The 57,671-nt window shown below is 58.7% G+C and carries 50 protein-coding genes and 2 tRNA genes (2 of these 52 cut by a window edge); 25 read left to right on the top strand and 27 right to left on the bottom strand.

What is annotated here, in order from left to right:
• Positions 1–345: the beginning of a LysR family transcriptional regulator gene (locus ACR0E2_RS07825; protein WP_480446004.1), read on the bottom strand. Its footprint begins 558 nt before the window's first position; only the first 345 of its 903 coding nucleotides appear in the window; its start codon is at positions 343–345; its stop codon lies beyond the left edge, outside the window.
• 75 nt (positions 346–420) lie between these two features.
• Between ACR0E2_RS07825 and ACR0E2_RS07820 the strand changes: the two genes are divergently transcribed.
• From ACR0E2_RS07820 to ACR0E2_RS07800, 5 genes are all read left to right on the top strand, one after another.
• Positions 421–3,633, top strand: a complete 3,213-nt coding sequence (locus ACR0E2_RS07820) for a reductive dehalogenase (RefSeq protein WP_480446003.1) — start codon at positions 421–423, stop codon at positions 3,631–3,633.
• Between the two features lie 125 nt (positions 3,634–3,758).
• Positions 3,759–4,625 (top strand): FAD binding domain-containing protein, encoded by an 867-nt coding sequence (locus ACR0E2_RS07815; RefSeq protein ID WP_480446002.1) that lies wholly within the window; start codon positions 3,759–3,761, stop codon positions 4,623–4,625.
• A complete protein-coding gene (locus ACR0E2_RS07810) occupies positions 4,622–5,101 on the top strand; it encodes a (2Fe-2S)-binding protein (RefSeq protein ID WP_152458906.1) in 480 nt (159 codons plus the stop codon). The genes ACR0E2_RS07815 and ACR0E2_RS07810 overlap by 4 nt, the downstream gene beginning before the upstream one ends.
• Positions 5,101–7,356, top strand: coding sequence for a xanthine dehydrogenase family protein molybdopterin-binding subunit (locus ACR0E2_RS07805; protein WP_152458905.1), 2,256 nt, complete (start codon positions 5,101–5,103; stop codon positions 7,354–7,356). Before ACR0E2_RS07810 ends, ACR0E2_RS07805 begins: the two co-directional genes overlap by 1 nt.
• Positions 7,349–7,594: a MoaD/ThiS family protein gene (locus ACR0E2_RS07800; protein WP_480446001.1), complete on the top strand. Its 246-nt coding sequence runs from the start codon at positions 7,349–7,351 to the stop codon at positions 7,592–7,594. Before ACR0E2_RS07805 ends, ACR0E2_RS07800 begins: the two co-directional genes overlap by 8 nt.
• Here the strand turns inward: ACR0E2_RS07800 and ACR0E2_RS07795 are convergent.
• Entirely contained in the window at positions 7,591–8,295 is a 705-nt protein-coding gene (locus ACR0E2_RS07795) for a lysophospholipid acyltransferase family protein (protein WP_480446000.1), read from the bottom strand. The two genes, ACR0E2_RS07800 and ACR0E2_RS07795, sit on opposite strands and share 4 nt — an antisense overlap.
• Before the next feature lie 141 nt (positions 8,296–8,436).
• On the opposite strand from ACR0E2_RS07795, the gene ACR0E2_RS07790 reads away from it, so the two are divergent.
• Positions 8,437–8,512, top strand: a tRNA-Trp gene (locus tag ACR0E2_RS07790).
• A 427-nt stretch (positions 8,513–8,939) separates the two neighbouring features.
• Here ACR0E2_RS07790 and ACR0E2_RS07785 read toward each other — a convergent pair.
• Entirely contained in the window at positions 8,940–9,866 is a 927-nt protein-coding gene (locus ACR0E2_RS07785; RefSeq protein WP_480445998.1) for an alpha/beta fold hydrolase, read from the bottom strand.
• Between the two features lie 218 nt (positions 9,867–10,084).
• Between ACR0E2_RS07785 and lptF the strand changes: the two genes are divergently transcribed.
• The gene (lptF, locus tag ACR0E2_RS07780; RefSeq protein WP_171232822.1) at positions 10,085–11,224 is read left to right on the top strand and encodes an LPS export ABC transporter permease LptF; all 1,140 of its coding nucleotides are present in this window, start codon (positions 10,085–10,087) and stop codon (positions 11,222–11,224) included.
• Positions 11,225–11,227: 3 nt separating this feature from the next.
• Here lptF and ACR0E2_RS07775 read toward each other — a convergent pair whose 3' ends face one another.
• Entirely contained in the window at positions 11,228–12,061 is an 834-nt protein-coding gene (locus tag ACR0E2_RS07775) for a LysR family transcriptional regulator (RefSeq protein WP_480445996.1), read from the bottom strand.
• Positions 12,062–12,163: 102 nt separating this feature from the next.
• Here ACR0E2_RS07775 and ACR0E2_RS07770 point away from each other — a divergent pair, with 102 nt between their 5' ends.
• Entirely contained in the window at positions 12,164–12,766 is a 603-nt protein-coding gene (locus tag ACR0E2_RS07770) for an HD domain-containing protein (RefSeq protein WP_171363862.1), read from the top strand.
• Between the two features lie 39 nt (positions 12,767–12,805).
• Here ACR0E2_RS07770 and speB read toward each other — a convergent pair whose 3' ends face one another.
• From speB to ACR0E2_RS07720, 10 genes are all read right to left on the bottom strand, one after another.
• Positions 12,806–13,648, bottom strand: a complete 843-nt coding sequence (gene speB / locus ACR0E2_RS07765; protein WP_480445994.1) for an agmatinase — start codon at positions 13,646–13,648, stop codon at positions 12,806–12,808.
• Positions 13,645–14,814 carry a carboxynorspermidine decarboxylase gene (gene nspC, locus ACR0E2_RS07760; protein WP_480445993.1) on the bottom strand — a complete coding sequence of 390 codons (1,170 nt, stop codon included), beginning with the start codon at positions 14,812–14,814 and terminating at the stop codon, positions 13,645–13,647. Before nspC ends, speB begins: the two co-directional genes overlap by 4 nt.
• Positions 14,815–14,920: 106 nt before the next feature.
• Complete coding sequence (locus tag ACR0E2_RS07755; RefSeq protein ID WP_480445991.1) at positions 14,921–16,132, bottom strand: saccharopine dehydrogenase family protein; 1,212 nt, start codon at positions 16,130–16,132, stop codon at positions 14,921–14,923.
• 24 nt (positions 16,133–16,156) lie between these two features.
• Positions 16,157–18,046 (bottom strand): biosynthetic arginine decarboxylase, encoded by a 1,890-nt coding sequence (speA, locus tag ACR0E2_RS07750; protein WP_171206199.1) that lies wholly within the window; start codon positions 18,044–18,046, stop codon positions 16,157–16,159.
• Between the two features lie 101 nt (positions 18,047–18,147).
• Positions 18,148–19,230: a DUF1513 domain-containing protein gene (locus ACR0E2_RS07745; protein ID WP_480445989.1), complete on the bottom strand. Its 1,083-nt coding sequence runs from the start codon at positions 19,228–19,230 to the stop codon at positions 18,148–18,150.
• A gap of 3 nt (positions 19,231–19,233) precedes the next feature.
• Positions 19,234–20,244, bottom strand: coding sequence for an imelysin family protein (locus tag ACR0E2_RS07740; RefSeq protein ID WP_480445988.1), 1,011 nt, complete (start codon positions 20,242–20,244; stop codon positions 19,234–19,236).
• Between the two features lie 3 nt (positions 20,245–20,247).
• Positions 20,248–21,795, bottom strand: a complete 1,548-nt coding sequence (locus tag ACR0E2_RS07735) for a di-heme oxidoreductase family protein (RefSeq protein WP_480445986.1) — start codon at positions 21,793–21,795, stop codon at positions 20,248–20,250.
• Positions 21,755–22,240: a bacterioferritin gene (bfr, locus tag ACR0E2_RS07730; RefSeq protein WP_171228921.1), complete on the bottom strand. Its 486-nt coding sequence runs from the start codon at positions 22,238–22,240 to the stop codon at positions 21,755–21,757. The genes ACR0E2_RS07735 and bfr overlap by 41 nt, the downstream gene beginning before the upstream one ends.
• On the bottom strand, positions 22,188–22,481 hold the full coding sequence (locus ACR0E2_RS07725; RefSeq protein WP_480445984.1) for a (2Fe-2S)-binding protein: 294 nt from the start codon (positions 22,479–22,481) through the stop codon (positions 22,188–22,190). Before ACR0E2_RS07725 ends, bfr begins: the two co-directional genes overlap by 53 nt.
• Positions 22,482–22,567: 86 nt before the next feature.
• Complete coding sequence (locus tag ACR0E2_RS07720; protein ID WP_480445982.1) at positions 22,568–23,839, bottom strand: imelysin family protein; 1,272 nt, start codon at positions 23,837–23,839, stop codon at positions 22,568–22,570.
• A 249-nt stretch (positions 23,840–24,088) separates the two neighbouring features.
• Here ACR0E2_RS07720 and ACR0E2_RS07715 point away from each other — a divergent pair, with 249 nt between their 5' ends.
• Positions 24,089–24,646, top strand: coding sequence for a ZrgA family zinc uptake protein (locus ACR0E2_RS07715; RefSeq protein WP_480445980.1), 558 nt, complete (start codon positions 24,089–24,091; stop codon positions 24,644–24,646).
• Between the two features lie 474 nt (positions 24,647–25,120).
• On the opposite strand, the gene ACR0E2_RS07710 is transcribed toward ACR0E2_RS07715, so the two are convergent.
• Positions 25,121–26,071, bottom strand: a complete 951-nt coding sequence (locus ACR0E2_RS07710) for a GlxA family transcriptional regulator (RefSeq protein ID WP_171206193.1) — start codon at positions 26,069–26,071, stop codon at positions 25,121–25,123.
• Here ACR0E2_RS07710 and ACR0E2_RS07705 point away from each other — a divergent pair.
• The 5 genes from ACR0E2_RS07705 to ACR0E2_RS07685 are packed head-to-tail and all read left to right on the top strand — an operon-like array spanning position 26,070 to position 30,714.
• Entirely contained in the window at positions 26,070–26,243 is a 174-nt protein-coding gene (locus ACR0E2_RS07705) for a hypothetical protein (RefSeq protein ID WP_480445978.1), read from the top strand. The genes ACR0E2_RS07710 and ACR0E2_RS07705 overlap by 2 nt on opposite strands.
• A complete protein-coding gene (locus ACR0E2_RS07700; protein ID WP_480445976.1) occupies positions 26,240–26,950 on the top strand; it encodes a GntR family transcriptional regulator in 711 nt (236 codons plus the stop codon). The genes ACR0E2_RS07705 and ACR0E2_RS07700 overlap by 4 nt, the downstream gene beginning before the upstream one ends.
• Positions 26,951–26,957: 7 nt before the next feature.
• On the top strand, positions 26,958–27,875 hold the full coding sequence (locus tag ACR0E2_RS07695) for a dihydrodipicolinate synthase family protein (protein ID WP_152458886.1): 918 nt from the start codon (positions 26,958–26,960) through the stop codon (positions 27,873–27,875).
• A gap of 5 nt (positions 27,876–27,880) precedes the next feature.
• A complete protein-coding gene (locus ACR0E2_RS07690) occupies positions 27,881–29,377 on the top strand; it encodes an aldehyde dehydrogenase (protein ID WP_480445974.1) in 1,497 nt (498 codons plus the stop codon).
• Positions 29,374–30,714 carry an NAD(P)/FAD-dependent oxidoreductase gene (locus ACR0E2_RS07685; RefSeq protein WP_480445973.1) on the top strand — a complete coding sequence of 447 codons (1,341 nt, stop codon included), beginning with the start codon at positions 29,374–29,376 and terminating at the stop codon, positions 30,712–30,714. The genes ACR0E2_RS07690 and ACR0E2_RS07685 overlap by 4 nt, the downstream gene beginning before the upstream one ends.
• Before the next feature lie 10 nt (positions 30,715–30,724).
• Here ACR0E2_RS07685 and ACR0E2_RS07680 read toward each other — a convergent pair whose 3' ends face one another.
• The 4 genes from ACR0E2_RS07680 to ACR0E2_RS07665 all read right to left on the bottom strand — a co-directional run bounded on the left by ACR0E2_RS07680 (position 30,725) and on the right by ACR0E2_RS07665 (position 34,926).
• A complete protein-coding gene (locus ACR0E2_RS07680) occupies positions 30,725–31,459 on the bottom strand; it encodes an SDR family NAD(P)-dependent oxidoreductase (protein ID WP_480445972.1) in 735 nt (244 codons plus the stop codon).
• Positions 31,456–32,187, bottom strand: coding sequence for an SDR family NAD(P)-dependent oxidoreductase (locus tag ACR0E2_RS07675; protein ID WP_480446188.1), 732 nt, complete (start codon positions 32,185–32,187; stop codon positions 31,456–31,458). Before ACR0E2_RS07675 ends, ACR0E2_RS07680 begins: the two co-directional genes overlap by 4 nt.
• 15 nt (positions 32,188–32,202) lie before the next feature.
• A complete protein-coding gene (locus ACR0E2_RS07670; protein WP_480445971.1) occupies positions 32,203–33,306 on the bottom strand; it encodes a mandelate racemase/muconate lactonizing enzyme family protein in 1,104 nt (367 codons plus the stop codon).
• A 72-nt stretch (positions 33,307–33,378) separates the two neighbouring features.
• Complete coding sequence (locus ACR0E2_RS07665; RefSeq protein WP_480445969.1) at positions 33,379–34,926, bottom strand: trimethylamine methyltransferase family protein; 1,548 nt, start codon at positions 34,924–34,926, stop codon at positions 33,379–33,381.
• A 226-nt stretch (positions 34,927–35,152) separates the two neighbouring features.
• On the opposite strand from ACR0E2_RS07665, the gene ACR0E2_RS07660 reads away from it, so the two are divergent.
• From ACR0E2_RS07660 to ACR0E2_RS07645, 4 genes are all read left to right on the top strand, one after another.
• Entirely contained in the window at positions 35,153–36,625 is a 1,473-nt protein-coding gene (locus ACR0E2_RS07660) for a flavin-containing monooxygenase (RefSeq protein ID WP_480445968.1), read from the top strand.
• Complete coding sequence (locus ACR0E2_RS07655; RefSeq protein ID WP_480445966.1) at positions 36,626–37,612, top strand: alpha/beta fold hydrolase; 987 nt, start codon at positions 36,626–36,628, stop codon at positions 37,610–37,612.
• 72 nt (positions 37,613–37,684) lie between these two features.
• Positions 37,685–37,761, top strand: a tRNA-Met gene (locus ACR0E2_RS07650).
• A gap of 96 nt (positions 37,762–37,857) precedes the next feature.
• Complete coding sequence (locus ACR0E2_RS07645; protein ID WP_171228908.1) at positions 37,858–38,076, top strand: hypothetical protein; 219 nt, start codon at positions 37,858–37,860, stop codon at positions 38,074–38,076.
• A gap of 561 nt (positions 38,077–38,637) precedes the next feature.
• Here ACR0E2_RS07645 and ACR0E2_RS07640 read toward each other — a convergent pair.
• From ACR0E2_RS07640 to ACR0E2_RS07630, 3 genes are all read right to left on the bottom strand, one after another.
• Positions 38,638–39,255: a DUF4329 domain-containing protein gene (locus tag ACR0E2_RS07640; protein WP_480445965.1), complete on the bottom strand. Its 618-nt coding sequence runs from the start codon at positions 39,253–39,255 to the stop codon at positions 38,638–38,640.
• 1,078 nt (positions 39,256–40,333) lie between these two features.
• Positions 40,334–41,653, bottom strand: coding sequence for a hypothetical protein (locus ACR0E2_RS07635; RefSeq protein ID WP_480445964.1), 1,320 nt, complete (start codon positions 41,651–41,653; stop codon positions 40,334–40,336).
• Between the two features lie 344 nt (positions 41,654–41,997).
• On the bottom strand, positions 41,998–42,303 hold the full coding sequence (locus ACR0E2_RS07630) for a hypothetical protein (RefSeq protein WP_480445962.1): 306 nt from the start codon (positions 42,301–42,303) through the stop codon (positions 41,998–42,000).
• A 366-nt stretch (positions 42,304–42,669) separates the two neighbouring features.
• Between ACR0E2_RS07630 and ACR0E2_RS07625 the strand changes: the two genes are divergently transcribed.
• A complete protein-coding gene (locus tag ACR0E2_RS07625; protein WP_480445961.1) occupies positions 42,670–44,385 on the top strand; it encodes an adenylate/guanylate cyclase domain-containing protein in 1,716 nt (571 codons plus the stop codon).
• 324 nt (positions 44,386–44,709) lie between these two features.
• Here the strand turns inward: ACR0E2_RS07625 and ACR0E2_RS07620 are convergent, their stop codons facing one another.
• The 4 genes from ACR0E2_RS07620 to ACR0E2_RS07605 form a co-directional block, all read right to left on the bottom strand.
• A complete protein-coding gene (locus ACR0E2_RS07620) occupies positions 44,710–44,979 on the bottom strand; it encodes an HlyU family transcriptional regulator (RefSeq protein WP_480445959.1) in 270 nt (89 codons plus the stop codon).
• Positions 44,980–45,187: 208 nt separating this feature from the next.
• Positions 45,188–46,462, bottom strand: a complete 1,275-nt coding sequence (locus tag ACR0E2_RS07615) for an O-antigen ligase domain-containing protein (protein ID WP_480445957.1) — start codon at positions 46,460–46,462, stop codon at positions 45,188–45,190.
• Entirely contained in the window at positions 46,462–47,943 is a 1,482-nt protein-coding gene (locus tag ACR0E2_RS07610; RefSeq protein WP_480445954.1) for a GumC domain-containing protein, read from the bottom strand. Before ACR0E2_RS07610 ends, ACR0E2_RS07615 begins: the two co-directional genes overlap by 1 nt.
• 114 nt (positions 47,944–48,057) lie before the next feature.
• Positions 48,058–48,672, bottom strand: coding sequence for a LuxR C-terminal-related transcriptional regulator (locus ACR0E2_RS07605; RefSeq protein ID WP_480445952.1), 615 nt, complete (start codon positions 48,670–48,672; stop codon positions 48,058–48,060).
• Positions 48,673–48,924: 252 nt separating this feature from the next.
• Between ACR0E2_RS07605 and ACR0E2_RS07600 the strand changes: the two genes are divergently transcribed.
• The 4 genes from ACR0E2_RS07600 (at position 48,925) to ACR0E2_RS07585 (ending at position 54,391) form a co-directional block, all read left to right on the top strand.
• On the top strand, positions 48,925–50,298 hold the full coding sequence (locus ACR0E2_RS07600; protein ID WP_480445949.1) for a WecB/TagA/CpsF family glycosyltransferase: 1,374 nt from the start codon (positions 48,925–48,927) through the stop codon (positions 50,296–50,298).
• Positions 50,299–50,318: 20 nt separating this feature from the next.
• Positions 50,319–51,200, top strand: a complete 882-nt coding sequence (locus tag ACR0E2_RS07595; protein WP_480445947.1) for a UTP--glucose-1-phosphate uridylyltransferase — start codon at positions 50,319–50,321, stop codon at positions 51,198–51,200.
• A 101-nt stretch (positions 51,201–51,301) separates the two neighbouring features.
• On the top strand, positions 51,302–51,808 hold the full coding sequence (locus ACR0E2_RS07590) for a putative pterin-binding protein (RefSeq protein WP_480445946.1): 507 nt from the start codon (positions 51,302–51,304) through the stop codon (positions 51,806–51,808).
• A 126-nt stretch (positions 51,809–51,934) separates the two neighbouring features.
• Complete coding sequence (locus tag ACR0E2_RS07585) at positions 51,935–54,391, top strand: ATP-binding protein (RefSeq protein ID WP_480445944.1); 2,457 nt, start codon at positions 51,935–51,937, stop codon at positions 54,389–54,391.
• Between the two features lies 1 nt (position 54,392).
• Here ACR0E2_RS07585 and ACR0E2_RS07580 read toward each other — a convergent pair whose 3' ends face one another.
• Positions 54,393–55,622: a polysaccharide biosynthesis/export family protein gene (locus ACR0E2_RS07580; RefSeq protein ID WP_171228899.1), complete on the bottom strand. Its 1,230-nt coding sequence runs from the start codon at positions 55,620–55,622 to the stop codon at positions 54,393–54,395.
• 195 nt (positions 55,623–55,817) lie between these two features.
• On the opposite strand from ACR0E2_RS07580, the gene ACR0E2_RS07575 reads away from it, so the two are divergent.
• Positions 55,818–57,056, top strand: a complete 1,239-nt coding sequence (locus tag ACR0E2_RS07575; RefSeq protein ID WP_171228898.1) for an oligosaccharide flippase family protein — start codon at positions 55,818–55,820, stop codon at positions 57,054–57,056.
• Positions 57,053–57,671 carry the 5' portion of a glycosyltransferase family 2 protein gene (locus ACR0E2_RS07570; protein WP_171228897.1) on the top strand. The gene runs 296 nt beyond the window's last position, so 619 of the gene's 915 nt are visible here — the first part of the coding sequence; its start codon is at positions 57,053–57,055; its stop codon lies off the right edge, out of view. The genes ACR0E2_RS07575 and ACR0E2_RS07570 overlap by 4 nt, the downstream gene beginning before the upstream one ends.

Here is a 57,671-nt window from a genome sequence, read left to right as displayed (position 1 = left end):
CGGAAAGATCAACTCGCGTGGCATGTCATTGGTGGCGATGCGGATCCTGATCTGTTCAGACTGCGGGTCGAACGGCCGCCCTTCGGTCAGCGCCCGCATTCCGTCCAGCACCTTTTGTGCGGGCTCCTTCAAGGACAAGGCGCGCTCGGTCGGGGTCAGGCCCTGACCGGACCGAACAAACAACGGGTCGCCCAGCACCAGCCGGAGCTTGGCCAGAGTGTGGCTGATGGCCGATTGCGTGACGCCCAGCCGATCCGCAGCTTTTGAAACCGAGCTTTCCTCGAGAATGGTCAGAAAGGTGCGCAGAACCCTGCCGTCCAGATCAGTGAAATCGATTTTCTTCATACCTCTTATGATTATGCATGAATGGTTTCGCTGTCCATGACGGGGTAGGGGATGGATGGCAACAGGAGGCGCATAATGGGAATCCGCTTTTTCTCGGACAAGAACCGGCCCGTTCACATGGGGCGATACCCGTTGGAGCGTTTGACCCGACAAGATACCATGCCGGATTTGTCGCGCGTGCCCGCCATGGGCGAACTGAGTTTCCACCGGCCGGAACGGCCAGACAGCATCGTCAACGCCATGGGCGAGTTTCAGGCGATGCTGGACGCGATCCGCGACGGGTTGGTGAACCCGATTGCATCCGAGATCCCCTCAGATCCGCAGGAGCGCGCCAACCATCTGAAGGCATTTGGATATTTCAACGACGCATCGATGATGGGCTGCGGGCCGTTGCCGTCGGGTGCACTGCTGGACGAACCACGCCGCAACCCCGATATCGACCGGCTTGCCCACGCGCTGCGCACGCGCCAGACCAAAACGCTGGCCTCTGGGATCGATCTCATCATGGCCGATCTGAAAGACAGTATGGAGGCCGCGCCCAAGCCGATTAACGACCACCGTCACGCCATCGTCTTTCTTTATGAACATAACCGCGAGCCCGACCCTTCCGAACCCGGTGCGGACTGGATCATCGACGCGCAGGATCATCGTTCCTGCCTGCTGGCAACCGAGAATGCCGTCGTCATCGCCAACTATTTCCGACTGCTGGGTTTTGACGCCCGCGCGCACAGCGTGATGTCGTCCGAGGTTGATCTGGGCAAGCTGGCCGTGGCCGCCGGTCTGGCCTCGGTCGAGGGCGACCAGCTGGTTGCGCCTTGGCTGGGCACCCGGTTTGGCCTTGCAGCCGTGACGACCGAGATGCCCATCGCGCATGACCGGCCGCTGAGGCCCATGGCGCAACAGCCGTGGTTTCGAACCCAAGGTCCGGCATGGTGGCTGGGCACGGGATTTGCCAAGAACGCCCTCAACCGTGACCCATATGCCAAACGACGCTATGTGGACGGGGCCCATCCCTTCGAAAAGCTCAAACGGGTCGAGGCTCCGACAACCTATATCGACGAAGAGAATGTTGCCCGCGTTCCCAAGCGCGCCGATATGTTCGCCCGCGCCCAGTTCGGCGACATGGGCAAGTCATTGCAGGACGCCGCGAAAGGCGGGTACTACGTGCGCAAGGCCGCGCCCAGCTTTGCCCAGCGTCGCGCGCTGGGTGCATTCGTTCTGTTGCAGGATGGTGAAAGCGCCGAGGTCGCCGGACCCACCGATGCCGAGCGCAATGCGGCGAACATCAAGGCGGCGACCTATTTCCTGGGGGTCGATGCGGTGGGACTCAGCCGCTGCCCGGAATGGGCGTGGTATTCTCATGACGCCACGGGCGAAGAAATCGTGCCGCCTCATGATCAGGCCATCAGCATGATCATCGATCAGGGCTATGAAACGATGGAAGGTGCCAGCGGTGACGACTGGATCAGCGTCGCCCAATCCATGCGCGCCTATCTACGCTTTTCGCTGCTGGGCGGCGTGATCGCCCAGCAGATCCGCAACCTGGGCTACAAGGCCAAGGCGCATACGGTGATGGATGGCGAGGTGCTGCAACCGCCGCTTTTGTTGCTGTCCGGCCTGGGCGAGGTCAGCCGGATCGGAGAAGTAATCCTGAACCCCTATCTGGGCCCGCGCCTGAAATCAGGCGTGGTGACGACCGACATGCCGATGGCGCATGACAAACCCATCGATTTCGGCCTGCAAACCTTTTGCGCATCCTGCAACAAATGCGCCCGCGAATGTCCCTCGGGCGCGATCACCGCCGGACCTAAGCTGATGTTCAACGGTTACGAAATCTGGAAATCCGACAGCCAGAAATGCGCCACGTACCGTGTGACGACCCCGGGCGGTGCGATGTGCGGGCGCTGCATGAAGACCTGCCCGTGGAACCTCGAAGGCATCTTCGCCGAACGCCCGTTCCGCTGGGCTGCGATGCACATCCCCGCCGCCGCGCCCGCGCTGGCCAGGCTGGACGATGCAGTCGGCAATGGCGGGCTGAACGACATCAAGAAATGGTGGTGGGATATCGAGTTGCAGCCCGACGGCGCCTATCGCTCCACGACGCACCCGTTGAACCGGCGCGATCTGCAAAAGGATCTGGACCTGAAATACGAGGATCAGACCCTGGCCGTCTATCCGGCTTATCTGGCTCCGCACCCCTGGCCCTATCCCTTTGCAATGGACCGAGAAGCCGGGATTGCAGCCTATGAGGCCATGGTGACGGCCGACGAGTACAAGGCCCGCAAGGCAAGCGGGGACATGTCGATCATCCATCGCTATCAGATCGCCGGTGATGCACCTGTGATGCGGGTCGCCGTGACCAAGGTTGAAAAGATGACGGCGGATGTCACGAAATACGAATTTGCATCGCTGGACGGTGCGCCCCTGCCGGGATGGACAGCGGGCGCACATCTGGACGTCCTGGTCGCGCCTGAATTTCTGCGGCAATATTCCATGTCCGGAGACCCGTCGGATCGTAAGACCTATCAGATCGGCGTGCTGCGCGAAGATGACGGGCGTGGCGGGTCCGCGCTGTTGCATCGCATCTTTACCGAGGGCCGAAAGGTTTTCGTGTCCAAACCGATCAACCACTTTGAATTGGATGAAACGGCAACCAGAACATTCCTCATGGGCGGCGGCATCGGAATCACCCCGATGATCGCATTTGCCCATCGCCTGCATGCGCTGGGCCGCGAGTTCGAATTGCACTATTCGGCCAGCACACGGGGCGGGGCGGGGTATCTGGATGATCTGGCCTCCATGCCCTGGGCGGATCGAATACATTACCATTTCTCGGATGAAGGCACCCGCGCTGAACTGAATGTGATTCTGTCCGGTTACCAATATGGATGGCATGTCTATACCTGCGGGCCGGATCGTTACATGGACGGCGTGATTCAGGCGGCCGAGAAGCAGGGCTTTCCCGAAGAGGCACGTCATCTGGAATACTTCTCGGTTCCTGAAACGCCTGAATATGAAAACCACGCGTTTGAGCTCAAGCTTGCGCGTTCGGGCCGGACACTGCCCGTGCCCGCGGACAAGGACGCGGCGCAAGTTCTGAACGAATCCGGTTTTCATGTGGATGTGAAATGCGCTGACGGCATCTGCGGTGTCTGTAAATGCGGTGTCATTTCGGGCGAGGTTGAGCATCGGGATTTCGTTTTGTCCCGCAAACAGCGCGAAGGCGCCATGATCCTTTGCCAAAGCCGCGCGGCGGAACCTGATGGGGTGATCGAGATCGATCTCTGAACCCTGTCCAAAAGCGACATTTGGAAGTTGAATTTTGGTCGCTCGGCCCATGGACGCCGGACGAGGGGTGAATTAACGTCGCCGCGAACCCAGATATTCCTGACCAACAGGTACGAGGTAGCTTCATGGATTATCACAGCCCCGCCAGCTTTGCCGAAGCTTCGGCTTTGGCCGCGAACGCGACGGGCATCACACGTTTTCTGGCGGGCGGTACGGATGTACTGGTGCAACTGCGCTCGGAACTGGTGACGCCCGATACGCTCATCGACATCAAGAAGATCGACGGCGTGCGTGACATCACCCGCAATGCCGACGGCAGCTGGACGATCGGCGTGGCCGTCACCGGCGCCGAGATGAGCGAGCACCCCGAGCTTGGCCGCGACTGGCCCGGTGTGGTCGAGGCGATGGACCTGATCGGTTCAACTCAGGTTCAGGGCCGCGCGACGTTGACGGGCAATCTGTGCAATGGCTCACCTGCGGCTGATTCCGTGCCCGCCATGGTGGCCGCAGGTGTGACCGTCACCGTAACCGGCCCCGACGGCACGCGTGACGTTGCGGTCGAGGACATCCCGACCGGGCCCGGCAAGACCTCGCTGGCGAAGGGCGAGTTGATCTCGGCCGTCAACATCCCTGCCCGTGGTGCGAATGGGGGCGACGCCTATCTGCGGTTCATCCCCCGTACCGAAATGGACATTGCGGTGGTGGGCGTCGGTGTGAACCTCCGTCTGGATGGTGACGTCATCACCGAGGCGCGGGTGTCGCTGGGTGCCGTGGCACCGACCGTTCTGTTGGTTGAAGACTGTGCCAACGCGATCATCGGCAGTAGTATGGACGATGCCGCCCTTGACGCACTGGCCGCGGCCGCGTCGGCCGCCTGCAATCCGATCGATGATAAACGAGGTACGATCGCATTCCGTACCGAAGTCGCCGGCGTTCTGGCCAAGCGCGCCGCAAAGATCGCCTATGCCCGCGCGAAGGGAGAAAACGCATGAGCAAGCTCCACGTATCCACCACCGTGAACGGGGACGCAGTCGAATACCTGTGCGACCCGCGCGAAACCCTGCTGGACTGTCTGCGCGACAAGCTGAACCTGACCGGCGCCAAAGAGGGCTGCGGCACCGGCGATTGCGGCGCGTGTTCGGTCACCGTCGATGGCCGCCTTGTGTGCTCGTGCCTGATGCTGGGTGTCGAGGCCGAAGGCAAGCAGATCGAGACCGTCGAAGGGATTGCGGATGGTGACATCCTGCACCCGTTGCAGAAGAAGATGATCGAATACGCCGCGCTTCAATGCGGCATCTGTACTCCGGGTATTCTGGTGGCGGCGAAGTCGCTGTTGGAGAAGAACCCCAATCCGACCGAGGAAGAAACGCGCTATTGGCTTGCGGGCAACCTGTGCCGCTGCACCGGTTACGACAAGATCATTCGCGCCGTGATGGACACGGCGGCTGAGATGCGGGAGGCGTCATAATGGCTCTGGACGATCGCAAAACTGATTTCACCTTCGTTGGCACCCGCCCCGATCGCCCTGACGGTCTGGACAAGGTGACGGGCCGGGCCAAGTTCGGTGCGGATATCTCGGCCCCCGGCATGTTGCACGGCGCGATTCTGCGCTCACCCCATGCCCATGCCCGGATCGTCAGGATTGATACCTCGAAAGCCGAGGCATCGAAGGACGTCAAAGCCGTCGTGACCCGTGCCGATTTCGCCGATGTCCCGTTCAAGCCCGGGCTCGAAGGCGAATTCTGGAATGTGCTGGAAAACGTTATGGCGGGGGAAAAGGCGCTCTATGACGGGCACGCGGTTGCTGCGGTGGCGGCCACATCTGCCTTGGCGGCACGTGATGCGCTGAAACTGATCGAGGTCGAATACGAGGTGCTGCCGCACGTCACCGATGTGGACAAAGCGATGGCCCCGGATGCGCCGGTGATCCGGGAAGGTGCTGCGGATTATTCGGTGCCGGAAGGGATGCACCCGAATGTCGTGCGCTATCACGAAAGCGGTCACGGTGACGTCGAAGCGGGCTTTGCCGAGGCCGATCTGGTTATCGAAGACAGCTTTGTCACCGAGGCGACCCATCAGGGCTATATCGAACCGCATGCCTGCCTGGGCATGCTGGGCAATGACGGCAAGGGCGAGTTGTGGTGCACAACCCAAGGTCACTGGATCGCGCAAAAGACCTGTGCGGCGCTGCTGGGAATCGAAACCTCTCAGCTGCGCGTCACGGCGTCTGAAATCGGCGGCGGTTTTGGCGGCAAGACCACGGTGTTCATCGAACCCGTCGCGCTGGCGCTCAGCCGCAAGGCCAACCGTCCGGTCAAGATCGTGATGACCAGGTCCGAGGTTTTCCGTGCCACCGGGCCGACCTCTTCGGCGTCAATGGACGTGAAGATCGGCATGAAGAAAGACGGCACGATCACGGCGGCGCAGGGTGTCTTCCGCCTGCAAGGCGGGGCCTTCCCCGGCGCCCCGGGCGACATGACGGCCATGTGCGCCTTTGCGCCCTACAACCTGACCAACGTCAAGCAGATCGGTTACGATGTGATGTCGAACCGTCCGAAACAGGCCGCCTACCGCGCGCCGGGTGCTCCGATGGGCGCCTTCGCCGTTGAATCCGTCATTGATGAGCTCTGCAACAAGCTGGGCCTTGATCCTATTGATGTGCGTCTGAAAAATGCCGCGCATGAAGGCACGAAGGCCAGCTATGGCCCGACCTACGAACGCATCGGTCTGGTCGAAACCCTTGAGGCTGCCAAAGCGCATCCCCACTACTCGGCCCCGCTGAAGCCGGGGCAGGGGCGCGGGGTTTCCTGCGGTTTCTGGTTCAATCACGGGGGCGAGACCAGCGTGTCACTGGCACTGTCCGAGGATGGTTCGGCGCAGCTGATGGTCGGCACGCCTGACATCGGCGGGTCGCGCGCATCCATGGCCCTGATGGCGGCCGAGGTTCTGGGCATTCCGTATGAAAACATCCGCGTGACCATCGCCGACACGGCGACGCTGGGCTACAACGACGTGAGCCATGGTTCGCGCGTGACCTATGCGTCGGGTCTCGCGACGATCAAGGCCGCAAGACACGCGGTCGAGAAACTGTGCGAACGTGCGGCGGCCAAGTGGGGCATCCCGGTCGATGCGGTGAAATGGGAAGACGGCTGCGCGGTGCCCTCGGGGCCCAATGCAGGGGATTTCGACCCGATGCCTCTGGCCGACATCACGGCGGATATGGGATCGACCGGAGGTCCGATTTCAGGCCATTTCGAAGCAACCCCCGAAGGCGCGGGCGTATCCTTTGGCACCCATATCGTCGATGCCGAGGTCGATCCGGAAACCGGCAAGACATCGATCACCCGGTACACGGTCATTCAGGACGCCGGCAAGGCGATCCACCCGACCTATGTGGAAGGGCAGTTCCAGGGTGGCGCCGCACAGGGCATCGGCTGGGCACTGAACGAGGAATACATCTATGGCGAAGATGGCCGGTTGCAGAACTCGATCTTTCTTGACTACCGGATTCCCGTTGCCAGTGACCTGCCGATGATTGACACGGTGATCGTCGAAGTGCCCAACCCGGGCCACCCGTTCGGGGTGCGCGGCGTGGGCGAGACGGGCATCGTGCCGCCCCTGGCCGCCATCGCCAATGCGGTGTCCAATGCGGCGGGTGTTCGGATGAAGCAACTGCCGATGTCTCCGCCGCGCATTCTGGCGGCCCTGAAGGAAAATGGTTGAGGTCCACCTCTGGTCCGGCCTCCGGTCACTGACCGGGGGCCAGCAAGTGGTTGAGGTCGAGGCCAAAACCACCGGAGAGCTTTTGCGGGCTCTGGTCCGGGCCCACCCGCAGTTGCAGGCCCCCATTGACGCGGGGGTCTCCATCGCGATCGACGGGCGTGTCATTGCCACAGGGCTTGCCGAGCCGATTCCCGAAGGCAGCGAAGTCTATCTGATGCAACGTCTCAGGGGCGGTTAGGCGTCAGGTGACCAGGGCTCGCGCCCGACCATCCGGTCAGCTTCTGCCGTGATGTCGTTCATGTGCTGCTCCAGGCTCAGGCGCAGGGTCTCGATTTCCTCTTCGCTGGCCTTGCGGGGCACTGTTTCAGCCCATTCCCGGCACAGAAACACGCCTTCATTTCGCCAGGGGCGGGGCATCAGAAGGTGATCCCAGGTTCCCGCTTCGCGACCATGTTTCGTGGAAAAGGTGATACCGAATACGCGCTTTCCCGAGGTGCGCGCCCATACCAGCGGAACCGTCGACAGAACCCGTTCCGGCCCGCGCGGTCCGTCTGCCGCGATCCCGATAGAGATACCCTGCTTCATCTTGCCCAGAACCTGACGTGACAAGGCGACGTGGCGTGTCTTGCTGGCCATGGCGATCGTGTCCATGCCAAACAGCTTTTGTACGCGACCCACCATGCTGCCCGCCCGGGCAGAGGAGGTGATCGAACAGATGCGCCCCTTGTCCAGCGGGAAGAAATAGGGCGACTGCGCCAACCGTTGGTGCCAAAGCACAACGATGACAGGTTCACCTTGTTCGACCAGCTGATCCAGTTCTTCGTATCCGATGCGCTGCCAGCGTGTGTTGCGGTTGACCAATCGAATGTAAGTGGCGATCCGGCGGGCCACCCAGTTCAGCACGGCTTCGCTGTCTGCGATCTTCTTGCGGAGGTTCACACGGGGTTCCTTTTGCTGACCGGACCTTGTCTTAGCGCACTGCACATTTTGCGCAACTTGTTTGTCGGCTCAGATAGTGGTGTGGAATTCGAAAAAGCCTCTTGAGTCCGCCGCGCGGCTGTCATATCTGGGGCTCACCACAGGGGTATAGCTCAGTTGGTAGAGCGACGGTCTCCAAAACCGTAGGTCGCGGGTTCGAACCCTGCTGCCCCTGCCATCCGCATCAAAACATCAATCGGCAATCGTGCCTGGCGCGTTTCCAGCGCGCGCGGCTTTCGACTATGGCAGGGGCGAACCGGCAATCAGGACGCATGCAGGCATAGTGAGCCGCAGTGCAACCAAACCCTATATGCCATCAAAAAATTCCGGCCCAGAGTGTGAACAGCGTCACTGACTGACATCGGGAAGTCTGGTTATCTGAGGATGTCAAAGAGTTGGCGTTCAGGTTCTGCACAGAACGCAGGTTTTCAGTTTCTCCCTTGTGACTGGGGCGCGCTTGTGGTCGAGCGCGCCCTTTCCGTTTCTGGTCAGCAACGCATACTGACGATATCAGAACGTGCAGAGAATCTGCCCAAAGGCGGTGCTTGAGCAAAACCCTAAAAATCGGGCTTTGCACCAGAGAAAGGCGTGTGGCGGCCGGTCAGTCAGGCCAGCAGCGCCAGATCCCCGATATTTGTCTTGTGCCGGGTCGGCATCGTTTTTGCCGAATGGCCGTCGATCGTCAGGGCGAGGTCCTCATAAAACCCGCCGCTGTCGAACCACCAGCGATGCGACTTCATCATCTTGCGCTGCCCTTTGGGGACGTCTCGTTGATATTGGTGGTCACAGAAAATATCCCAATGCCCTTTCGAGGTCAGCTTCGGCATCCCGACACGGCCCGCCCGCGGCCGCCCTCCGTTTACAATCCCGCCGGCCAGGGCCAGCACCTTGTCTTTCCGGCTGTAGTAATTGGTGAATCGCTTGCACCGTTTTTTCAGAACCAGATCGCCCCATGCGCCCTTTTCCAGCCATTCTGAATCGATGTCCGCTGACGCGAACATGACCTGATCCGCCGACCATATCTTGTTGCCGGGCCCGGCCGAATCCCCGAAGTCAGAGAATGCGCGCAGTACCACCAACGCTCCCATGGAATGAGCGATCAGATGCACCTTGGGGCGCGGCGACATTCCCAACAGCGGCAAGATCCCGTCCCCCACCAGATGCGGTGCCACCGCCTTGGCATCGGAGCGGTCCGAGTCATAGGTGTGCACCGATCCGTCGCTGGGCCAGTCAAAGGCAACGACCGCGCCCTGATACCCGTTGCCCCTGAGATTGGTTTCTATTTTCCCCAGCCGGTCCAGCATGCCCTTCTGGTTGGTGTTGAACCCGTGAACATAGATCAGGACGGCCGAATCCCCGCCCTCCTGTCGCACGAGATCCAGCCATTTGGCTTTTTTGACAATACTTCCCTTACGAATTTTTCCACCGGGGCTTTGCTGGGTGATGTGAACATATCTGGTCTTTGCCGCCGGCTTTAACGTGAACTTTTTCTTCTGCGCGTTATAGGTGCGGCGTGAAAAAAACAGTGCCATTATCCAAACTCCATTCTAATCAATTCGTAAAATGTGCCATGAGCCGCTGTTTTCACAAAGCGTAATCTCCCGGCCCTTCTGATGCCAAAACGGGGATGTGCGATGAAGCCGGTATGCGCCAAGGTTGCATACAGGCGCATCCTGACGTCCAATGCCTGTTTCCTCTGCCGGCTTAATGCCCTAGTGTCCGCTGCAAACGAACACACGCACGAGGCCCCATGTCGCGTTTTGATGGATATTTCCTGCGGCAATTGCTGATTCTGTTTGGCTTTTTCACCCTGGTGCTTGTCGGTGTGTTCTGGATCACCCGGTCTGTCAGCCTGTTTGACAGGGTGATCAGCGGTGGGCAGTCGGCAATGGTCTTTCTGGAATTCACCGCGCTGACTTTGCCGACCCTGATCCGCACGGTCATGCCCATGGCCGTGTTTGCCGCCGCCGTCTATGCCACAAATCGCCTGAGCCGCGAAAGTGAGCTGACGGTTATGCTGGCCACCGGATCCAGCCCTTGGCGGCTTGCCCGGGCGGTGCTGCTGTTCGGTGTGATTACCGGGGTGATGATGGCGATCATCAGCGTGTTCCTGCGCCCGGCCTCGGTGGAACAGCTGGAAATCCGGCAGGCTGAAGTGGCCGGAGATGTGACGGCTCAACTGCTGAACGAAGGCGAGTTTCTGCACCCCGCCGAAGGTGTCACGGTTTACATAGGCAGCATTGATCTGGACGGCACACTCCACGAAGTGTTCGTGTCTGACCGCCGCGATCCTGAAAACGCGGTCAGCTATTCAAGCGTAACGGCCTATCTGGTCAATAATGATGCGGGCATCCACCTTGTGATGGTTGATGGGGTTGCATTGCGCCTGAACAAGGAAGGCAAGGTGTTGTCATCGACCCTGTTCCAGGACGCGTCCTACGACATCTCGGAACTGACGAATACAAACCCGATGGCCCGGCGCAGCCTCGAAGCCATTCCAACGGCGGACCTGATCCGCAACCGGGATGAGGTTTCAGCCACGGAAGGGTTCAGCCAAGGCAAGCTGATCGAAGAGCTGCACCAGCGGTTCTCGTGGATCGCGATTTGCATCGCCGTGGCGCTGGCCGGGTATTCAACCCTGATGCTGGGCAGCTTTTCCCGGTTTGGATTGTGGCCTCAGATATTGGGCGCCTTCACCATTCTTGTGCTGCTTGAAGGTGTGCGCGGGTTTGTTTCCCCGGTGGTGATCGATGACCCGGAGCTTTGGTTTCTGCTGTACCTTCCCGCAATCATAGGGGTGCTGATCTCGGGCCTGTTCCTGCTTGTTGCTGGTCGGCCGCTGATGCGAAAACGGCAGCGCGCGCCCCAGATCATGCCGACGCCGGCCTGAGTTCTAGCCGCGAAGATCCACCAAACAGCTGTGAATGTTGTCAAATTCCTCGCGATCACCGCGGGTGACCAGATACATGGGCAGCGGCAAGCTGATACTGTCCTCGACCCGCTCCAGAGCACCCGAGGCCAGATGTTCGGAAATGACGTAATCGGGGAAATAGCCGTTTCCGCCTCGGTGCAGAACATATCGCAGCGCCATCATGCAATTGCCAAGAAACACTGTCTGACCCGACGCCCGTCGCGCAGCCGATCTGACGTGGTCCTGATAGACCTCGCCCAGTTCAAGGTTGACGAAGATCATGTCAGCGTTCGTGCCGTCAGTCTTTGGCGTCCGGACCAGGGACAAAAGCTCGGGTTCAAGCGCGTACCACGTGACACGCCGGTCCGCCGGCTTTTCATGTGTGATCGCCGCGTCCAGAACATGGGTTGCCACCGCTTCGACCATGTTCAGGTCGTGGTCATAGTTCAGCGTCAACAGCAATTTGCCGAAGCGCTGTTCGAACCGAACCGCCAGGTCCACCAGCAACGGATCCCAGATGCTGAGCTGGCCTCCCAACCGCAGCGCCGGGCGGTTCTGTGCCTGTACCGGCAGGTCGCGCGACGCAAAGCCCCAAAGGGACAACATCTGTTCCGCATAGGGTTTGAACTGCCGGCCGAACTCGGTCAGCGCCGTTCCGCCGGCACCGCGCGTGAACAGCGCCCTGCCGGTTTCCTCCTCGATCAGGCGAATACGCGCGCTGACAGCGGTTTGCGTCACGTTCAACTTGCGGGCGGCGGCGTGAAAGCCACCGGTTTCGGCCACGCAGAGAAAAGTTTCCAGAGCTTTGAATTGCATGTCGAAAGTATTTTTTGATCATTGTGATAAAATCAATTCATTTTTTTTGGAGGTTGGTTTCGAACTACGCTTCCGTTCAGGACACATGCCAAAGGATCAGCCATGCTGGACAAAAGCCACAAACCCACCTGGACCAGTTTCGAAACAGCCACCAAGGCCGACTGGGACGCCGTGATGGAGTATGAAGAGGCGTATAATGCAGCCCTGCCAGACCGCATCCTCGATGCCATCCGCTCGTTGGACGAAGAATGGACGCCCTATCCGGTGAACCGCTACCAGCACAGCCTGCAAGCCGCGACCCGTGCTTACGAGGACGGTGCAGATGAAGAACTGGTGGTGGCTGCGCTGATCCACGATACCGGCGATATCCTGTCACCCTACAATCACGGAGAGCTGTCAGCGGCGATGATGAAGCCTTACGTCAGCGAAAAGACGTATTGGATTCTCAAGCATCATTGCGTGTTTCAGGGGTACTACTACAACCACCATCTGGGCGGCGACCGCAACGCGCGCGACAAATATCGCGACAGTCCTTATTGGGAAGATTGTCGCTATTTCTGCCATGAATACGATCAGAAGGCGTTTGACCCGAATTATCCGACCAAACCGCTGGAGTTCTTCGAACCCATGTTGCGCCGCGTTCTGAGCAGGGGCGAAGGCCATATGGAGCTGAACGAAACCGCCGATGACGGCAAAACCGGCTAGGAACCGGATCAGGCGGGCCAGCCCGGCCCGCCTGCCTGATCAGCAGCTTGCCATCAAGCGATAGACGATCTGCGCCGCGGTGAAATCCCAGGCGGCATTGCCGTCGGGGGCCAGTTCGACCACGTCGAAGCCGACGCAGCGGCGGCCCTTCAGGGCGTGTTCGACGAGGCGAAGCGCCTGATAGTATCCAAGCCCGCCCGGAACGGGCGTGCCGGTCGCGGGCATCTGCGCCGGGTCCAGCCCATCAACGTCAAAGCTGACATAGACCAGTTCGGGGAAATCCTCGGGCAGGTCGACGGCATGGATGTTGCCGGTGACCAACTCTTCGGCATCCACGTGGAAGACGTGGTTTCTCAGGCGGCTTTTTGCTTCCTCGGTGGAAAAGGCGCGCACGCCGAACTGGGCTAGTGGGATACCTTCCTCGGCCAGCAGATGCATCACCGAAGCATGAGAGTGTTTTTCGCCCTGATAGGCGTTGCGCAGATCGGCATGGGCGTCGATCTGCACGATACCGACGGGCTGACCCAGGGCGCGGGTCACCCCCATGACCGCGCCATAGCTGAGCGAGTGTTCACCGCCCAGCGTGACCGGCACCTTGCCGGCGCGGATGGAGGCCTCGGTGCGCTGGGCGAGGCGCTCCATGACGTCCGGCAGCGGCCCGTCGCAATCCAGGGGGGCTTCGGTAAAGATGCCTTCGAAGCAGGGTTCGGCGTGGCCGGTGATGCGTTCGAGTTCGTTGCTGGCCTCGATGATCGCGGCGGGGCCGTTTGCCGTGCCCGAGCCGTAGGAGACCGTGCGTTCCAGAGGCACAGGGATCACACGGAACCGGGCGTCTTCGCTGCGTTCGGCGTCGGTCAGTTCGCTGTCGAGGAAAATGCTCATGAAAGCCTCTCTTTGAAGTCGTCATAGCCGAATTGCCTGATGATTTTCAGATCGTCGGTTTCGCTGTTCCACAGGGCGATGGTGGGCAGGGGCACGCCGTTGAACGTGTTGGTCTTGACCATCGAGTAATGCGCCTGATCGAGGAAGGCAAAGCGCTGCCCGATCCGCAGCGGTTCGGCCCAGGTGTAGTCGCCGATCACGTCGCCAGCCAGGCACGAGGGGCCGCCCAGTCGGTAGGTGTGGCCGGTTTCGGCCTCGTCCATCAGGGCGGGGCGATAGGGGGCCTCGATCACGTCGGGCATGTGGCAGGTGGCCGAAATATCGGTGATCGCCAGATCCATGCCGTTGTGCGGCAGGTCGAGGATTTCACCCACTAGGATGCCCGCATCCAGCGCCACGGCCTCGCCGGGTTCCAGATAGACCTCGACGCCGTATTTGGCACGGATGGCCTTGATGAACTCCACCAGCCCGTCGCGGTCATAGTCGCTGCGGGTGATGTGGTGGCCGCCGCCGAAATTCAGCCATTTCAGGCCGTTCAGGAAAGGTGCCAGTTTCGGTTCGACCGCCGTCCAGGTGCGCGCCAGCGGCTCGAAGCCTTGTTCGCAGAGCGTGTGCATATGCAGGCCATCCACGCCCTCCAGCGCCTTGGCGTCCAACTGGCTGACCGGGGTGCCGAGGCGTGAACATGGGGCGCAGGGGTCGTATTTCGCAACCTCGCCTTCGGAATGCTCGGGGTTGATGCGCAGCCCGACCTGCCGCCCGGCGGTCTGAGCCTTGGCACGAAAGCGGTCTTTCTGCCCGGGGCTGTTGAAGATGATGTGATCCGACAGTGCGAGGATTTCGTCGATGTCGGAATCCTTGTAGCCCGCGCAGAAGGTCGCGACCTCGCCGCCGTATTCCTCGCGGCCCAGCCGGGCCTCGTAGATGCCGCTGGCGCAGGTGCCGCCGAGATACTGTCGCACCAGAGGGGCCAGCGCGAACATCGAGAAGGCCTTGAGCGCCGACAGGACATGCGCGCCAGAGCGCTCACCGATATCGGCCAGAAACGCCAGATTTCGCTCCACCGCCTTTTCGTCGACGACGAAGCAGGGGGAGGGGACGCGTGTCAGGTCGAAGTGGCGGAAGGCGCCGGCGTCTCCGGCCTGTGTGGTCATCATGTCGGACATTTCGGGCGTCTCCGATTGTGAAAAGGCCGGGGGGCCTGCCCCCCGGACCCCCCGGGATATTTTTAGCCAGATGAAGCAGGGCGGTCGCGCGGACCGCCCTGAGGGATCAGAACTCGACGGGCCCGTCGAGTTCGTGGACCTGCCACGGCAGGCCGTGTTCGTTCAGCATGTCCATGAAATCGTCCGGGTCGAGCTGTTCCATGTTCCACACGCCCGGTTCGCGCCAGTTGCCTTTCAGCACTTGTGCGGCGCCGATCATGGCGGGAACGCCGGTGGTGTAGCTGACGGCCTGGCTGCCGACCTCGCGATAGCATTCCTCGTGGTCGCAGATGTTGTAGATGTAATAGGTTTTCTCGCCCGAGCCGTCCTTGGCCTGACCCGTGGCGATGTCGCCGATGCAGGCCTTGCCTTTGGTTTCGGCGCCCAGATCGCCGGGATCGGGCAGCAGGGTTTTCAAAAACTGGATCGGGATGATCTCGACCCCGTTATGCACCACCGGGTCGATGCGGGTCATGCCGACGTTTTCCAGCACCCTGGCATGGGTGATGTAGGCGTCGCCGAATGTCATCCAGAAGCGGGCGCGCTCGATCTCGGGGAAGTGGGTGCTGAGCGATTCCAGTTCCTCGTGATACATCAGGTACATGTTCTTGGGGCCGATGGCGGGGAAGTCAAACTCGACCTTGTGGGTCATGGCGGGAGAGTGTTTCCATTCGCCGTTCTCCCAGTGGCGTACTTCGGCCAGGACTTCGCGCAGGTTGATTTCTGGGTTGAAATTGGTGGCGAATTCCTGATCGTTCTGGCCGCCATTGGCGTCAAGCACGTCGATCTGGCGGATCGTGTCCAGCTTGTGTTTCTTGAGCCACTTGGCGAAGACGGATGTAACACCCGGATCGAAGCCCGAGCCGAGGATCGCCGTCAGGCCGGCCTGTTTGAACTTGTCTTGATAGGCCCATTGCCAGTGGTATTCGAACTTGGCCTCGTCTTCGGGCTCGTAGTTTGCAGTGTCGAGATAGTGGCACCCGGCCTCGAGGCAGGCGTCCATCAGCACCAGGTCCTGATAGGGCAGGGCCAGGTTCACCAGGATTTCCGCGCCTGTTTCCTTGATCAGCTTGACCGTATCTTCGACTTTGTAGGCGTCAAGCTCGGCGGTGGCGATGTCAACGCCCACGCGCTCTTTTACCGATTTGGCGATGGCGTCGCATTTTGACTTGGTCCGGCTGGCCAGTGTGATTTCGGTGAAGATGTCCGAATTCATCGCCATCTTGTGCACGGCGGCGTGGGATACGCCGCCCGCGCCGACAACCAGTGTTTTTCCCATGGGGCAATCTCCTCTCACAGGGGGTTATTCGTAATAGGTGTAGCCGTTGATCGAGTCGCGATAGGCGCTCATCAGGGTTTTGCGGTCCTTGGCTTTCAGAGTACCGGTCGAGATCGCCTCGTCCACCATTTTGCGGAAGGCGGCGACGCAGTCGGTGGGGTCGAATTCGACATAGGACAGCACCTGGCTGATCGTATCGCCCTCTTGTTCGTGCAGCAGGTCGAACCCTCCGTCAGCGCGCAGGTCGATGGTGACGACGTTGGTGTCGCCAAAGAGATTGTGCAGATCGCCCAGCGTTTCCTGATAGGCGCCGACGAAAAAGACGCCCATGAAATATTCATCATCTTCGGGCAGGGTATGCACCGGCAGACTGGGTGAAACACCGTCGGCCAGGATGAACCGGTCGATCTTGCCGTCGCTGTCGCAGGTGATGTCGGACAGGACTGCGCGGCGGTCGGGCGTTTGGTTCAGGCCCTGCAAGGGCACGATCGGATGCAGCTGGTCGATGGCCCAGACGTCTGGCAAGGACTGGAACAGCGAAAAGTTGCAGTGATAGATATCGGCCACTTTCTCAAGCTGGTCGTCCACGTCGGTTTCCAGATCGTCACTGGCCGCCAGCGCCTTGAGGCGGGCCATCAGCGACAGGTAGATCCGTTCGGCCCGGGCCATCTGGCGCAGGTCTACATATCCACGGCGGAACAGGGCGCGCAATTCGTTGCGATAGAAGGTGGCGTCGTTCCAGCATTCCTGAAGACGGTCTTTGCTGAGATAGCCGTGCACCGCGGCAAGGTCTGAAACCATGTGGTGATCGTCGGCTTCAACCTCGGGGCCGTTGGGCGCATCATAGAGCGTGCTTTCCAGCACGTTGAACACCAGCATCGACGACGTCGCCACCACCGCGCGGCCGCTTTCGGTGACCAGCGTCGGGTGGTCCACCTCGGCCTCGTCCATCGCATAGGCCACGGTTTCCACCACGTTGGCGCAGTATTCCTCGACAGTGTAGTTGATCGAGTTCTCGGCCGCCTTCTTTTCACCGGTATAGTCCACGCCCATTCCACCGCCGAGGTCCAGATGGGTCAGCGGCACGCCCTCGCGCGTCAGTTCGGTGTAATAGCGGCAGGCCTCGCCCACCGCGCGGCGCACGTCGTTGACGTCCTGCACCTGAGAGCCCAGATGCGAGTGCTGCAACTTCAGGCAATGCAGAAGGCCCGCGTCGCGCAGCTTGTCCACCGTGGCCACCAGTTGATCGGTGTTCATACCGAAAGCCGAGCGGTCGCCCGAGCTTTCTTCCCATTTGCCGCTGATCTGGTTGGTCAGTTTCACCCGCACGCCAATAAGCGGTTCGACCTCCAATTCTTTGTAGACCTCGATCACCGTGTCAGCCTCTTTCGGGCTTTCCAGAACGATCACCGTGTTGAACCCGATCTTGCGGGACAGGATGGCCAGCTGGATGAACTCGGCATCCTTGACGCCGTTGCAGACGATCAGCGCTTCGCTTGCCAGCCGATGTGCCAGCGCGATCACCAGCTCGGGTTTGGACCCGGCCTCGAGCCCATAGTTGTACTTCTTGCCGAATTCGACGATCCGGTCGACGACCTGGGCCTGCTGGTTCACTTTGATCGGGAACACACCGCGATAGCTGCCCCTGTAACCGACGCGGGCGATGGCGTCGCGGAAGCTTTCGTTAAGATGCGCGATCTCGTGTTCCAGATAGGAAGACACGCGCAGAACCATCGGGGCCTTGATGCCGCGGTCGTCCAGATCGCTGAGAATACCGGGCAGGCTGATCGCGCCAACCTCGGGAGCCAAGGGATTGCGCAGACCGATTTCGCCCTGCTCCGTCACCTCGATGAGGCCTTTGCCCCATTTCTCAACTCCGTAGATGGAATGCGGTGCGTCGGGCGTCTGTTTCAATCAAGTCGGTCCTTAACGTAGGGGTGCCAGTTTCGCGCCCGCCAATACGGCAGCTGTTTGATTCTTCCAAGCCTAAACTATGTGACGGAAAAATCCGAGTTTCATGCCGGTGGGGTGATCCGGACCAGATGATTGTCCCACTGGCACTTCGCGCGGGTCCGGATCTTGGGGTGCGCAGTGGTCAACGCGCCGAACACACCGGTTCCGGTGGTGAAAACCAAGCCGCTGCCGGATCCAAGCCCGCAGACATCCTCAAGCTCGAACGCATCCCTGAATGTGCCACTGGCCACGTCGAACCGATGCAGCGCGTTGCCGCGCGGACAGGTGATGGCAACGGTTGCGCCATCCGCCGAAAACGCGATGCTGCCCGCATAACCCTGTAGCGTGGCTTGGTCCTGCTCAGGCGCTGACAGAAGGTGCGGGGTTTCCCCCTGACGGTGCAGGCCCAGCAAGGGCGGATGTTCGGCCTTGCTGCCCTGCCACTGCATCGCAAAGCCCACCAGCCCGTCGCGACGGACCGCCAGATGGCGGATCGAGTTCTTGTGAAGGGCAGCCGCCAGCGACACCTGTTCCTGAACCAGACCCGACAGGGAAAGGTAGGTCAGGTTGGGCTCCATCGTCGGCAGGTTCAGCTTCGTGCGCCCGGTTTCGGGATGGGTTTCGATCCCGCCATTGGCAATCACAAGCGTTTTCCCACCCGGCATCAACCGCATGTCATGCGGCCCGACGCCGCCGGACGGGAATTCACCCGAGCGCGCAAAGGTTTCGGCGTCCCAGACGCCTATGATACCTTCTCCGGCCTCGTAATCGTTTTCGGTGGCAAAGAAAATCGCGCCATCGGCTGAAAAAGTACCGTGACCATAGAAATGCCGGCCTTCCGGCGCCGTCAGCCGCGCGATCGGTGATCCCGTCACGCAATCAATCACCACGGCAAAGGTGCCCGGACGGCGCGCAAAGGCCACGGCCTGTGGTTTGACCGGATGTGCCGCCGCCGCATGACCGCGCGCGGGCAGGGGCACGGAAAACAGCAGCGTTCCCTGTGCATCCAGCCCGGCCAGTCGATACGAACCATCCGGAAACAGCGCTGCGGCCAGAAACTCCGGCCTGCCCACCGAGGCCCATCCATGGATCGGAGGCAGAGAGGTTGCAGCAAGCCCTGCAAGAAAACGGCGGCGCGATGTCATGGGTCAGTCCCCGTCCAGTGAATTGAAGCCTGCGCTGATGCCCAGCGTCGGGCCAAGTTCAGTCGACGCAATGGCGCGAATATCGTGGATGGACTGTTGCAGGGCCTCGATACGGAACCGGGCCTGCGGATCCGAAACGCCCGCCAGCGCCGGGTCGTCAATGGCCTGGGCATTCTCGATGGCGCGCGCAAAGGCAGCGTCCAGATCCGCGGCGATATCGGGATGATCAAAGGCCAATCGCGATGCAAGATCACGAAGGGCCATCAGTGAAAGCTCGACATGGCGCAAGGATCGCTTCGACCGCCACGCTTCGGCGCGGTTCGGGCGCGGGCGGTCGAACGTGCCCAACGGGCGACCAAGCCGTGTGTCGGCCGTGAATTCAAGACCCGTGGACAAAGCCTTGAACAGTTCCTGCATCGCTTCGTCCTGCGTTCGGTATCGGCCGTTCTCGCCGGGCCGGGTCAGGCCGGGGGCATAGCTTTGCCAGTCATCGGCCATCGCCCGCGCGTTGGCATCAATATCCGCCGCGATCGCCTGAATCAGCGCGCAGCGGTAATCCGCATTGCCCTGCTCTGCAAAGGCGGGATCGAACAGCATCCGTTCGAGCGCAAAGAACCCGCGCCCCGCTATGGATGTCTCGGCATAGGCTTCCGGGTCTTGCACGGCGTCATCCTCGGTCGCGATATGCTGGGACAGGGCTTTGGTGGTGAATCCTTTGGTGTCGGGCCAGAACGCCATGGCAAATGCACGGTCATCGACCTCGGTCGGACCGAACCGCAGGTGGCTGGCGGAAATCCAGCTGTCGAAGGCCGCATCATAAGCCGCGCGCAACGCCGGTGAGGTCGGATCGCAATCCACCCGCGAAGCACTGAGCAGAGCCCGGGTCGTTTCCGGCAGCTTGTCGAACCTGGGCAGGATATGTGTCTCGGCAACGTCCATCAGGATCGGTGCGCGGTCCTGCGCCTGTGCGGCAAGCGGCATCATCAACGCGGCAACAAAGGTAAGAATACGCATGGGTCAGAGGCTCTCCAGAAAACGGATCAGGGCGTCGCGGTCAGTTTTCGGCATCGACACAACCGCATCGCGCGCGGCCTGGGCTTCGCCGCCGTGCCACAGGATCGCCTCGAGCAGATTGCGTGCCCGCCCGTCATGCAGAAACTGCGTATGGCCCGAGACGCGTTCGGTCAGGCCAATGCCCCACAAAGGCGGCGTCCGCCATTCGCGCCCCGTCGCGCGGGCCTCGGGGCGGTGATCCGCCAGACCTTCGCCCATGTCATGCAGCAGCAGGTCGGTATAGGGCCAGATCAACTGAAAGCTGTGCTCGGGCCGGTCTTCCAGCCGGTGGGTGACATGGGCCGGAGTATGACAGGATGCGCAGCCGATCGTGTGAAACACCTCTTTGCCGCGCAACACCTCGGGGTCGTCGACATCACGGCGGCCGGGCACGCCCAGATTGCGGCTGTAGAAATCCACCAGGTCCATGCCCTGCTGATCGATCTCGAACGCGCGGGTATCGGTGTCGCCATGCGGGGCCTCGACGCAGTTCACCTGCAAATCCGTGCAGTCCCCCTGAGGTGCCGGGTAAAGCGGGCTTGAAATACCGATATCCCCGGCAAAGGCCGCGGCGGATTGCTCCATGACCGTCGGCATGCCTGCCTTGTGCCCGGACCGGCCCATCATCGGGGCGCCGTATTCAACAGACCAGACGATGTTCGGGCGGCCCGAGATGCCATCCCCGTCCACGTCATCGGGATCAGCCCGGGCCAACAGGTCTTCGACCGGGATCGCCTCCAGCAGGCCAAGCCCGATCATCTGCGGTGCGACCCGCGGGCTCAGCATCGCATCCGGGTGCAGCGGGCCATAGCCCAGGTCAGCGGCCCTGTAAGACGGGCGGCGCAGTGACGCGGTCTCGCCGTCAGAAAGTTCAACGGGGACTTCTTCGTAAGAGATATCCAGCCGATATTCCGCCGGATGTCCCGCAAGCGCGAAATCCTGCATCTGCCCGCCATAGTTGGGTTCGGGCCGGGTGGCGATGTAGTCTTCGATTCCGGCAGACCCGTCTTCCGGCGTACCGGGGATCGAGACCCGAAGGAACATCGAGACCGCGTTGTCGTCAGGGCCGTTGGGTGTGTGCCCCCGCCCATCCTTGATATGGCAACGCTGGCAGGATCGCGCGTTGTACAGCGGCCCCAACCCGTCAGAGGCCAATGTGGATGATGGTGACGACACCCAGATTTTCTTGAACAACCCGTTGCCGACCTTGAAATCCAGCTCCTGCTCGAAGCTCAGATTGCCCGAGGGTTGCGAAAACGCATCCGCGTCGTTGCGGACCCGGACAGTCGCCGCTCCGGCAGAGAGTTCTTCGAACGGCTGCGACACGCCGAAATCCTGCGGGGGCGCGGTCACGGCCGCAATACGGGCGCGTTCCTCGTCGGTGCGGGGGGTGAATTTCAGATGCAGGTCCCGCAGCTCGGCTGACAGGGAGGGGGTGGCCGCCAGGGCGACCACCGACAAGGCAAGAAGGCTATTCGCCTTCGTCCATTTTCGAAGCGTTGAGTTGCGCATAATTGGCTTCGCCGATCCTTTCATACAGGTCGAGCTGCGTTTCGAGGAAGTCGATGTGACTCTCTTCATCGGACATCAACTCTTCGAACAGCGACATGGAGACAAAGTCGCCGGCCTCCCGACAATATTCGCGCGCTTCCTTGTAAAGTGCCCTGGCGTCGATCTCGGCCGCCAGGTCGCATTCCAGCGTTTCCTTCGGCGTCTGACCGATCCGCAACGGGTCCAGTTTCTGAAGGTTGGGGTGACCTTCCAAAAAGATGATCCGTTCGATCAGCTTGTCCGCGTGGCCCATCTCTTCGATGCTTTCCTCGCGGCTTTTCTTGGCCATATGGCCAAGACCCCAGTCTTCTTGCAGGCGGTAATGCAGCCAGTATTGACTGACGGCCGTCAGCTCATGCCGCAGAGACTTGTTCAGATATTCGATGACCTTCGGATCGCCCTTCATCAGCCTTCTCCTGTGTTGCTCCGGCACGCAAAGTGCGGAGTTGCATGGGGACTTCCAGATTACCGCTGACCCGCATTGTGTCTAGGAACAGTGGCATGCACCCGCCACAATCCGCCGACTTGCCAAGGGCATGGTAGATTTTGCCGGGGGTGATGATGGTCCGCGGATCCGCCGTGCGCATCCAGTCGATGGCGGCACGGATGTCGTGATCGGATATGTTGGTGCAGTGGCAGACAATCATTGGTCTTGGCTCGTTTCGCCGCCTTTACAGACGATCAGTAAGGTTTGCAGGGGCCGGAAAGAAACCCTCTCCGGCCCGCTTGAAGATTAGTGGAAGACGGCGTCCGGGTTATCCAGGCTGTCTGACCCTTCAAACGCAACCCCGTCCAGCTCCAGTGCGGTTACGATGCGCTCGATCGTTTTGGTCTGATCGATCAGGCCGTTGACGCCGCCCATGATCAGGGCCTCGCCGCCTTCGTTGCCGCGCTCAAGCATCTGGTCATAGGCAAATCCCGCCTCGGCCGTTGTCTTGATCTTGCCCAGGGCCTGCATGGTGGCGGCCAGTTTCGCTTTCATCTCGGTATCCAGCGCCGGATCCGTGGCGATGACCAGATCGGCCAGAGATGCGCCCGAAACCGGGGTGCCATCTATGCGGGTATAGCTGCCCAGATAGACGTTCTGGATGCCCAACCCGTCATAGTAATGGCTGTTGTGGGTGTTGTCAGAAAAGCAGTCATGTTCTTCTTCGGGATCGTTCAGCATCAGGCCAAGGCGCATCCGTTCGCCGGCTTGCTCGCCATACGAGAGAGAGCCCATGCCGGTCAGGATCGCGCTGATGCCTGCTGCTTCGTTCTCCATAAGGGCTGCGCGCGCCGCTCCACCGTCTTTCCACTGATCCGCCATCCAGGCCAGATCGCTGACCAGCAGTTCGGTCGCAGCGCTCAGATATTGCGCGCGACGGTCGCAATGGCCGCCGGTACAGTCCTCGCCCTGCGCATAATCGGTCGCTGGGCGGTTGCCGGCACCGGCGCCATGGCCGTTCATGTCCTGACCCCACAGAAGGAACTCGATGGCGTGATAGCCGGTTGCCACATTCGCCTCGATACCGTCGGCTTCGTGCAAGGTGTCGCTCAGCAGTTCGGGGGTGATTTCGCTGGCATCAATGGTCTCGCCCGACATTTGGAAGCTGGGGTTGGCGATGACGTTCAGCACGGCAAATTCGTTTTCGTCCGTCGCACCGCCATAGGCCGCGTCGACATAGTCGATCAGACCTTCGTCCAAGGGCCAGGCGTTCACCTTGCCTTCCCAGTCATCAACGATGGCATTGCCGAAGCGATAGACTTCCGTCTGCTGATAGGGGACACGCGCAGCAACCCAGGCCGCGCGCGCCGCGTTCAACGTTGCGTCCGAGGGATCGGCGATCAGTGCGTTGACCGCATCCTGCAATTTCCTGGCTGAAATCAGGCTGTCCTCAAATTTGGCTTCCGCAATATCGGCATAGGTGTTCAGTACATCTGCCTTGGTGTGGGCATCACCCGAGATTGCGGCGGTCGCCATGCAAAATGTCAGGGCGCTGGCAGTGGTGAATAACTTGGTCATAGGAGTTCGGTGCTTTCCTGTCAGAACTGTCGGATCGCGCGGGGATGTACCGCGGGTTTCGCGAAGAAATAACTGAGTGATTTAGTCGGCAATGTCAACCTGAGTTTTATTGTCGGATATAGACAATGATGGTTGAATCCCACGCTCCTCCCCAAATCTGGCGAGCTCCGATCCGAGGGTTAACGTTGCGTAGCAGGTGATTCGCGGTAAAATCACTCTTGTGATTCTGTTAAAGGCGGTTTTTGGTTAATGAAGTGCTCTGTTCTGGCGTTGTCTCTTTTTCCGGCAGCTCTTGCCGCTCAGGCGACGCAGATCACGCCCACCCATCAACATGGGTCCGGTCAATTGGAAATCGTGTTTACGGGCACGGAATTTACGCTGTCCCTTAGGGTTCCAAGCATTGACATCATTGGGTTCGAGACCCCGGTGGCAAGTGATGACGAGCGTACGCGTGTCGCCATCGCGATTTCCGAACTGTCCAAACCACTGGATCTGTTTGTCGTCCCGCCCGAGGCCGTGTGCTTTACCGCATCTGCAAACGTGATCCTGACGCATGATATTTCGGGGCAGCAGGATAACGCGGGCGAGGGGGGCACGTCATTCGCAACGGGCGAACATTCGGAATTCCAGGCTGACTACGTTGTTCAATGTCAGGATATGGATGCGCTAACCACGATGGAATTTGCGTATTTCCAGCGGTTCAGCGGGACAGAGAAGCTGAACGTTCGCGTCGGATCAGGCGCGGCGACCAGCGCCCATGAAATCACGCGCGCCGCGCCCAGTCTCGATATGACGCAATTCCGCTAGAGATGGTGCTTGTACGCCCGTTTGGCGTTTTGAAGCGCGCAACCGAAGCAGTTGAGCCAAGATTGCCTTGCCCATGCCTGGGGCTGCGCAGAAAACGAACACGCTGGATTCAAGGCGGAAAAACTGCTCCTCAATGCGGTCCTTGAATGCAGCAATGAGCGAAACCCAAAATTATTTTTTCACAAGTGGATATGGACTTTGAGGTTGCCGGACTTCGCTGAATCAAAAGTCTCCAATTGAGGCAAAGATTAACGAATAAGGGCACAAGAATCGCATGTATGACAAGTTCTCGCAAAACTTATGCCAATATCCAATTCTAATGGTACATCATCCTGCCGATCTGTTGACTAGTCCGGTTTTAATGAGGGGGTATCTCGGCAGGGTTAGGGGGATGCCCGTTCAGGCCCGTCATGGGCCGACAAAGCGCGGCATCCCCTGCCGTATCGATTTCGGCAAGTCCACTACCCGATACTGTCAGTCGATCTTGTTGCGTTGCGCGTGCGGGGTGACGCCAAAGCTTGACCGGTAGACGCGCGAAAAATGGCCCGGGTTTTCAAAGCCACAGGCCACGGCAACCTCGGTGACGGATGCTTCGGTCTGAAGCAACAGTTTCTGGGCGCGCTCCAGCCGCATTTCCATGAAGTATTTCTTGGGCGACGTGTTGAGGTATTTGCCAAACAACCGCTCAAGCTGTCGGGTTGAAATGCCAAGCTCTTCTGCAATGAACGAAGGCGAAACCGGGGTTTCGATACTGTCCTGCATGATGGTGATCGCCTTGGCGAGGTGCGCATTGCGCATTCCGTTGCGTGATTGCAGGGAAACCCGTTGTTTGGCCGTGGCATTGCGTACCGCGTTGTAGACCATCTGATCCGCCACATCGATGGCCAGTTCCTCACCGTGATCGCGTTCGATCAGGTGCAGCATCAGATCCGCCGTTGCCGTTCCGCCGGATGCGGTAATGTGCTTTTCATCGGCCACGAACACGCTGCGCACCAGGTTGACCTCGGGAAAGGCTTCCATGAACGCGTCGTGATATTCCCAGTGGATCGCTGCCTGCATTCCGTCGAGAAAGCCAGCCTCGGCCAGCACCCATGCCCCCGAGCACAGGGCACCGATTTTCGTGCCGCGCGCGCGTTCGCGGCGCAGGGTTGCAAGCAGGGGGCGGGTGACGTGGTCACGCATGTGAATGCCCGACAGAACAAACAGCTGATCACATTTGGCCAGGCCCTGAAGGCCGGAATGCACCAGCGTTATGGATCCGTTCGAGCACACGGCCTGCTCGCCATGTTCGGACACAAAGGACCAGCGGTACAGTTCTTCGCCGCTCACAAGATTGGCGATCCGCAAGGGTTCGACCGCGCATGAAAACGCAAGGTGCGAGAACTCCTCGACAAGGATGAAAGTGATGTGCCGCGTCTGAGGCATGAGCAGTACCGTTTGCAAGCTGGGACAAAGCCCGGAACATGAGTCTATTTCGCAGGCTCCCATGCTGCACGAATTTTTATTGTATACAAGTTGTATTTTTACAGAATACAAAACCGTGACCGCACGCGATTCGACCGCGGTCGCCGAACAGAAGGATGAGGCCAAAGCATGAAAGACGAAGCCAAGTCTCGTAAAAGCGCGCTGAGAGAGCACCTGAAAGTGTCCATCCTTACGCTGCGCCTGCGCCCGGGTGCCGATCTGGACGAGGCGCATTTGTCAGAGGAATTCGGCTTGTCGCGCACGCCGCTGCGCGAAGTGTTTCGACAGTTGGCTGGCGAAGGCTATCTGGATCTGCGGACAAACCGCAGCGCCCGGGTTTCCGAGATGTCCTATACCACCCTGCGCGACTTCTTCCTTGCCGCGCCGATGGTATACGGAGCGATCCTGCGTTTGGCGGCTTTGAATGCGTCGAATGCCCAGATCAATGATTTGAAAGAGGCTCAGCAGGCGTTCAAGGCGGCCCTTCGGTCCGGGTCCGGCGAGGACCGGGCCTTGGCCAACAACCGCTTTCATGACGTGACCGGCGAAATGTCCGGCAATGTCTACCTGCTGCCGTCTTTCAACCGGTTGTTGATCGATCACGCCCGGATCGGCATGACGTTTTACCGGCCACAGACCGGAGAAATGTCGGAAAACCTGTCGCTGGCCAGCCAACAGCATGATGCGATCATCGCAGCCATCGAGGCGCGCGATGAAGCGACGGCGGCCAGGCTGGCCGAAGATCACTGGAACCTGTCACGCGATCAGATCGAGATGTTCGTGATGCCTGACGCGCTGGATGTCCCGATGGGCGTCCCGCCCCTTTCGAAACCTGCATGAGGACGGAATGAACCCGATTTTCAAGTTTGAGGGGATCTATACCCCTGTGGTCACGCCTTATCACGACGATGGCAGCGTGAATTGGGACGCCTTGTCCGACGTGATCGAATACCTGATCGAAAACGGCGTGCATGGCCTGATCTCGGGTGGTTCGACCGGTGAGAACTATGCCCAGACCGTCCACGAACGTGTGGAACTGGCCCGGTTCACGCATGAGCAGTTGAAGGGCCGGTTGCCATTGGTGGTTGGCACAGGCGCGATGCTGACGCCGGATTCGATTGCCCTTGCCGCCGGCGCGCGCGAAATCGGCGCCGATGCGATCCTGCTGGCCAGCCCGCCGTATTCGGTGCCGACTGATCGGGAAAACGCGCTGAATGCGCTGGCCATCGACAAGGCCGCCGATCTGCCTGTTATGCTGTACAACTACCCGCACCGCACCGGTACGATGATGGGCGAAGAGTTCCTTGACCGTGTGGGCCGCAGCCGCAACTTCTGCGGCATCAAGGAAAGCTCGGGCGATATCAACCGGGTGCATTTGCTGGCCCGCGACTATCCGCATATCCAGCTTGGTTGCGGAATGGACGATCAGGCGCTCGAATTCTTTGCCTGGGGTGCGCCGTTCTGGGTGTGCGGCGGGTCGAACTTCCTGCCTGCCGAACATGTGGCTCTGTATCAGGCCTGCGTGGTCGAAGGGAATTTCACCAAAGGCCGCCGGATCATGTCCGCGATGATGCCGCTGATGCGGGTGCTGGAACAGGGTGGCAAGTTCATCCAGACCATCAAGCATGGCGTCACCATGAATGGAATTGATGCCGGCGCTATGCGACCTCCGCTGAAGGGCCTGAACAAGGACGACAAACGCGCGCTGGAACAGGTCACGCGCGTGCTGAAAAAGACAATCGCCGACATCGTGGCTGAAGGGTAAGAGACATGGATCTGCTGACACAGGACGAATACAAATCCATCGCCGCAGGCCTGACCCTGCCGACCGGGGCGTTCATCGACGGGGCATTCCGCCCGGCGATCTCGGGTGAGACGTTTGCAAGCGTGAATCCGGCCACCGGCGACAAGCTTGCCGATATCGCATCCTGCGGCGCAGCGGATGTGGATTTTGCGGTCGAAAAGGCGCGTGAGGCCTTCGACGATGGCCGCTGGTCGAAACTGCACCCGTCCGAGCGCAAGGACGTGCTGATTCGGCTGGCCAAGCTGATTACCCGCAATGCCCGTGAACTGGCGGTGATGGAAAGCCTCGACAGTGGCAAGACCATCTATGACTGCGAAACCGTGGACGTGCCCGAAACCATCCACTGCCTGAAATGGCATGCCGAAGCGATCGACAAGATCTACGATCAGGTCTCACCTGCCAGCGACGACCATATCGCCATGGTGGTGCGCGAACCGATCGGTGTCGTGGGGCTGGTGCTGCCGTGGAACTTCCCCCTGCTGATGCTGGCGTGGAAGATCGGGCCTGCCTTGGCGGCGGGATGTTCAGTGGTTGTGAAACCCGCGGCTGAAACCACACTGACCGCGCTGCGTATGGCCGAACTGGCGATGGAGGCTGGCCTTCCCCGCGGCGTGCTGAACATCGTACCGGGTGGCGGTGCCGACGTGGGCGAACCCATCGGGCGGCACATGGATATCGACATGGTTTCCTTCACCGGCTCGACGGTGACGGGCAAGCGGTTCCTGACCTATTCGGCGGAAAGCAACGCCAAGGAAGTGGTGCTTGAGATGGGCGGCAAGAACCCTGCCATCGTCATGGACGACGCCGAAAACCTCGACCGGGTGGCGGCGCATGTGGTGAACGGTGCGTTCTGGAACATGGGAGAGAACTGCTCGGCCTCGTCGCGCCTGATCGTGCACAAAAACGTGAAAGCTGAACTGCTGGACCGCATCGCGCATCACGCCAAACAGTGGAACATCGGCGACCCGCTGGATCCTGAAACCCGCATGGGCGCGCTGGTCAGCGAAGGGCATTACGACAAGGTCTGCGGATATCTCGATCAGGCCGAGAACGTGGTGATCGGCGGCAAGGCCGATAAAGGCTTTGTCGAGGCCACCGTCGTCGAAGTGCCGGGCAATGACTCGACATTGGCGCGCGAGGAGATCTTCGGCCCGGTCCTGTCGGTGATCGAAGTGTCGGGCTTTGACGAGGCCATCAAGATCGCCAATGACACCGACTATGGCTTGTGTGCCTCGATCTTCACCGCCAACGCCAAACGGGCCATTCGCGGCGCGCGGGCCATCCGGGCGGGCACCGTGACAGTCAACAGCTTTGGCGAAGGCGACATCACCACGCCGTTTGGCGGGTTCAAGCAATCGGGCTTTGGCGGGCGTGACAACTCGATCCATGCGCATGATCAGTACACCCAGCTGAAAACCATCTGGATCGATCTTGCAGACGATGCCGACGAGGCCGTCGATTGACACGATACGAGGCCAAAAGACTGCCGCGGCAGACCGGTCCGGCGGGGTGGAATGCCATCCTGCCGCCCCAGGAGCCTCTGCCGGTGCTCGAACAGGACCTGACCGCCGACATCACCATTGTCGGCGGAGGGTTTGCCGGGCTGACGGCGGCGCGGCGGTTGCACCAACTGGACCCTTCGCTGAAGATCGCCCTGTTGGAAGCGGGCCGATTTGCCGATGGTTCGGCGGGGCGGAATTCGGGATTCATGATCGACCTGCCGCATGATCTGGCCTCGGACAATTACGCAGGCGATGGGCTGGAAGCGGATCGCGCCGCCATTGCCCTGAACCGCAAGGCCATCGCTTTCGCGACCGAGGTCGCCGCCGATTGCGACCTGCCGCAGGAAATGTTCGACCCTTGCGGAAAATACAATGCGGCCGCCACACGGGCAGGAGACGCCCATAACCGCGCCTTCGCCGAGCATCTGACCAAACTGGGTGAGCCGCACACGCTGTATGACCAAAAGCAGATGCAAGAGATCACGGGCAGCCCGCATTATGTTTCGGGGCTGTTTGCGCCGGGGACGGTGATGATCCAGCCCGCAGCCTATGTACGGGCGTTGTCGGGCCAACTGGCTGGCCAAATCAACGTATTCGAGAACGCGCCAGTCATCAGCTTTGAAAAGCAGGGCGCAGGCTGGGTGGTCAACACCGCCAGGGCCAAAGTCAGCACCGGGCGGATCGTTCTGGCCAACAATGGCCATCTGGAAAGCTTCGGATTTTACCAACGGCAATTGATGCATATCTGCCTCTACGCCTCGATCACGACCTCGCTGACCGAGGCACAGATCAATACACTGGGCGGGCAACCGCGCTGGTCGGTCACCCCGGCGGATCCGATGGGCACCTCGGTCCGGCGTATTTCGGGCAGCTACGGGGATCGTATTTTGATCCGCACCGGATCCAGTTTTCACCCGACGATCGAAACCAGCCGGATGCGGTTGCGCAATGCCGGCTGGGTGCATGACCGGAAGTTCCGGGAACGCTTTCCGCATCTGTCGGATGTCCGGATGGAGCATCGTTGGGCCGGGATGCTGTGCCTCAGCCGCAATGGGTCTGCGGCCTTTGGCGAATTGGAGGATGGCGTGTTCTCGGCCTGCTGTCAGAACGGCCTGGGCATCGCCCGCGGCACCCTGCAAGGCATGGGCATCGCAGAGCTGGCGCTGCAAGGCGGATCAGAGATCGCGGATCACTTTCTGGCGCAGCCGGATCTTCCGCGTTTGCCGCCCGAGCCTTTCGCCTCGCTTGGGGCGAACAGCTATCTGATCTGGAAAGAATGGCGGTCCGGCAAGGAATGACGTGTGGGCGTCAGGGCAAGCTCAGCTTGGCCATGCGCCCACCGTCCACCGTATAGACCTGCCCGGTGATGAAACCCGCATCCCCGGACGCCAGAAACGCGACGAGCGCTGCAACTTCTTCAGGCCGTCCCGTTCGGGCCACCGGGTGGATCTTGGCGATGTCGCGACGGAATGCGGACGGGTCGGGCATGGATTCGATGAAATCCTCGTTCAATTCGGTATCGATCCAACCGGGCGCGACGGCGTTGCAGCGGATACCTTCGCCCCCGTGATCCACGGCTACGGCGCGGGTCAGGCCGTGCAACCCTGCCTTTGATGCGCAATAGGCGGCGTGACCAGGATTGCTGCCCAGGCCTTCGATGGATCCGGTGTTGACGATTGCGCCCTTTGTGTCGCGCAGATGCGGCAGCGCGGCTTTGATCATCAGGAACGGGGCGGTCAGGTTCACCGTCAGGTTGAGATGCCAGTCCTCAACGCTCATTCCCTCGACCGAGGCTTCCTGCATCATGCCGGCGTTGTTGACCAGCACGTCCAGACGCCCGGCTTTCACGATCACTTCGCCGACCACCTGTGCCGGGCTGTCGGGAAGGGTGAAATCCGCAGCGATGCCGTGGAATTCGGTGTCCTCTCCACGTTGGGCGGTAAAGACCCGTGCGCCTTCGTCGTGCAAACGCCGGGCAATGGCCTTGCCGATGCCGCTGCGCCCGCCGGTGACCAGTGCCACCTTTCCATCGAACCGCCTCATGATACCGGTTTTCCTCCGTTGACCTCGACGAGCGTGCCGCAAACATAGCGCGACGCGTCCGAGACAAGGAACATGATGACATCGGCGATGTCCTCGGGCTCGGCGATCCGGCCCAGCGGCACGGTCCGGCCCAGTTCGGCCACGGCTGTATCGGGGTCAAAGCCGCGCTTTTCAAAGCCTGATCGCAGCATCGGTGTATTCACCTCGTTCGGGCATACCGCGTTGATCCGGATGCCCTGATGGGCATGATCCATACCCATGCACTGGGTCAGGGACGCGATGGCCGCCTTGGTCATGCAATAGACCGCATGATTGGGGCCGGGGCGCAGCCCCCAGCAGGACGCGGTGTTGACGATGGTCCCGCCGCCAACGTCCGCCATGATCGGAATTGCCGCACGACAAATGCGGAACGGGGCTTCGACATTGACACCCAATGACAGAGACCAATCCGCATCAGTCGTATCCGTGACCGACCCGCGCGTGATGACGCCCGCATTGTTGATCACGATGTCAAGTCCGCCCAATGCGGACGCGGCTGCGCCGGGCAGCTGGTCTGCATATTCGGGATCAAGCAGATCACCGGGCAGATGTGCCTCGGCCTCGATGGCATCGACAGCCCGGTCGGCGACGGCGACCCGCGCCCCGGCGTTGCGCAGGCGTTGAACGATTGACGCCCCGATGCCGCCAGCCGCGCCAGTGACCAGAGCCGATTTTCCTTTCAGATTCATAACGTCATCCATTTTTTAGAATGATGCGACAGGTGTGCCGAGCAGGCTTTCATCAGGAACCACGCCCAGCCCCGGCCCGGTTGGCAGCGCGATATGCCCGGCCTCGACCCGGATGCCGTTTTCGGGATCGTAGTTGCCTTCGATATATGGCGCAGCCAGCCAGGCGCCTTCCAGCAGGTCGGGCCGAACGGTTGCACCGATATGGGTGCATGCAGCGGCGATGATGTCCCCGCCCCAGCTGTCATCGCAGGTATGGGGCAGGTTGCGCGCCTCGCAGATGTCGCGGAAGGCGCGCATCGGATGCAGGCCGCCGATGCGGGTGACCTTCATGCCGAACCCGTCGACCAGACCGGTGCCCGCCGCCGAAATCACGGTGTTCAGGCTGGTGCTGTTTTCATCCATATAGATGCCATGCGTGACCTGAGGCCGGATCTTTTTCAGGTCTTCGATAGTGTTGCAGGGCTGTTCCATGATGAAGGGGATTTCGGGGCACTCGCGGCTGACCCGCAGGGCGTCTCGTGTGGTCCAGCCCCGGTTGCCGTCGACGGCCAGACGCATACCCGATCCTTTGACCACGTCCCAGACCTTTCGAATGGTTTCGATGTCGATCTCGACCGGGCGACCTCCGACCTTGATTTGCAGACGCGGGTAGCCTTCGGCCATTTTCTCGGCAGCCAGTTTCGCGATGTCGTCGGGTGCGCCGACGCCCGTGGCATAATAGGACGGCACCTTTTCCGAGACCGCTCCACCCAGCAAATCGGAAACCGGAACACCCAAGTGATTGCCAAGCAGGTCGTGCCCTGCAATGTCGACGGCCGCCTTGGCATAGCCATGACCGTTCAACAGCCCATCCATCCGGCGATGCAAGGCCAGAGGCAGGACTTCTGTTCCGATAAGGCCCGGGGCCATTTCGACCAGAGCGGCGCGCGCCCCGGCGGCGTGCGCCTCGGCATAGGTCGGGCCAACCGGGCAGGTCTCGCCCCAGCCGATCAGACCGTTGTCCGACACGATTTTGACCAGCGTGGTGTCCAGCGCCCAGACCCGAGCGTTGGCCATGGTATAGGGCCCGTTTTTGACCGGCAGGTCGTGGCTGTAGATATGCAGTTCGGCGATCTTCATCTTGGTTTACGTGTCTTGACCGGAAAAAAGGGCCCACCCGGATGACGGGTGGGCAAGTACGGGGAGTGTGGATCAGTATGTTTGGTTCAACTCGTCCGCCGCCGGGATTTCCCTTTCGCGACGCGCGATATAGTCCAGAAGGGCCTCGTTCCTGGCCTCGTCCAGCTTTGGTTCTTCATATTCGGCCAATAGTTTCCGTGCATGTTTCAGGGCGCGTTCGGTGATCTCAACTTCGCCTTCGGCGACCCATTGTTCGATCGAGTTGTTGTCGAACAGCTCCGGCATAAAGAACGCGGTTTGAAAGTTGTCCTGCGTGTGCGGATGACCCAGATAATGCCCGCCGGGCCCCACATCCGGAACCGCTGCCAGGGCCTGATCGAAATCGTGCCACTTTGGACCTTCCGCCATCCGGCAAGCCATCGCGCATTGTTCGGCGTCGACGATGAACTTGGCGACCGAACAATGCATGCCCGCCTCGTTCCAGCCTGCCGAATGCCAGATATAGTTGGCCCCGGCGTGAATGACCGCGCTGAGCGTCGTGGCGGATTCGTACCCGGCCTGTGCATCAAAGGTCTTGGCCCCACCCAGAGTGTTCGAAGTGCGCCACGGTACGTCGTAAAAGCGCGCCATCTGGCCGATCATGAAGTTCATAAGGCTGATCTCGGGCGTGCCGGCCATCGGCGCGCCGGATTTCATCGATACGGTCGACAGGTAATGTCCCCAGATCGCCGGGCAGCCCTTGCGGATCACCTGCGTATAGGCCAGTGCCGAAAGCGCCTCGGCGGTCAGCTGCGCCACGGTCGCGGGCACCGATGCCGGGGTGTTCGCGCCACCCAGAACGAAGGGCGAGCACAGAACCGGCTGATTGCGGCGGCAGAAGGCCCGCATCGCACCCAGCATGGTTTCGTCCCACACCAGAGGGCTGTTGCCGTTACAGTTGCCGGTGGTAACCGGATGATCGTCAATGAACCCTTCGCCGAACAGGATATCGCACATATCCATCACATCCTCGGCATTCCTGGGCGAGGTGGTCATGCCCATGAAGGTCTTGTCCGAGTATTTCATCGACGAATAGGTGATGCGCAGGTGCCGCTGGCTGATCGGGTGGTCGTAGGGTTCGACAATGTGATGGGCCGAGCTGTGCAGCGCCGGCATCATGTGCGACAGCTTGTGGAACATCGCCAGATCATCCAGCGTCGGGTTGCGGCGTACATCGTCCAGATCGCGCAGGAATGGCGCGCCGGTCATCGGCACGAAAATCGCGTGCTTGCCCCCCAGCGCCAGGTTCTTTTTCGGATCGCGCGCATGATAGGTGAACTGCGCCGGAATGGTCGAGATCAGCTCGCGCACCATATTGCGGTCCAGATAGACCAGTTCGCCGTCAACCTTGGCTCCGGCTTTTTTCCAGTCTTCCAGCGCGATGGTGTCGCGGAACTGAACGCCGACATTTTCCAGAATGTCCATCGCCGCATTGTCGATGCGCTCAACCTGGGTTGCGTCCATGACTTCGCAAACGGGAATGCCTCGGGTCAGGCCCGGCAGCATGTCGAAATTTGGAGCGGTGCGTTGGGCTCGGCGGGCAGAACGTCCGCCGGAACGCGTGGCAGTGCGAGTGGTCAAGGGGCAATCCTCCAATTTTGAAACAAACTGACGGATTCGCGGCGCAACCACCTCTCTGATTGCGATATGTGCTTGCAATAAGCGACACGGGTCATTCCAAATAGTTTTGTCCCTGCGTAACGAAAAGACGCCGGGTCATTGTTACCTGTGTGACCTACTTCACAGCCAGGCAAGTGCATACATCTGCAACAGATAAACGCAGGGTTGTTTCAGAAGGCACTCACTCATGCACCACAGAACACAGATGCTGATCGTCGGCGCCGGGTTTGCCGGGCTGACGATGGCGCTTGAGGCACGCAAGCGGGGCATCAAGGATATCGCGATTCTGGAAAAGGCCGATGATATCGGGGGGACATGGCGCGAAAATACCTATCCCGGTGTCGCCTGTGATGTGCCGTCGCATCTGTATTCCATGGCGACCCATCTCAACCCGCATTGGAGCCGCGCATATGCCGGTGGCGCGGAAATCCAGGCTTATCTGCAAAATGTCGCGCGTCAGGAAGGGTTGTATGACCTGTGCCATTTCGGGCAGGAGCTGAAATCGGCCAGGTGGGATGGAACGCGCTGGCAAGTGGAAACGATGGATGGCCAGCACTGGTCGGCGCGGTTTCTGGTCTCGGCCATTGGGGCACTTCATTATCCCAGCATCCCGGACATCCCCGGTGCCGACAGTGTTTCGGGACCCAGTTTCCACTCGGCCGAATGGAATCACGATGTCGATCTGACCGGCAAGCGCGTGGCCGTCGTTGGAACCGGCGCATCCGCCGTTCAGTTTGTACCCGAGATCGCCAGGATTGCAGACCACGTCACGATCTTTCAGCGCAGTGCGCCTTACGTGATGCCGCGCCCGGACGGTCCGATTGCGCCCTGGGTGCGCAGCCTTTACGCTTGGCTTCCCATTTTGCCCCGCATTCGGCGCAAGCTGATATTCATGATCTTCGAATTTCGCCACCGCGTGTTTCGCGGTGAGGAACGCGCGGTGAATTTTGCCATGAACATGTGGCGAAAGGCATTGGAGCGCGCCATCACCGATCCGGCCGAACGGCGGATTCTGACCCCCGACTACCGGATCGGTTGCAAACGTATCCTGAGTTCGAACGATTGGTACCCGACCCTGGCCAGCGACAATGTCAGCGTTGTTCCGAAGGGCGTCGCCTGTATCGAAGGTGACACGGTCATCGCGGCGGATGGCACCCGGACCAAGGCGGATGTCTTGATCTGGGGCACCGGGTTTCACGTAACCGACGTGGTCGAGCGTCTGGACATTACCGGAACAGGCGGGCTGACGCTGCGCTCTGCCTGGTCGGATGGCATGTGCGCGCATCTGGGTACCGCAGTTGCGGGTTTTCCAAATTTCTTCCTGCTTCTGGGGCCGCATACCGGGCTGGGGCACAACTCGGTCGTGCTGATGATCGAAGCCCAGGTTGGCCATATCGGCCGGGTCCTGAGCGAGATGCAGCGCGAAGGGCTGTCCGCGATCACTCCTGACGCCGCCAAACAAGCGGCGTTCATACGGGAAATGCACGACCGCCATGCAGAGGGCGTGTGGCAGGCCGGGGGCTGTACATCCTGGTACATGGATGCGGAAGGCCGCAACACGACCCTGTGGCCAGGCACCGTTGCCGAGTTTCAGAAACGCATGGCACAATCAGGGTTGGAGCAATACAGACCCGCCGCCCTTGGCAATGGAGAAAACTGAATGACAACCGTTCTGATCGTAATCGCCGTTTTTGTCGCCTTCCTGTTTGTCATGAACCTGTGGACACGGAAGATTACGCGCCGCGGTCTTGAAACCGTGCCGCAGCTGGGTCAGATCACACCCATTCATGGCGGCAGCATCCACTATGTGGAAAAGGGAAACCCCGAGGCGCAGACCATCGTTATGATCCACGGCCTGGCCGGGCAGTTACAGCACTTTACCTATGTGCTGGTGGATCTTCTGGCCGACGACTACCACGTTATCGCACTGGACCGGCCGGGATGTGGGTATTCAACGCGCGATACGGCCGAGCTGGCGCAATTGCCCAACCAGGCAGGCATGATTGCCGAGTTTCTGGACAAAAAAGGCGTGGACCGCGCCGTTCTGGTCGGCCATTCGCTGGGGGGTGCGGTTTCACTGGCGATGGCACTGGACCACCCGGCCCGGGTCGCCGGTCTGGCGCTGCTGGCGCCGCTGACGCATAAACTGCCCGAAACCCCGGCGATCTTCAAACCGCTCGAGATCCGCTCCGAATGGATGCGCAGCCTGATCGGCAACACGCTTGCCGTTCCCCTTGCGTCCAAAACCGCGCCGCACACGTTAAGTGCCGCGTTTGACCCGGAAACCCCGCCTGATGACTTTCTGGACCGGGCAGGTGGCGCGCTTGGCCTGCGACCTTCCGCCTTTGTCACGGCCTCTCAGGACGTTGCCGGCGTCGATGCCAGTATCAACGCGCAGGTCGCGCGCTATCCGAATCTGACCGTCCCCGGGGGCATCTTGTATGGCCGCCAGGACGCGATACTGTCGCCGCCGCTGCACGGGCCGACAATGATCGAATTCGGGCTGAGTTACGAAGAGCTGGACGGGTTCGGCCACATGATTCCGATCACAGAGCCCGAAATCTGTGCCGCCTTCATCCGCAGGATGACCGAAGCGACCACATCCCCCCGGACATCCTTGCAGGACAAGCCATATGAGCGGGCGTAAAAGAAATCTTGAGGTTGGTTGATTTCCCTCTTGACCCTCCCGGGCCCCTCGCTTAAATCGCCTCTCACTCAAGGCGGAGTAGCTCAGTTGGTTAGAGCAGCGGAATCATAATCCGCGTGTCGGGGGTTCAAGTCCCTCCTCCGCTACCAAATCTCTCAAGTCCAAAATCTGATTTCAGAAGCAATTCATGTTCTGTCTTTAGGTTGCCCTGCAATCATTACCACCACTTGGGTTTTCAAAACCAATTGGAAGGAAAAATGATTCAAAATGGATCACTTAAGGAATCCAGTAGCGTAGTGCTCGGTGTGGATTATCAAGCTGCTGGTTTGGCGGTAGCGCTGGACAACGCGATTTTCCTCGACAACTGCAAGCTGCAAGACGTACACCTCCAAGCTTTAGAGGCCTCGGACGGCATAGAAAAAGCGTTGTACAGATCCACGGACGTGCTCCTCGACCAGATATGATCTTTCGATCTGGCAATCTATTGGGCAATGACAACTGATGAACGTCCACAACTGGTGAAGAACGGATAGAAGAAAGAGCCCGGACAAAGCCAAGGATAACTCGCGGCGATCTATGAATGAGCACAAGTTTTGTCGGCCCATTATCCGTGCGGCAGGACTTATTGAAGTTTTTCATTGCTGAGATTGACGCAGCCGCTGCGAAATTTCACCCTGTCCGCGCTTTCCCTTTTCACCCAGCGGAACTGAACGTCCGAACTGTGCCGTCTGCGACTTGCTGCGCGAGGATGGAAGAAAATGTCGCAAAGGCAGTTAGTGGCTCATCCCGCCTTACACACAGCACTTCGGATGGGTGGGACGCCAACATAGCTTCAGTTTCCTCAACGATGGTGATTGGCCTTCAGTCTTCGCAAGAGCAAGAAGACCGAGTGTTGTCAGCGCAGGAAAACCCGAGGGGAAAAGAACCGTTCACGCGAGTGTCAACCGCTCTCTTCCTCGGATCCTCTTACTTGTAGTCTTCAGTATCGTAGCAAGGTAATGGTCTGGCAGGGTCTTTGCGCGAAACTAGTCACTTTCGTATTCGAGAAGATCTTCATAAGAGTAAACCGATGAGATTTCCCCTTCCAAACCCGGAACGAAACCAGGGTCTTTTGGCAAGCATCCGATATCGCAGATTTGTCTCACTTCCATTCGCTCCGTATCGACGTACCACAAACGTCCACCCGGAGTTGACACAAAGCCGTCGATGCCCTCGTCTTCATCGGCCTCAATGTCTGCAACGCTTGGAACTTCCGAACTATATTCCGGGTCGAACCTCCCGTGCGTGTGGTAAGACAAAACAAGCACCAAACCATTTTCTGCTTGATCCCAAACGCAGCTTTTGTTGTCGCCACGTTGAGCAGGAGTAGCAACAAGTTTCCCGGCTGGGTCATATGCAAGGTAGCCGCAATACTCTGTGTTATTGTTGAAAGAAATACCCTGTAGGCTAGACAGTGTCGCTTTCGCTACGCTGATTTCTTCCTGTGATTGGGCCAGGGTGGTCGCGGGTGGCCAGAGTATCAAGACAACTAAGGTATAGCGAAGGCGGCGTGCGGCTTCACATTTGCCTTCTGCGAGACCAAGTTGATGAGCCGAAAAAAGAAGGCAAAGTCCTGACAACGCAATAATGCTAAACTCGATCATGTTTTGCTCCTTATTATGAACTTATTAAAGCAGCGCTAACGCTGTAGGGATAGCCTGAAGAAAGGTGCCGACTGCGACCAAGGCAATCCATCCATCGCTGTTGCAAACTCCTGGACGTCGTTTTGTGCCTTCCTAGGGTTTTCCAGTCCGCCTTATCGTTCGACACTAATCTATCTGCGTTGTCTTCGGTCGCTTGGGCCGCTGCGTGTACAGCGAATAAGCCGCTCTACCTGCCGCTATCAACGTTACCGTGGAACCAAACAACGTTAACAACGGCGACCTGTTTCAACCATAAATCTCAAGCCGTTTCGCTCCGTTAGTCTTTTCGAAAGAACCGGTGCAGCAGCATAGGCCAACAACACCCAACACAACCAATTGCTCGCAACCTGTGCGTTTCAGGGACAGCCAAACAAAAAACCGCTATGAAGGCGAATGCGAGCAGACAAACAAACGCGGCCACCCAAAAAACATCAAGTAAATCCTGCATCTAAGTTGCTCCAATTCTTTGCAAACGGAAGTACTATGCCGATGATCCGGTCTGTCGTGTCGCGCAAAGTGTTTGCAAGATTGATCCGATCAGCCAGCAGCGACGTAAACCTGTCACCCCGAACACTTGCCCCGCGCTTGCTCTTGTCCCTCAGCAGCGCGGGTTTTTTCTTGCCTGCGGCGCTACGACACGGGGCCGGTTCAGGCCACAACGCTACATCCGTTTTACTACCACCCTTCGGGGGGCCCGCGTTGCTCTTGTCCCCTCTAGCTTGCTTGCAGCGCGGGTCTATTTCAGGCGTGGTGTGAACTTGAAGTATAGAATTGTTAGACAGCCAGCCTGTCGCTTAGGCCCTCCCCATTAATCACCAAGGTCTCTATCGCCCAAACTCTCTGGGTCTGGTATGCCTCCGGCGTGACCCAGATTTTCTCGATTTCGGTTAAGCAGTCTCCAAATCTCTTGGCCGGTTTTCGGTTCAAAGCGAAAGACCCCAGTTTTGAACAGCAGAATTACGCAGTTCATCCTTTGGCAAACCACCAGCACACAAGGAAATCACATCAAACTCACGGTCGCCAAATACCCGAAGTCAAATCACTCGTCATTGCCTGTGCTGGACCTAGTAAGCAGGCGTTCTCGGATGGTGCGCCAAGAGTCTGGAACAAGAAACGCAGTTCCGTTGGGAGTTAAATTGTAAATCCGGTACATTAACGCCCTGGGATTCCCTACTGATTTGCGAGCGACTAAATCGAATGCAGCTGGTTCATTGAGCGCTACGCCCTCGTCACCAACGTGAGGCACAGTCAAGAAGTTGTGCGCAATTTCGTGGGAAACTAAGGTGCCGAACGAATTGTCCATTGGAGGGTCCACATTCAGAGTAACACCCGCGATGCTCCCGTTTGGTCCAGATTGGGCACTTCCGCCAAGCGGCATTTCTCCGGGTTGTTGAGTGCGTATTGTCAGGACATGCTCGGCCCGATCCGGCCTGCCAGCAGCAGACTGCTCCTGGTTAAATGCGGCGAGGCGCTGCGCAACGGGAGTCCGATCAGGCCACGCGAAATCAATTGGTATCGGCTCAATTCGGTAGCGCAGCCCGGCTTCCTGATCCCCATCCAGAGGCGCCAAACCTGATCGAATGGGAAAAATTCGAGACAAGTCCTCCAGAGCCTGAAAGAGAATTTCCCATTTCTCTGCAGGAAAGGGAAAGATCTCAACGACAACAAGAATTCGCAGATCCTTCGTCGGATGAAACTGTGGTTGCCCAAGAGACTTTTCGCCGACAAGAGTACCGTTGCGATAAAGCCGTGCAGTAAAACGATACCGTCCAGGCTTTGAGATTTCCCGACCGCGGATATAGAAGTTGATATTGTCGTCTTCGGAGAAACTCTTGGTATCATTTGAGAATACGCCATCACCAATATCACCTGGAATAACTGTTGTCCCAGATGGGCCGGAAATCTCAAGTTCGGCATAATCAATCCGGGCTGGATTGAAGGGCAACGAATGGATTGGAAGGGAATTCAGATCAAATCCGAGGGCTTTAGACGAATAGTCAGAGTCCGCGTCATCCAAAAGTTCTGATGCCATAACAACTACGGGTGGGCGGCGACCAACAAATATTCTTGCAAGAGTATCTTTACCCGCGACAAGCTCGTAACCAGGGATACCTTGAGTCACCTCAGAACCGAAATCTGACATATCCGCCGGAACTTGCGGCAATGGGGGCCCGCTCTCCTCACACGCCTTAAGAGCCCCCCTTTTTCGCTGAAGCAGTGACAGCGACTGCTTTCTAAATCGAAAAAGCGCAGACTTTTGTATTGGGTCAACAGTGTTTTGAATCTGAATATCGAGAATTTCAATACTTTGCTCAAGCGTCTCAATTTCATCCCGAATACTTTGACAATGCGCAGACATACGGCCACCTGAGGAGGTTAGTGTTGAGTAGAACTTGTTCAGAAAATTACTCTAGCACGAAAACCAAAAAAGAGACGAATCTGGCTGGTCGAGAAATGTACTTGCAGGAATAATTCGTTTGTTTGGCAAGTTTAAAGCAATGAAAAATAAGCCAAAACAAAAACTTCCCGAAAGACAGGCCTTTGTAGCAGGCACAACGCGTGGAGCGTGACAAAGGTATTTTCTGTACGATCCGGATCCAAGGAGCAGGCATTAGAGGCAGGCTTTTGCTGCGGTTTCAAACTGTTTGCGGTTTTTCGAGCCAGAGAAACGAAAATCCGTTTAACTCCAGATTTGAATTTCCTTCAAATACCTAAAGAATGATTGATAAATCGGCCATTACGCCGCTTGAACGGCTTGGTGGCTTCTCCTGCTGCGAATTCAAACTCCTTTCCGACCGGCTTGCCAGATGCGTTGAGTTCGCGACGTTCTCGATTGCAGGCGCGGATGAACCCATCGATGCAGATTGGCTTTGACAACTCTTTCCCTAGTTCCCCTGGCAGGGCGTGCCCGTTCTTGTCGATGCAAACCTTCCCATTGTTTTTGCAGGAGCCTCTCTCTTCGGTCGTCGAGCAACGGATGGCCGTCACCGTCAGGATCAGTTTGTCCAAGGTCTGATTTTGAAACTGCGCGTTTCAGCCGTTCGCTTTCATTCTTAAGCGGTTCCAGTTCCTTATATTGATCAACACCCATTCCACCGTTCTTGTTACTTCAGCGGTGGTGGGGCTGTTAAGCGCCGACAATCTGCCTGATTGCATCAAGACGGGACATGCCGTGCCCCAGATTCCTCAATGCAACCATGGACCAGATCAGTTGGGTAGGCTCAGTCAACTACGACAAACTATTCCAAACAGCGGCCGTTCAGAAAATTATAGATTGGAACAGGTTTGCCCACAAAGTGGCCGGTTGGCGTTTGTGCAGAGTCTCTAAAAATAAGATGTCTTTTCCATGCAACGCGTTATGCGTTACGAATAGACATGAACGGGAACCGCAGACTTTCCGCAGTACTCTCGGCCGATGTAGTAAACTACTCGGGTCAGATAAAGGCGGATGAGAACAGGACTCTCAGCGAACTCCGTGTCCTGCGTCGAGAGTTGTTCGATCCATTGGTAAGTGATCATCGCGGCAATATCGTGAAGAGGATGGGCGATGGATGGCTGGTCGAGTTCAGCTCGGTCTCGGACGCAGTGCGGTGCGCCCTCGATCTTCAAAGCCAAGTGTCAGCCCAGTCATCGCTTAAACTTCGCGTGGGCGTTCATCTGGGAGATGTCGTATTTGACGAAGATGACATCTTCGGCGATGGGATCAACATAGCCGCGCGGCTACAAGAGGCTTCCAACGAAGAGGCTGTGTTAATTTCCGATGTCGTCCATCGCAGCCTTGATGAGAGGCTCGCCGAGCGATTCCACCGCGCTGGCGAACGGCAGTTCAAGAATGCCCCGTCACCAGTGGAAGTGTTCCAATGGTCGCCACCCGGTTCCGCCCCACCGCGAGTGACTCCAGCCAGTCACTCGAAGTCATTGCTGATCGGCGTTCTACCCTTTGACAATCTTTCTTCCGACCCCGATCAGGAATTTTTTGCCGATGGCATTACCGAAGAGATAATTACCACTCTGTCAAAACTCCCGAACTTACTGGTCGTCGCGCGCAACTCTACGTTCGCCTATAAGGGGCGCTCGGTAGACGTGAAACAAGTCGGACTGGAGCAGGGCGTCGATCTTGTTCTCGAGGGAAGTGTCCGCCAAAGCGGTAGTCGAGTGCGAATTACCGCGCAGCTAATCGATGCGAAGTCCGGAATGCACATTTGGGCAGATCGGTTTGATCGCCTGATAGAAGACGTATTCGAGGTTCAGGATGAAATTGCCCTGAGAATTGCGACTGAACTTCAAGTCGAATTACTGGCGGGCGAGATGGCCCGCTTCAGAGGTTCGGGGACTAAACATCTGGATGCCTGGACTGCTCAGCTGCAAGCTGTGGAAGCCTCGCGCAGAATAACTAAGGAAGCACAGGCTGACGCTCGTCGGTTTGCTCAACAGGCAATTTCCCTGGATCCTGGCTACTCCGCGCCATATTGCACTTTGGGGTTCATTTGTACTGTCGAAGCAAGGCACGGTTTTGTAGCAGACCGAAATGCGGCGCTGGCAGAGGCCCGCGACTGCGCTCGACGTGCTCTGGAGATAGACAGCTACAACCCAGAGGCTCACGCAATTGCGGGTTTCGCGGATGCAATCGACGGTAAACTGGAATCTGCTATCGGGAAGTTCAACAAGGCACTGCAGCTAAATCCAAACCACGCTGATGTGGCTTCAAGGCTGTCGATTACATTGGCATTCAATGGGCAGGCAAAAGAAGCGATCCGCGTGGCGCGGCAAGCCATTACTCTCAACCCTCACTATCCGGGCTGGTATGCTGGCGTATTGGGTTTGGCACTTCGGCTCGACGGTCAATATGAGGAAGCCAAGAAGGCATTCACCGAATACGGTCAAAGAGTTGAAGGCTTTGGGCACCTCGACCTCGTAATCGTACACATGGAAACGGATAACGTTGAGGCCGCTCGCGATGAGGCGCGGAATGTGATGAAATACCGCCCTCAGTTTTCCATATCGGACTGGGCAAAAACTCAGCTTTTCTCTGATGCAGAACGATTGGAGAAAGACTGCGCGTCTCTGCGTTTGGCCGGTTTGCCCGAATAAGTGCCGCGCGGATTTCCGGCAAAGCGATTTTTCCTGGAAAGTGACACCCAACGCATCGGCTATGGGTTCGAAGCTAAAGCCCGACAAATATGACCGATCACCCCCTCTGGGGACAAACCTGCAATCCAATGTTTTACGCGATTGCCCGCTTTATGCGCTTTGCGACGGCAGCTAACACAACAACAGGGCAGATAAACTGCTGCACGACTACTTCTTCGCCGAACAAAGTTTGACCAATGGTAACCTTTTGAGTCCGTTCAGAATTATACGCATAAGCATACTCATCGGTTCCGCTCGTAGATCAGGCTTCAAGCTAGGACCTCCCTAGCTGAAAATGCTGTCGCCTTGCTCATCAATGACCTGTTTCGCCTTTGCTATACTAAAGCTTTCGGCCTGTTCCCGACTGTCGAAGACATCCGCCCTGATCACCGTATGTGTCTTTCGATCTCCGCCGATGGTCTTTTCGATACGGGCCATCAGGCGAAATTTGCTGCCCTCGGCCATCAGGTCGGGGAATATCTCGAACCCTTTGTAAGAAACCGGATCTGGCTTGGACTTCTCAACGCCGCCGAAGAGTTTTGAGAAGAGGGACATCGGGTGGCTCCTTTCAGCGTTGTTCAGGGCAGAGACTAGCGCCGCTCAAGGCCGGAGTGAAGGGCGTTGCACGGTCAGGTCACTGGTTCCAGGGTTCGGAAGCGCGCACCGTTCAGAGTCACAATGCCCCAAAAAAAGCGGCGAAGGATCCGCCCTTGAAAAGCAACGGCAAACACCGCGCTTGCGTTTCAACAAACCAGCCGACATGTCAGTTTCCCCGATTTACCGATTTGACCTCTCTTAGATGGCATCCGAGCATTAGGAGGCTTGGCCAGAGCAAATAGGTTTGAATCTCAACGTTTTCTCCAAAAGTTAGGAGGACAATGGTAAGCAGTAGTCCCAGCGGAAGCTTGCCACGTTCACACTTTATTGCGTCCAGCGTGACGACCCAGAAATGAACTGACAAAGGCACAAGGAAAGCTGTAAATCCTGTCAGACCTTTGACGAATAAAAGCCCGTACCAAGTGTGGTGACTGCCGATCGGCATGTATTCAACAAGATGCGCTCCGGGTCTGACTGTGCCATGCCCGAAAACCATTGCATCCGATTGCCACCGTTCATACGCAATGCGCTGCAGAGTTTCGCGCACGCGGGTACTGTCGGCGCGCGCGGATTTGAAGCTGTAGAGGGCTCTGTTCCCGAACTCGACAAAGGCGACACCCCGAACGGCAACGGCTGTTGTGACTGACGACAATAAGACCCACCCCAAGCTGCGGGCGACAAGGGGCAAGAGGCGGGGTGACATTGAGCAGAACACCAATCCGACTAAACCCATACGGGACTTGGACATCAAGATCATCAGAACACCCGCAGCCAATCCGATGATCTTCCACCTGGGGTGTTTTTCCTCCAACGCAAACAAGACCAAGCAGACACCAAGCAGGGCGGCGAAAGGAGACCAGGGCGCAAAGAACTGCCAGCGCGGCGTGCCGCTGGCTGGGTCAATTGTATAAAGGTAGACCGAGAAATATTCGGGTCCCGGACCGCCTACTGCTTTCAGCGGGGACGTAAACAACAGGTGCGGTAGGCCCACATAGGGGGCGACAGCGAGCAACGGCAAAAGGCACAAGGTCCAGAGGCCCAGAACGCTTTGCCCTCTGACCAGAAGCTCGCGTCGGATTGGCAACACTGCTCCGGCAAGGATGAACAACGGTATCAGCGCCCAGCCTTTGGCCCATCCGATGCTCGATTTGATCGTTTTGGTTGTGCCTAGGTTCCAATCCGCATGGCCTGCCCAAAGTGAGACCAGCATCACCAGCATGCCTGCGCTCCAGACCCAAACCACGGCAGGCACAGGGCCCGTTGCTTGCATATCCGAGCGGATCACCGGACCGAGATAGAGCGACAACCCGGCCATCGCAGCCAGTGTCCAACCCAGAACCGGGCCGACGACATAAAGCGCGCCAAGCCCGTAGAGTGGCCATGTCCAGATCAGTGTATGCCAGACGATTTTTTCGGCTGGGGTTTGAGGGGACACGTGCATTATGCAGCGGCCTCTTTCTGGTCCTTCAGCAGCTTTGAAATCAATGGGTTTCGGATCCAGGCCAGCGTCAAACCCATCAGCAGCATAAGGCTCGCAGCGATTCCGGCGGCAATCGATATTTTCTTGTTCGGTGAAGATGGGTGTGTCGGCAGCGAAGGATTCTCGAGCACTTGGATCAAGGGGTAGGAGGCATAGACATCGGTCTTTTTCGACTCGGATCGGGCTATGGCAGAGGCGAACACGGCTTCCGCCACGGCGAAATCTCTTTGCCGGTCTTCCAATTCGGCGGCGATGGGTGCGAGGTCTGACAAGCGCAGAGTATCCAGACGGACTTGTTCACGCAGCGTCGCAACATGCTTCTCCAACCCGGCACGCAAGGCGTCTTCGCGCACCAATTCACTTAGCAATTGGGCTCTTTGCCCTTCCGGCGCACGATCCAACCCGCCGAGTTGCTCGACCGCCAGACCAGTCACGTGCGACGCTCGTTGCAAAGCTACTGATCGCGCGCCTTCATAGTCGTTCTGAGCATTCACATAGATCGGGTGGCGTGCTCCGTAGGTCGCATCGGCTTGTGCCAGCTTTGCAGCCCCCACCGACACGTCCTCAAGCAAGGATAGGTACTGAGCATCGGCATAGAGCTTAAGCGTTGCCGCCGCTGCATCAGACGGCAGATCCAACGCGACCTGAAGCGCGGCGACACGTTCAGATTGCCGTGCGAGTTCGCTCTCCTGCGCACGCAATTGCTGCTTTGCACTGTCATTTGCCGCGACCTGCTCTTGGTATTGCGCGACTGATATCAGACCGCTTTGCGACTGCAGTTGCTTGATCTCGTGTCGCGTCGTCTGAATTGCACGGGTGTAGTCTTCAATCGCGCCCGTATTGCTGGCCTCGCGCGTGGCTATTTCGTCGGCGCGCAGGGCGTCAATCTCAGCGAAAAAGGCGACCACTAAGGCGTCACCATATTGCTGTGCATCAGCAGGAGAGGCCGCTTGAAGCTCGATATGAATCAGGCTGGTTTGATCAACCAGTTGTACCCGCGGCTTGCCGAACGCATCCCGATCAGCATCCACAGCCTTTGCAGCCGCATCGAGGATGCGATCTGCCGACAACAGACGTTTGTACGTCTCGGTTGGGCTGATCGACCCATTGGCAAAGGCTGAATTCGCGTAAGAGGACGCCTGACCGATATTGGCCAGATTGACCGATGCCGATGCGCCGGATCCGGGCAGGATAAGTGAGGCGTGGGAGGTGTATTTGACAGGCGCGGTTGCCAGATATCCGCTGATCGGGGCCCAGATGCAACTTGCCCCCAAAAGGAACAGCGCCACATAGCGCGGGAGGCGGCCCGCATCGCTGAGACGACCGCCTTTTACGATGCGACGCCACCCGGGCGATCTGAAGTTGGATCGGGATATGCGCGCCCAATTCAGAAATTGCGTGTCGTGCGTGGATTCAGAGGTGTTCGAAATCTGTTGCGGCATAGAAAAACCCTTTCTTGAAAGGGTGATACACCGCATCCCATCGCTGTTCAGTTGCCCAGCGGGCTAGGGGGTGAGGGGATTGGGAGCGCACCCTATCCCTTCGGATAACGAGGTTTAGAACAATCCAGCTTCGCGCGCCGCCAGGGCGGCCTGTGTTCGGTTGCTGACACCGACTTTACGATAGAGTGTTTTCATATGCAGTTTGATCGTCGGCTCGGACAGGTCCAGATCACGGGCGATTTCCTTGTTGGATTTGCCCTCAGTCAGCCCTTTCAGAACCTGCCGTTCGCGCTCGGTCAGCTTTTGGGCCATGGGATGTGAGTCTTCCGGCTGCTCCGCGTTCATGAACCCCGCAGGAAGGTACTGTTCCCCCATTGCCATAAAGCGGATCGCATTCACCAGGGATTTTGCCGGCAGAGTTTTGGGGACGAAACCAGCAGCCCCAAGTTCCAGCGCGCGTTGCGCTAGATCGCGCGAAGTATCGCCGGTAAACAAGGCCACGTGCTGGGCGCCGTCCAAGGCGATGCAGGTTTCAAGCCCGCTCAACCCGTTCATGCCGGGCATGTTGAGGTCCAGAAGGACCAGATCAAAAGCTCCGTCGTTCTCAATCAAAGATTTCGCGGCGGGAAAATCCGGCGCGGTCTCAACTTCGATCCCACCTGCGGCATCTATGAAGGCGACGAGCGTGTCCAAAATAAGCTCGTGGTCGTCAGCAATAAGAACTTTCATCTCAAATCTCCGTCTTCCCCCAACCACACATGGATGCGTTAATAAATCATTGAACGCATGGTATGAAGCCTGCCTGAAGGACAGGTAAATATCCAATCGGATAGGTCATAGGGCCGTTTCCTCCACGCTATGTGCTGCGGGGTCGTTTGGATAGACCTATTCTCCGATCCCTCTCCGGATGCTCGCCTATCGGTTGCGCGATCACATTGGCAGTCTGATGACACAGATTGTTATCGTTGATCGGAGAGTTCCATGCAGTTCCTGTCAGTCCAAGATATGTATAAGGGCGCGCAGCCAGCACCCGGACCAACCCTTGAAAAAACCGCGATTTTGGGTTTGCCAGTTGTGAATGCCCAATCCGGGCAGGTGATTTCAAAACTGCTGGACGGGACGCGCCAGACGGTGTTTTTCCTGAATGCTCATTGCGCAAACATCCGGGCCCGCAACCTTACCTACCGAGCAGCATTGGCCCGTGCAGATATGATCCTACCTGATGGAATTGGGGTAGAGGTCGCGGCAAAGTTGCAAGGTGTCCGGCTGACCGAGAACCTGAACGGCACTGATTTTGTTCCCAATCTATTGAAACGGGCCGCGCGTCTGGGGCAGTCGGTCTACCTGTTGGGGGGACGTCCCGGAACAGCTCAGACGGCAGCGGCCCGGTTGCAGCATATGATCCCCGATTTGACCGTGGCTGGTGCGCGCGATGGTTACGAGGGGGCTGCGCGAGTTGATGAGGCGATCGCCGATATCAACCAGTCGGGCGCTGACATTCTGTTGGTTGCAATGGGCGTCCCGCTGCAAGAGCTGTGGATCACGCAAAACCGGCACCGGCTAGACCCTCGTATCGCGTTGGGAGTGGGTGCTTTGTTCGACTTCCTGGCCGGCAATGTGCGCCGGGCACCGCGTATCGTTCGCCGCGCCCGGATGGAGTGGGCATGGCGGTTGGCGATGGAGCCGCGCCGTATGGCCCGCAGATACATACAGGGCAATTTTGAGTTCCTCGGGCGTGCCGCACACAATTCTCTTTCTAAGGTCACAGCATGTCGTTTGCTGGACATCACTTTGGCGGCGGTCGCGCTTTCTCTTCTGGCCCTGCCCATGGCAGCAATCGCGGCATTGGTGCGATTGGACAGTCGCGGCCCCGCCTTTTTTCGACAAACACGGATTGGTCGAAACGGGGTACCCTTCACAATGTACAAGTTCCGCTCGATGGCGCAGGACGCCGAAGCGCGGCGTGCAGATCTGCTCGCCCACTCAGATCGTGAGGGCGTGTGCTTCAAAGCCAAGAATGACCCGCGCGTAACCCGCGTAGGGCAGGTTCTTCGCCGGTTTTCGCTGGATGAACTGCCGCAAATCCTCAACGTTCTCAGAGGCGACATGTCGCTGGTTGGCCCGCGCCCGGCTTTGCCCGAAGAGGTCGCCGCGTATCCTGAACAGGCGCTGGAGCGCTTGCAAGTGCGCCCTGGTATCACCGGCCTTTGGCAGGTTTCGGGTCGTGCGGGCGTCGGATTTGACCGCATGGTCGAGCTGGATACGGCCTATGTCCGCTCTCGCTCGCCGCTATTGAACCTCATCCTCATCGCAATGACCGCGCGTGCTGTTGTGTCGGGCAACGGCGCTTACTGATCAAACCCAGGAGCATTGAAATGACACGTATTCGCAAAGCCGTTTTTCCGGTCGCTGGATTGGGCACAAGGTTTCTGCCCGCGACCAAATCGGTGACCAAGGAGATGTTGCCACTGATTGACCGGCCGTTGATCCAATATGCGGTCGACGAGGCCCGCTCGGCCGGAATTGATGAGTTCATCTTTGTCACCTCAACCGGCCAATCGACGCTTGAGTCTTACTTCGGGTGCAACTCGGTGCTGGAGCGCAAGCTGAAAGATGGGGGCAAAACCAGCCTGCTAAACCGCTTGCGCCAAACGAACCTTGAGGATGAGACATACAGCTTTATCCAACAAGACAGCCCCCGCGGATTGGGTCATGCTGTATCTTTGGCGCGCGATGTCGTCGGTAATGAACCCTTTGCGGTGATCCTGCCGGATGATGTGATCCACGCGCAGCGCTCGGTCCTGGCGCAAATGGTAAAGAACTTTGAAGGCAGCCACATGATTGCGACCCAAGCCGTTTCATCCGATCGGATCAGTGCCTATGGCGTAGTCGATATCGCGCAGAAATCAGGGCAGGTACAGCACTTGCGGGGTTTGGTTGAAAAGCCTTCCGCCGATCAGGCTCCGTCAGAGTTTGGTATTGTCGGGCGGTATCTGCTGCAACCTACGATCTTTGATCGTCTGGATGGCCTGGCACCCGGCGCGGGCAACGAAATCCAACTAACGGATGCGATAGCTGCGGATATCGGGGGGGTGGGATGCAATGGCTTTGCCTTTCACGGAGAGCGCTTCGATTGTGGTTCGGTCGCTGGATACCTTGAAGCAACCACTGTCTTTGCGTTGGAGCGTGCCGAACTGCGAGACGGTTTCCAATCCATGTTGCGTCAGCGCATGAACCTCCTTTCTGTCGCCGCATGAGATCCAGGCACCTATCCGTTCGGATAGGTGCTTATCCCCATGCCCATCTGTCGCCGCCGACCTCTTTCTGGTTTCTTGGGGTCAAAGAGATGGAGATTAAGATGCGTCTGTTTTTTGCGATCATTGCAGCGGCTTTCACCTTTTGCCTTACGTCTGCTCAGGCCAAGGAACTGGTGACCCCGACAGGGGAGGTCGTCTTGACCATTTCCGGCAACATCGCGCAAGCCGGACCCGATGGAACGGCGCAGTTTGATATGGAAATGCTGCAAGCACTGCCGCAACGCAGCTTTGAAACCTCGACGATCTGGACCGAAGGCAACGCCAGTTTTGTCGGCGTCCCTCTGTCGGTCTTGATAAAACGGGTCGGGGCAGAGGGCTCTGCGATCCGGGCAACGGCGATCAACGATTATGCGGTTGAGATCCCTGCGGACTCAATCTCGGCGCAGGATCCGATTGTCGCCTATGAGATGGACGGCGCGGCGATGTCCCGACGGCAGAAGGGGCCGCTTTGGATTGTTTATCCGTATGACAGTGACACCAAGTACCAGACCGAGGTGATCTACTCTCGCAGTATTTGGCAACTCGACAGGTTGGAGATCGTTAAATAGCGTGGGGTTACAATAAAGTGTGAAGTGGTTGTTGCAGGCGAAACATTGACAAGAGAATTCCAAAACCACTCGCGACGCCGGTGGGCCTTCTGGCTCATCGGTATCGCCGTTTTATGCGCCCTTGTTTTGGTCGTCTTGCTGTCGGTCAAGGTGATGTCCGACCTGCGCGACCGGCAGTCTGCCCGAACCGACAACGTCCAATGGACGCTGACGCAAGTTGAAGTTGAGTTCCTGTCCTATCTCAACGCGCTTGAGGCAGGTGTATCGGATGCGGAGTCAAAGCAAGAAACGCTGGACATTGTCCGCCGCCGTTTCGACCTTTTTTACAGCCGCATCGATATTCTGAGTACCTCGCGTCTGTTTGAAACGCTGCGTGCTGATCCGAAATTCGCCGAGCCTCTGGCGCAGGTTTCTGATTATCTTGAAGCATCGGTTCCCACAATCGATGCGGCAGATGCGAAACTGAAAACCGGGTTGCCTGATCTCTATCAAGGCGCCCGAGAAATATCTACGCAGGTGCGTGAGCTTTCGGTCTCTGCGATCTCTTACTTTGCAAGCCAGTCAGATCAGCGCCGTGAGGAAACCGCGCTAAGCCTGTTTCAACTGGCCATTTTGTCCGGTGGGTTGTTCCTGACTCTCGCCGCAGTCAGCGCCTATCTTTTGGCGGTCAACCGCAAGGCCGAAAGGCGCGGGCGGGCGATCCGGCAGGCCAACCAACGTATGAATACGATCCTCTCGACCTCATTGGATGCAGTCATCGTGGTGGATGCCGCCGGCAAAGTGCTGGAGTTCAACGCTGCTGCACAAGCGATTTTTGGATATTCCGAGGATGAGGCCAAAGGGCATTTGATCGGTGATCTGATCGTGCCCGCGCATCTTCGCGACGCTCATACCGCCGGAATGGAACGTATGCAGCGCGGAGGTGATCGCCACGTCGTTGGCAAGGGCCGTGTTCAGCTTGAGGCGATGCGCAAAAACGGTGATGTCTTTCCTGTCGAACTCGCCTTGCAATCCGCCCAGGCAGGCGACGAAGAAATTGTCATCGGCTTTGTCCGCGATATCTCGCAAAGCGTGGCGGATCAGAAAGAGCTTGTCTCGGCCCGCGACCGCGCCCTTGCCGGGGAAAAGGCCAAGTCGGATTTCCTGACCGTCATGAGCCATGAGATCAGGACACCGTTGAACGGGTTGCTGGGCAATCTGACCCTGCTCAAAAACACACGCACGACCAGGCAGCAATCCCAGTTTGTCCGCAACATGGAGATCTCGGGACAGATTCTGCAAAACCATGTGGATGCGGTGCTGGATATCGCCCGGTTTGAGGCCGGTAAGCTGTCTATTGCGCGTGAACCGACTGACCTGAATGCGATGCTGCAGGACTTGGTGGATGGCCAAAGCGGCAATGCGGCCTCGCGCGGCAACTCGATTTCGTGGCAATGGGTGGGCGGAGCGTTTCCGAATGTCGCAACTGACGCACAGAGGCTACGGCAAATTTTGCTGAACTTAGTAGGCAATGCGATCAAGTTCACCGAAAACGGCCGAATATCGATTGAGGTTGAAAGATGTGAAGCTGCGGATCAGGGAAAGGCACATATCTACGAAGTGCGTGTGATCGATACCGGGGTTGGCATCGCCGAGGATGAAATCGACGCCATTTTTGATGACTTCTACACCAGCGATCCCTCAATCGGTCGCACGGCCGGAGGGACCGGGCTTGGCCTGGGGATCGCCCGTCGGTTCGCGCAGGCGATGGGTGGCGAGCTTGGGGCAGAAAGCACATTGGGCGCCGGCAGCGTTTTCTGGTTGCGGTTGCCATTGCAGTCGTCGGCGCCCGACCAGTTGCTTGACGCTGCTCAAATCAGTACCAAGACCGTTCGCCCCCTGAACCTGCTGGTTGTCGAAGACAACGAGATCAACCTCGAGGTTATCTGCAACATGCTGGCGCTGGACGGTCACTGTGTGACGACAGCAAAAAACGGGCAGGTCGGCGTCGAAAAGGCCAAGGGACAGCGCTTTGACGCGATCCTGATGGATATCAGTATGCCAGTGATGGATGGGCCAACCGCTGCGCATCATATTCGTTACGGTCAGGGGCAATCGGCAGATGTGCCGATTATTGCGGTGTCGGCCAACGTTCTTCCAGACGCAGTTGAGGCCTTTCGCGCCGCTGGAATGACGGCTTTCATCGGCAAGCCAATTTCTATTGACGCACTGCGCAGGGCGCTTTCGATGGTAACGCAACCCGAGATGCAGGTTTCGCAGAGTGCGCAGCCTGATCCATTGGCAGAATTGAAAGACAGCGTCGGGCCTGAAGTCTTTGCCCGCCTTCATGCCCAGTTTATTGCCGAAGGGGATGAGTTCATTGGATGGCTCGAAACCCGAGCATTTGATCGGTCAGATTCGAATGAGCTCGCACGGGCCTGCCACAAACTGGCCGGTAGTGCGGCGACCTTCGGAGCGGAAGAGTTTCGAGAGGCGTTAGTTGCGGTAGAGATTGCAGCAAAAGAACACAAAGACATCACTGACAAGCTCGCTGCAGTCTCCACCGCTTGGGAGCGGGCGAAATCATCGCCCGCTCGGGATTGATTTACGGGGCCAGCAGCGCCGCAGCACCGACGATACCAACCGCACGGGCAACCTCGGTCAAGCCGGTCACCTTACTGTCGTAGCAGGCAATGGCATCACCCGGCAGAACATAGGGGTCATAATCATCCCGATCCCCGCGCCGCAGCAGTTTTTCGATATTGCGTTCAATGACGATCGAGTTGCCTGTCATTGGGTTGCGGGTGAACAGGACCGCGCTGCGATTGGCATTGGTGGTCTTGGCTCCGCCGACGCAGTTGGTGTCGACAACTGCCTGAAGATAGCGCGTGCCATAGGGAACTTCGCGCACGTCGCGTCCGATGGCCGATTCCGCGTTTCCGGTGGCTGGTTGAGTGAGGTTTGACATGTACAGCGTTACACCGGGCGGGCTGATCGGACTGGGACGCATCAAGTCATCCTGGAAACATCCCCGGCTGTTGACCACGATCTTGTCCCCGGTCAGCAGCATAATGTCGGTCGGGTCGGTGCCTTCGAACACACCGCGCAGATCCATACGATAGATCGTGCCATGACGGTGCAGTTCGACCGCTGACAGATCAGCATCCGGGCGTACGCCTCCAGCGGAACGAATGGCAACCGACAGGTTGCGCGCCTCGGTCGAGGCCCCCAACACACCCTGACGTCCTCGATCCAGCGCGTCGCCGGGGATGCCTCCGATCTCAACCGAGTGGGGTTCAAACACTGCACCTTGCACGCCGACAGTAACCGAGGCGAAGTCGCTAATGCGCGCCGTTACGCGCGGCGTGCTGTCATAGAACTGCGCCTCCACCAGAACACGGGCCACATCCCGCTCCACCTGTTCGGTTGTTCGACCCTGCGCGCGCACCGGTGGCAGGTAGGGCAGCTTCAGGTCGCCATCGCGAGACACAACGTAGGTGTCGCTGAGAAGTTCGTCACCGTCGATTGTGATCTGCACCATGTCATTGCGCGAAAGCTTTTCGCCCAACAGCGGACTAAGAGCAGGCTGTGACCATTTGGCAAAGGCGCTTGCGCCTTGATCCCCGGCCTGAGACCGACATGCGCGCCCGTTCATATGCTCCGATTGCAGCAAAGGCGCGTTTGCAAGGCGCCGCGATGGGGACCGGTACTGGGCTTGATAGCTTTCGCCCTTCGCGACGGATTCGATGTTGCGCGGGGTCTTCATGCTACTACAGCCCGACAGAGCAATTGCGCTGACGGTTCCTAAAACCAAAACTTTGAAATGTCGTATCATTTTCAACTCTCCTGAACTGCATCCACAGCTACAGCAGTGCTTTCCTATGTGTCAGACCGGCATCGGGATTGCCGCCTATCCCATTCGGATAGGTCGCTCACCGGATGGTTCGTTCGGCTGTCCACCCGCGTCTGGGACAGAGACTTCGCCGCCAATTAAAACTGAGCTCAACACTGTTTTTGGACATCTGGTGAGATGACTCAGCGATTGGCACATTCCGGTTTCTTGCAGCACCTGCTGGCTTACGCGGCGTCTGAAGTTGCGGCAAAAGCCTCGCGTCTTGTTGTGGTCGTCGTAGTGGCCCGCAATCTCAGCCCCGAGGCGATCGGTCTGGCTGCTGCTGCCCTTGCGGCGGGGGATATCCTCAAGGCGCTCACCGAGAACGGTGTGGGTCAAAGGATCATCCAAGCCCCGCGGGTCGAGCTGGAACAGCGTTGCAACTCCGCAAATCGTATTTTCTGGGGCTGGTGTGGAGGACTATTTCTGCTGCAGGTGACTATCGCTGCGGTCCTCTACGCGATGGGGCATCAGACTTTGGCGCTGCTTCTCGCCATTCTGGCCGGAGAATATCTGTTTATGCCTGCAGGTTTGGTGCAGGCTGCGCTTGCGATGCGCGAAGGCAAGCTGCAACAGACTGCCGCCATTGCCGGAGGTCAAGTGGTTGGTGCGAATGTCATGGCGGCTCTTCTGGCGCTGCTCTGGGCCTCGCCGCTGGCCTTGGTGCTGCCCCGGTTGCTGGCCGCCCCGATCTGGCTGGTCTTGATGCGCCGCCTGCGCCCCTGGGCGTCGGACGCGAAACACGGGTTTGCCGCCCTGCGTCCCTTTGTTGGTTTCGGCTGGGCCGTTCTGGGGGTCGAGATTGTCAAAGTTCTGCGTCTACAGGCCGACAAACTTGTCGTCGGTGCGATGCTTGGGGCTGAAAGCCTTGGCATCTACTTCATGGCCTTCAACGCCGGGCTCGGTTTGGCGACTTCTTTCACGCAGGCTTTCTCGGTTGTTCTGTTCCCACACCTTTGCGCGGCTGAGGACAAGACCAAGGCGCTGCGTCACGGGCTCGGCACGTCCCTCCTGGTGCTGAGCCCGCTTGTTCTGCTGCAAGCTGCTCTTGCGCCGGTCTATGTGCCACTGCTGCTGGGCGCAGAGTGGCAGCAGATTTCACCGGTGGTCACTGTTCTTTGCCTTGCGGCTTTGCCCAGTGTCATCTGGTCCGCTGTAGCGGGTTGGCTGCGGTCCGAGAACCGCGCGATCACAGAGCTGCGGGTAAGCGCTGCACTTGCTTTTGCACTGATCCTCAACACCGCGGTCATGGCTCCTTTCGGGCTGATGCCGGTGGCGATCGGATACCTGCTGACCAGTACTGTCCTGATGCTGACGGCTTCTTGGGTGCTGCTGCCTCGGGATCACAAAACAACAGAAAGGTTCGGCTTCCAATGACCCGCTTTACCATCATCATTCCGTTTCACAGCGATGCGGACACAATCGCCGACACGCTGACCAGCATTCGCACGCAAAGCTTTCCGAATTGGGAGGCGATCTGCGTCGGCGACCGCCCCTCGAAGGCATGTTTGTCTGTGGTGTTGGATCACATCGCGCAAGACCCACGCATCCGGGTCGCTGGCAGCCCGCTTGATGGCCCAAGTGCGGCCCGCAACTATGGGGCCGAGTTGGCCAAAGGTGACATACTGGCGTTCTGTGATGCAGACGATCTGTGGCACAAGTACAAGCTGGCGCAGCTAAACGAGGCCTTCCAACCCGCCTCTACGGATGCAGTCTTTGGGCAGATCCGGTTCTTCGCCGATCAGCCCGGAGATTCTCAGACGTGCTCGACCGTTCCTGACGCACCACTGACCATTCAGGACCTGTTGGCCGAGAACCCGGTCTGCACCATGTCCAATCTTTCGATCCGCCGCGAAGTCTTCAACGCGATCGGCGGCTTGGACGCAAGAACGGTGCATAACGAAGACTTGGAGCTGTTGATCCGCCTCGCAGGTGAGGGCTTTACCATCAAAGGCGTCGACCGGTTTCAGGTCTGGTATCGCACCAATGCCG

The organism is Ruegeria sp. A4 (assembly GCF_056543025.1).
This window is presented reverse-complemented; position numbering and strand designations above follow the sequence as displayed.

Coding starts and splice junctions, on each gene's coding strand:
- ACR0E2_RS07820 (WP_480446003.1), top strand. CDS start 421: ATGGGAATCCGCTTTTTCTCGGACAAGAACCGGCCCGTTCACATGGGG.
- ACR0E2_RS07815 (WP_480446002.1), top strand. CDS start 3,759: ATGGATTATCACAGCCCCGCCAGCTTTGCCGAAGCTTCGGCTTTGGCC.
- ACR0E2_RS07810 (WP_152458906.1), top strand. CDS start 4,622: ATGAGCAAGCTCCACGTATCCACCACCGTGAACGGGGACGCAGTCGAA.
- ACR0E2_RS07805 (WP_152458905.1), top strand. CDS start 5,101: ATGGCTCTGGACGATCGCAAAACTGATTTCACCTTCGTTGGCACCCGC.
- ACR0E2_RS07800 (WP_480446001.1), top strand. CDS start 7,349: ATGGTTGAGGTCCACCTCTGGTCCGGCCTCCGGTCACTGACCGGGGGC.
- ACR0E2_RS07785 (WP_480445998.1), bottom strand. CDS start 9,866: ATGGCACTGTTTTTTTCACGCCGCACCTATAACGCGCAGAAGAAAAAG.
- lptF (WP_171232822.1), top strand. CDS start 10,085: ATGTCGCGTTTTGATGGATATTTCCTGCGGCAATTGCTGATTCTGTTT.
- ACR0E2_RS07775 (WP_480445996.1), bottom strand. CDS start 12,061: ATGCAATTCAAAGCTCTGGAAACTTTTCTCTGCGTGGCCGAAACCGGT.
- ACR0E2_RS07770 (WP_171363862.1), top strand. CDS start 12,164: ATGCTGGACAAAAGCCACAAACCCACCTGGACCAGTTTCGAAACAGCC.
- speB (WP_480445994.1), bottom strand. CDS start 13,648: ATGAGCATTTTCCTCGACAGCGAACTGACCGACGCCGAACGCAGCGAA.
- nspC (WP_480445993.1), bottom strand. CDS start 14,814: ATGTCCGACATGATGACCACACAGGCCGGAGACGCCGGCGCCTTCCGC.
- ACR0E2_RS07755 (WP_480445991.1), bottom strand. CDS start 16,132: ATGGGAAAAACACTGGTTGTCGGCGCGGGCGGCGTATCCCACGCCGCC.
- ACR0E2_RS07745 (WP_480445989.1), bottom strand. CDS start 19,230: ATGACATCGCGCCGCCGTTTTCTTGCAGGGCTTGCTGCAACCTCTCTG.
- ACR0E2_RS07740 (WP_480445988.1), bottom strand. CDS start 20,244: ATGCGTATTCTTACCTTTGTTGCCGCGTTGATGATGCCGCTTGCCGCA.
- ACR0E2_RS07735 (WP_480445986.1), bottom strand. CDS start 21,795: ATGCGCAACTCAACGCTTCGAAAATGGACGAAGGCGAATAGCCTTCTT.
- bfr (WP_171228921.1), bottom strand. CDS start 22,240: ATGAAGGGCGATCCGAAGGTCATCGAATATCTGAACAAGTCTCTGCGG.
- ACR0E2_RS07725 (WP_480445984.1), bottom strand. CDS start 22,481: ATGATTGTCTGCCACTGCACCAACATATCCGATCACGACATCCGTGCC.
- ACR0E2_RS07720 (WP_480445982.1), bottom strand. CDS start 23,839: ATGACCAAGTTATTCACCACTGCCAGCGCCCTGACATTTTGCATGGCG.
- ACR0E2_RS07715 (WP_480445980.1), top strand. CDS start 24,089: ATGAAGTGCTCTGTTCTGGCGTTGTCTCTTTTTCCGGCAGCTCTTGCC.
- ACR0E2_RS07705 (WP_480445978.1), top strand. CDS start 26,070: ATGAGCAGTACCGTTTGCAAGCTGGGACAAAGCCCGGAACATGAGTCT.
- ACR0E2_RS07710 (WP_171206193.1), bottom strand. CDS start 26,071: ATGCCTCAGACGCGGCACATCACTTTCATCCTTGTCGAGGAGTTCTCG.
- ACR0E2_RS07700 (WP_480445976.1), top strand. CDS start 26,240: ATGAAAGACGAAGCCAAGTCTCGTAAAAGCGCGCTGAGAGAGCACCTG.
- ACR0E2_RS07695 (WP_152458886.1), top strand. CDS start 26,958: ATGAACCCGATTTTCAAGTTTGAGGGGATCTATACCCCTGTGGTCACG.
- ACR0E2_RS07690 (WP_480445974.1), top strand. CDS start 27,881: ATGGATCTGCTGACACAGGACGAATACAAATCCATCGCCGCAGGCCTG.
- ACR0E2_RS07680 (WP_480445972.1), bottom strand. CDS start 31,459: ATGAGGCGGTTCGATGGAAAGGTGGCACTGGTCACCGGCGGGCGCAGC.
- ACR0E2_RS07675 (WP_480446188.1), bottom strand. CDS start 32,187: ATGAATCTGAAAGGAAAATCGGCTCTGGTCACTGGCGCGGCTGGCGGC.
- ACR0E2_RS07670 (WP_480445971.1), bottom strand. CDS start 33,306: ATGAAGATCGCCGAACTGCATATCTACAGCCACGACCTGCCGGTCAAA.
- ACR0E2_RS07660 (WP_480445968.1), top strand. CDS start 35,153: ATGCACCACAGAACACAGATGCTGATCGTCGGCGCCGGGTTTGCCGGG.
- ACR0E2_RS07655 (WP_480445966.1), top strand. CDS start 36,626: ATGACAACCGTTCTGATCGTAATCGCCGTTTTTGTCGCCTTCCTGTTT.
- ACR0E2_RS07640 (WP_480445965.1), bottom strand. CDS start 39,255: ATGATCGAGTTTAGCATTATTGCGTTGTCAGGACTTTGCCTTCTTTTT.
- ACR0E2_RS07635 (WP_480445964.1), bottom strand. CDS start 41,653: ATGTCTGCGCATTGTCAAAGTATTCGGGATGAAATTGAGACGCTTGAG.
- ACR0E2_RS07625 (WP_480445961.1), top strand. CDS start 42,670: ATGAACGGGAACCGCAGACTTTCCGCAGTACTCTCGGCCGATGTAGTA.
- ACR0E2_RS07620 (WP_480445959.1), bottom strand. CDS start 44,979: ATGTCCCTCTTCTCAAAACTCTTCGGCGGCGTTGAGAAGTCCAAGCCA.
- ACR0E2_RS07615 (WP_480445957.1), bottom strand. CDS start 46,462: ATGCACGTGTCCCCTCAAACCCCAGCCGAAAAAATCGTCTGGCATACA.
- ACR0E2_RS07610 (WP_480445954.1), bottom strand. CDS start 47,943: ATGCCGCAACAGATTTCGAACACCTCTGAATCCACGCACGACACGCAA.
- ACR0E2_RS07605 (WP_480445952.1), bottom strand. CDS start 48,672: ATGAAAGTTCTTATTGCTGACGACCACGAGCTTATTTTGGACACGCTC.
- ACR0E2_RS07600 (WP_480445949.1), top strand. CDS start 48,925: ATGCAGTTCCTGTCAGTCCAAGATATGTATAAGGGCGCGCAGCCAGCA.
- ACR0E2_RS07595 (WP_480445947.1), top strand. CDS start 50,319: ATGACACGTATTCGCAAAGCCGTTTTTCCGGTCGCTGGATTGGGCACA.
- ACR0E2_RS07590 (WP_480445946.1), top strand. CDS start 51,302: ATGCGTCTGTTTTTTGCGATCATTGCAGCGGCTTTCACCTTTTGCCTT.
- ACR0E2_RS07580 (WP_171228899.1), bottom strand. CDS start 55,622: ATGATACGACATTTCAAAGTTTTGGTTTTAGGAACCGTCAGCGCAATT.
- ACR0E2_RS07575 (WP_171228898.1), top strand. CDS start 55,818: ATGACTCAGCGATTGGCACATTCCGGTTTCTTGCAGCACCTGCTGGCT.